The organism is Bacteroides sp. 224 (assembly GCF_010500995.1).
Taxonomy (GTDB): domain Bacteria; phylum Bacteroidota; class Bacteroidia; order Bacteroidales; family Bacteroidaceae; genus Bacteroides.
Window position 1 is genome coordinate 1 of record NZ_QVMK01000031.1, and the last position, 49,169, is coordinate 49,169.

Sequence of the window (49,169 nt, forward strand, 5' to 3'; positions counted from 1 at the left end):
ATCTCACGAATCCGAAAATGAAAAGCGTGAGCATCGTTGGACTTCTTTTCTTTCATTGGTTGAGTCGTTAAAGAGTCAACCATATCTACAAAAAGACAACTCTGCTCAAAACGCGCTATACTCTTTTCCAAAAGAATAACCGGATTATAGGATAACTTAGCCTTGCGTAAACCTTCAATCCCTAAATCCTCTTCTCGATTTATATAGGTATATTGTTCGGGGATGCGTTGAGCAAATTCCTGGTTAATCATGGGGTAAGCTCCTTCTATTAGTGTGTCTGCCTTTTCCACATGCACTCCAAAGGTGTCTTTATTAGTAGGCATACCGAATGTAAAGGCAGCAATCTTTCCATCTACGTGGAGTACTCCACCTGTTAAGCCCAACGCTTCGAAGTTGTTCAATGCATAGTGAATGGCTCTACGTTCGTAAATACTCCCATCTTGTCTATTACAATTATTTATCTTGCACCATTCAGCTTCCAAACGAATGCATTCCGGTATAAGATCGGGGGTAATCGGAAGATATTCGTAATTGCTGTATGTCTTCCTAAATTTATTAATGTGGTTTCTTTTGGCCTGAAACTTCTTTCCTGCTAAAGTTGCCAAGTCGGTACGCAGGTAAAGATAATCGGCATAATTACGGTCGGAAGTAAATGCAAACTCTCCGGGCATAATTGCTTCCAAGTCTTCTTTCATAGCCGGACATACACCTAACATTTGTAGATTGTCTCCGGATTCTCTGGCATCTGCAATCAGTGTACTGATTACCGATTTCAAATCTCCCTGTCCTACAGGCATCATATAAGAAAGCTTTTCTTGCGACCAGAACTTCAAGAGCAGAAACCCGTCTACCTCTGCAAATTTAGTATGATATAAAAACCTCCAACTACAAAGATTGGCGAAAGATAAATCACAATTTCTTCGGGTACTGTTTAATGTGTATTGGGTGATAACCTCTTTATCTTCTAAAGTGATGTCTTTGAATGTGACCATATATGGATAACTGTTATTTCATTTTTAAAAGTAACAAATAAAAACGGATTTTGTTGGTGTTGCATTGTTTTTTACTTGTATCTTTTATTTTAGAAATAAATTCCTATTTTTGCTGAAACAAATGTTTAGGCTTCTGTGCCTGATATTACCAATACAATTAAACATGAAAAAAGTATTCTTACCTCTGCTTTTTATCCTTTTGCCCTTCATTGGAAAAGCGCAAACCGTAATTGAGAACCCTTATTACGAAGTGTCTACCACCGGGGTTAATCACATAACAAAAATAGAATTAAGCAAAAAAGAAACCAAAGTAACTTTGCTCACTAAATTTATACCTAATTGGTGGATCAGTATATCAGACTCTGTATGCCTTGAAATTCCCGAAACAGGAGAAAAGTTATATGCCCGCCATTTGGAAGGAACAGAATTTAATAAAAAAACTTATATGCCTGCGTCGGGTGATTCCACATTTATCTTAACCTTTCCTCCGATACCAAAGAATGTAAAAAGAATAAATTATCATGATAGTCCCCAAGAGATTATCTATGGTCTTTCTCTTGATAGAAAACAACCTAAAAGATTACAACGGAATAGACTTCCGAAAGAAATTGAGGTATGGTTTGAAAAAGAAATAGCAGAAGCCCAAATAAAAGAACCACTTTCATTGCACGATATGCAATCAGAAGCGTTTTTTAATGAAACACCCGCGCGATTAGTGGGGTATCTCAAAGGATACGACACCCGGTTGGGATTTAAAACAGGAATAATATATCTCAATAATGAGATCATCCATAAACGTTTTCCCGTAGTTATTTCCATTGAACCTAATGGCCGTTTTGAAGCCAATCTCAACATGGCTCACCCGGGATATAAGAGCATGCAAATCAATGGACAATGGATTTCCTTTTATATAGAACCGGGGCAGACGCTTGCAATGGTGTTAGATTGGGAAGAATTCCTCTTGGCCGACAGACACCGTGATAAAAAGTATGTATTTAATAAAATAGAATTTCGGGGTAGTCTTGCACAAACTAATACCGATTTAATGTTGGCCGATTATGCCATACCAATGCCCAATCCGTATTTTGTTTATAATGAAGGAATGAAGATGGCTCCTGATGCTTTTGAAAAGGAGCTAAGAAATCAATATAAAACCTATCATGAAGACTGGGGCAAATACCTTGCTGGTAGGAAAATAGATGCCAAGGCACAAGCTGTAAAAGAAATTAATATGGATTATGAGTTTGCTTCGCGCATGTTTGAATATTCCATGCGAAAAGATGAACACAATAGTAATTTCCCCTTGACATTTTATAATTTCTTGCAGGAATTACCATTAAACAGTCAGCTATCTTTAATATCAGAAAACCATTATAACACTGTTTTAAATCGTTTTGAATATATGCCGATTTTCAGACAAGGTATTCATTGCGCGCAATATAAAACTGCGCCTGCGAAAACGCTGAAAGAATTCTTTGTGGAAAAAGGAAAGGAACTATCGAATAGGGAAAATGTCTTTCTGGATTTAATGTACAATATTCTATTGACATCTCATATAGATGGAAATACAATGGCAGTTATTGAAAGTAATCTTAAAGAATGGAATGCTTTTTTTGAAGATAATAAGAAGCTGCATGAAGAATATTATAAAACACACATTGCTCCATTGGAACTATATCTTATATCAGAGAAGTATTTAAGAGAGGAAGAACATCGTCTTGCTATACTTAAAGATTCATTGAGGCTTCCTTATTCTTTTACTTATGAAATAACTAAAATGCGGAGCTTAAAAGTGGAACTGGAATCTATGCAGGAAAATAAAAAGGAAGCAGAGCGTTTTATAAAGGCATTTAATCGGAGGTTGACGACACCTTATTTCCGGTCTATATCAAGTAGATTGTTTGCTGAAACTTTTCCTGAAGTAGAAAAGATTGCCTACGAACTTCCCCAAGATGATAAAGGAGCTGAAATATTCCGCCGCATAATCAACAAACATAGAGGAAAGATTCTTTTTGTTGACTTTTGGGCTACAACTTGCGGACCATGTATAGCAGGAATCAAACAAAACCAAGCTACGCGAGAGAAATATAAAGATGATCCTGATTTTGATTTCATTTTCATCACTGATGATCGACCCAATGAAACTGTTAATTTCAACAATTTTGTTAAGGAGCATGCGTTATTTCATAGCTACAGTGTAACCAAAGACGAAATGAACTATTTGATGCAACTTTTTAAATTTAGTGGAATACCCCATTACATTAAAGTAGATAAAAAAGGCAAGATTCTTGACGATAACTATAATATGTATAACTTAGATGCTGAGATAGAAAAAATAAAGAAACAGAAATAGCCTTACAGAAATCCTAAAAGTTTTAGAATAACAGGAGCCAACAGCGCCGTTAAAATACCATTCAGGATCAGTCCTAAACTTGCATAAACGCCATGCCTGTTACTAACGTCCATCGCTGTAGATGCTCCCATCACGTGTGCAGCCGTTCCGATGGATAACCCTTGCGAGGTGGGGTGGTTCACTTTCATGATCTTCATCATCTTAAATCCGGCAACAGCACCAAATAGTCCGACGCAGACCACCACCGCAGCAGTTAAAGATGGGATTCCTCCAATGGTTTTGGAAACTTCGATAGCTATGGGGGTGGTAACGGATTTGGGTACTAATGACAGTATCGTTTCTTTGGTAGCCCCCAATACATGAGCGATAAGTGCCACGGAAACAATGCCGGTGATGCATCCTGCCAGTTGCGAAAGCAGGATTGGCAGAAACTGCTGCTTTATTTGCTTTAGTTGAAGATACAAAGGAACGCCTAAAGCCACCACTGCGGGCTTCAACCAAAACTCGATCATAGTTCCGCCTTCGCTGTAAGTTTCGTAGCTGATTCCTGTTAGTTTTAAGAAACCTATTAGAAAGGCAATGGACAGAAGTATGGGGTTTAGCAATAGGTATCCGGTTTTCTTCTGCACTATCTTAGCCAGAAAGTAAACCCCAAATGTAATAAACAGCAAGAAGAATTTATTTTCGAAGAAGCTCATCTCTTTCTCAGTTTTTTTCGGGTTAATTGATGTATCCAACCTGTAACTAAAAGCACTAACACGGTGCTTATAAAAGTTGCCGCTATAATTGGCAGGAATTCTGCTGCAATTAAATCAAAATAAACCATTAGTGCCACTCCCGGAGGAATAAAGAAGAAACCGAGGTTGGCAACCAGAAAGTCTGATAACCCTTGTACCCATTGGAGCTTAATCCAACCTAATTGAAGAAACAAGGTGAGCAATAACATCCCTATGATGCTGGAAGGCAATTTGATTCCGGTAAGATAAACGATGAATTCACCCAATGCTAAGCAGCCAAATAAGATGGCGCATTGACGTATCATAATGCAGTATTAATTGTTTATTGATGCAAAGGTATGGAAAAGAAGGAGAATAGTGGGTGGTAGTGAGAAGATAGTAGTTGAGAAATAATAAATGATAGTTAATGATTAAAGAGGATGATTGACGTTTTGTTATTTACTAAAGGTTATAGTGCCGAAAATAAGGTCTATTGGCTTACATATAGTGTGGCTGTCGGTTATTATCTTCTAACTGTTGCTCTAAACGTTAAATAATACAATAATTGGCATTGAGAGAATAAATATATGCAAGATTGCAATGTGGATATTGCAATTTTATGTACTTTTGCGGTGTGATTAACATATCCGCATGTAATTTACACATATAATATTATAACATTCTATTCGATTCATGGATTTAATTAGCGAAATCGTAGCGCGTGCGAAAGCAAATCCTCAGCGCATTGTTCTTCCTGAAGGTACAGAAGAACGCACACTCAGAGCAGCCGACCGCATTTTGGCGGAAGGTATTGCCAAACTAATCATTATTGGTAATCCGGAGAAAATTAAAAGCCTTGCTGCTCAGTGGGAACTGACCAATATCGACAAGGCTACTATTGTTGATCCAGAGAATCACTCAAAGAAAGAAACGTATGCCGAACTTCTTTGCGAGTTGCGAAAGAAGAAAGGTATGACTATGGAAGAAGCGCATAAGTTGGTATTGAATCCTTTGTACTTAGGCTGTCTGATTGTGAAAAACGGAGATGCCGAAGGTCAGCTTGCCGGTGCCGAAAGCACTACCGGTGATGTATTGCGCCCTGCTTTACAGATTATTAAAACAAAGCCGGGTATCTCTACCGTTTCCGGAGCAATGTTATTGCTTACCAAGCATACGGAATTTGGCAAAGATGGCGTATTGGTAATGAGCGATGTTGCTGTAACACCTGTACCTAACGCTGAACAACTTGCGCAAATTGCTGTATGTACTTCCGAAACTGCTACTGCGGTAGTAGGTATCGAGAAACCTAAAGTAGCTATGCTTAGCTTCTCAACCAAAGGCTCTGCCAAGCATGAAGTGGTAGATAAGGTGATAGAAGCTACTCGTTTGGCTAAAGAAATGAATCCGGCTCTTCTCATTGATGGCGAAATGCAAGCCGATGCTGCTTTAATTCCTGTAGTAGGAGAAAGAAAAGCACCGGGTTCTGATGTAGCCGGCCATGCCGACGTACTTGTAGTTCCAAGTCTGGAAGTTGGTAACATTGGTTATAAACTGGCAGAACGTTTAGGAGATGTAATAGCTGTAGGTCCAATCCTTCAAGGAATGGCTCAACCGGTGAACGACTTGTCTCGCGGATGTTCTATCGACGATATATATAAAATGATAGCCATTACTGCCAATCAGGCAATGGGATGTAAGAAAGCATAACTAAATCTTTATTTAAGAAGAAAATGAAAATATTAGTATTGAACTGCGGAAGTTCATCAATCAAGTATAAACTGTTCGATATGGACAGTAAGGAAGTAATGGCTCAAGGTGGTGTAGAAAGAATCGGTTTACCCGGAGCATTCCTGAAGTTTACACAAAGTAATGGCGAAAAGCAAGTACTTATGCGTGATATGCCGGAGCATACCGTAGGTATCGAGTTTATTCTTGAAACGCTGACAAGCGAGAAGTACGGATGCATTTCTACTCTGGATGAAATTACCGCTGTAGGTCATCGTGTAGTTCACGGAGCAGAGAAGTTCAGCACATCAGTATTGATTACCGACGAGGTAATTAACCAAATGGTAGAATGCTCGGATCTGGCACCTTTGCACAATCCGGCTAACCTGAAAGGTATCTATACCATTTCCAAGTTATTGCCTCAAGTTCCTCAGGTAGGTGTATTCGATACGGCTTTCCACCAAACAATGCCTAAGCATGCTTATATGTATGCTGTTCCTTATAGCCTGTATACAAGATACGGAATCCGTCGTTATGGTTTCCACGGAACCAGTCACCGCTATGTATCACAACGTGTATGCGAATTCTTGGGAGTAAACCCTGAGGGACAACGCATCATTACTTGTCATATTGGTAATGGAGGTTCTATCACAGCCATTAAAGATGGTAAATCGGTTGATACTTCTATGGGACTTACTCCGGTAGAGGGATTGATGATGGGTACCCGTTCCGGAGATGTAGATGCCGGTATGCTTACCTTCCTGATGGAAAAAGAAGGATTGGATGCTAAAGGACTTTCGGACTTGCTGAATAAGAAAAGCGGTGTGTTGGGTATCTTTGGCGAATCATCGGATATGCGTGAGCTCGAAGATGCCGTAGCCAAAGGCGAAGATAAACGTGCACTTCTGGCCGACGATATGTATTGCTACCGTATTAAGAAATATGTTGGTGCTTATGCTGCTGCTTTAGGTGGTGTAGATATCATTGTGTTTACCGGTGGTGTAGGCGAAAACCAAGATACTTTACGTCGTAATGTATGTAGAGGAATGGAATTTCTTGGCGTAGAGTTGGACGAAGAATTTAATTCAACCGTTCGTAGTAAGGAAGTAGTAGTGAGCAAGCCTTCTTCTAAAGTGAAGGTCGTAGTTATTCCTACCGACGAAGAGTTTATGATTGCTTCAGATACAATGGCTATACTGAGCAACAAATAATATTTCTCAGATATTTTTAAGGGTCGAAAGGGGATTGTCCGGTAAAAGGGATGATCTCCTTTCTTTGGCTATTTCCCTCCTCTTATACTAAACTCGCAGCCACAATACTGCTGATTATAGAATTGATTCTCTTGCAGTAATATCTTCCGGCGTTCGGTTAGTCCTCCTTTCTTCCAGTCTTTCTCCCAGAATTGTACGCCGGTTACTAATGAAGCTGCCCAATTACCGGCTTCTACTATTTGTGTAAAGCTCTTCCATCGAGAACCGGCAAGCGTAGTGGTAAAGAGAGAGAATCCTTTTTCAGTGGCTAAAATAGCAGTTGCCTTTAAGCGAATCTTAAAACACTCAAGGCATCGTGTTCCTCTTTCCGGTTGATCTTCCAGTCCGGCTACTTTTGCCAACCAGTCGGCATGATTATAATCTCCGTCTATAAAATCAATGCCTTGTGCTTGTGCGTAGGCAATGCATTCTTCTTTCCTTTTCAGGTATTCTTCGGAAGGAAAAATGTTGGGGTTGAAATAAAACAGGGTGGGAGATATGTTGTTGTTCAGCATCCATTCCATAATAGGTGCCGAACAGGGAGCGCAACAACAGTGGAGCAAAACTTTTTCCATATTCAGATTGTATATTTCTCCTTTCTCTCTGACTTAGAGGGTGATGAGGGTTTTGTAAATAGTTTCTTTTTTGTCTTTATCTACTCCTGCCTCTGAGGCATAGAAGTTCCATTGATGAACTTTCTCGCTGATTTCGTCAATGATCTCAACCGCTTTCTTGTTGCGGATAGATTGTCCGATGAGTATCAGATCATTTCGTGTAATATGTTCTCTTTTCCCATTGATGCTTAATGCGTGCCGGCTAACCCAATCGCTTCCGGGGCGATAGGCGTGACAGATGTCGTATGCCGGAGCCAGCCTCCAACGATCTCCTTGTTTAAGAATGAACGAGAAGTTTTTGGTGTGATCATCGCAGTTGCGTGCAATGACATTAAATACCATTCGGCGAAACATTTGCTCTGCCTCGGCGTATGTAAGCTTTAGCTCTCGCATTGTTTGAAATAATTGCTCGTAACTATAACTGTTTATTTGGTTATAGTCGAAATGCTTCATGGCACAAAGCGTTTGGGTGTGATGCTTGGTATAGCTGTTATCTCTGTCAAAGCGTTTGGTCATGAAGTGTGCTCGTCCGTTTTCCTCCAATAGATGGCAGGGCATCATTTCTATGCCACAGTCAATTGCCATCAGGTAGTAGGCATACTCAACTCGCCCGTAGCCATGAGTAGCTCCAAGTTGCACTTCGCTTACACCGTCAAGCTTTAATAGCCAGTGTTCAAATCCTTCGGGAACGCGTGTCTGTCCGGAGCGGATTTCTCCCGTTCTTTCATTGTAAGCTATTACAGCTTTGGGACGGGCACCACCTGCCGATGTTCCTATTTTGAGTATCTCCTGCATCGCTTTCTCCTCGTCGGACTTTAAATTGGTAACGAAAGATTCTTTCCTTGAAAGCATTTTTCCGGCAATCTCTACCAAACTATCTACCTCTACTGAAAAGGTATTGACGTTTTGTTTTAAAGTTGCAGGGTCAAATTCTAATGCTCCCATCCCTCTTTTTCCAATGAAGCAAAGCATTTCTACAGGGTTCATACTGTTCTCCGGACGTCCTTGTTGTGCCAGCCACAGGTTGATAAGTTCATTACCATAGCGGTCGGGTAGCATATCGGCAAGTAATCCGGGCAATCCTTTAAAAGTGTCGTTGGTCGAATCTCGTTCCTTTCTTAGTTCGGGAAATGAGAATATCTTCTGTTCTTGTGTTAAAGGCATTTTTAGGGGAGAGAGTTCCCAGCCCAGTCTTTTAAAATCCGGATCGTATTCAAAAGCGGCTATCTTGTTTCTTTCATCCCAGGCAACGGCACCTGCTGTTTTGCCCCATATCTTTATAATTGCTGTATTCATTGTCACCAATCAATGTCTTCGTTAGCTTCTGTTTCTATTTTCTTTTGGGGGGTTGCCCGGTTCTTTTTCTTTTTTTCGGCTTTAGCAAGTAGTAGGGGGCTTTGTTGTTGGTTGACTGTAAACTTATCGAATACGTGCAACAGATCCAGTACCCGTAATGTCTGGATAAGTGTTGCGATGGTTACCACTTCACCTCTTTCTAACAAGCTTAGCGTTGAGCGGCTTATGCCGGCATCTTTAGCAAGCTCGGTTTGGGTTCTATTTTGCTCTAATCGATAGTGCTTAACAAATGCTCCTATTTGCCGGGCAATGTAATCATCGCTCATGGAGTTCCAGTTGTTGTCCGATAAATCATTCATAAATGGGCGTTTTCGTTTGTAGTGAATGAGATATGCTGCAAATATAGGGCTTATTTGTTTTAATGTCAAAGAATAATAGCTTGTTTTTTGTATTCGGGTTTCTAAGCTTAACCTTCCACCGGGTTGTTTCTTCTTATTTTATCTGTATCTTTGAATTATGGAACGATATATTAACCCTTATACCGAGTTTGACAAATGGATGTTTGTGCTTCGCAACCTATCCGGACTCATGGAACGCCCTGCTGCTTTGCAAGAGCGCGTGTTCAACCGCCTGTTTGAAGCTGCTGAAATCATAACCCAAGCAACCGGTTTGTCTATCAAGGAGATAGAAGAGTTGTAACCCCTATACCTAAATACCTTCCCAAACGCTTGGATTTCTTTTCAACATGTTGTATATTTGTATATGTAATCCTGATTTAGCTTTCGGGTAAACTACTTAGATAAGAGGAGCGCTGATGTTTTCCTCTTTTTTCGTACATATCCCTTTCATATTGCTTGTAGGTGAGGTGGGAGAAACCATCTCGACAATAAAATGCCGGTTTCTTTCGTTCCGAATGGTGCCTTCTTTTCTCTGATTAGGTGCTACCTTTTGATGAAAAAGGTACGACCTAATGATTGGTTAGGTACGACCTGATGAAAACTACGATTATTCTCTTAAAAATACGTAAAGCTGCTCTTGACAAGTTTTGGGAGAATGTTTATGATTATTCATTTCTTTAGCACAATTACCAATATATAAGTATGCTTACTCTCTCTTTTCATAATTTATAGGTATAGAAGCGACTTGGATTATAACCTAAGGAGATATTTCTATTTTTATTCCTAAATTTGTACCTCTTTATAATTGCTACAAATTATATCACCGGAATGAGAAAAGCACTGAATATTTTGTTTTGGATAATCCTTTCGTTCATACCCTCTATATCTTATGCGGTACATGCCGGAATGGGGCTGAAAGTCATTGATTTAGATGATGATATGCCTTCCACTTCCGTGCAAAGAGTATTTCAGGATAGCGATGGATTAATGTGGTTTGGCAGTACAGATGGTCTCTGCCGATACGACGGATACAGAACTCTGGTATTTCGCTCCGACTATAGAAACCCCAACTTGCTTACCAACAATACGATCTCTTACCTGGCAGAAGATAAGAATAATCGCTTATGGATAGGAACAGAACGAGGCATCACCCTCATGGATAGGCAGACATACACCTTTACCCATTTAACCCATGAAGCCGTTTCCGGCAAAATGATATTCTGCATCACCACAACCAGTGATAGCCTGATTTGGGTAGGTGCAGGTGATGGGCTGTATTGTTTCAATCCGGATTTGTCCCTTCGTAAGGAATACCACGCAAACCCTCAGGAGGGGAGGGTAATCAATATCTACGAAGATTCTTATAAAGACATTTGGCTCTGCCGGGCAGGAAGTGGCATTTTAAAATATAACAAGAAGGATGATACATTGATAGCCTTTCCCCCTATAGGAAAACGGAATAACCCTTTCCGGGTTTATCAGGATAATAGAAAACAATATTGGGTATGTACGTGGGACGATGGGCTTTATCTGTTCGATCCTCATAAGAATAAAGATACAATGTACACTCCCCTACCTGTTGAAAGGAAAGGAACCAAACAACCCGAAACCATCTTTTTCAGCATCGTACAGGATGATGTAAATAATGAAATATGGACAGTCTCTTTTTCCGGTATCATTGTTTTTAGATACAACAAGGATAACTGTATTGAGGTGGTAGAAAACCCGAAGATACTGGAGCGCACAAATGGCATCTTTAGCGAAATTGTTAAAGATCGTAATGGCAATTTGTGGATAGGAGCTTTCCACGAAGGGGCTATCCTTATCAATTTTGATCAGCCGGTTATTCATAATTATGATCTTCCTGAGATAAAAGAAAAACTGGGGTTAAGCCCCAATATAACGGCTTTATACGAAGATAAAGATGGTTTGCTCTGGTTTACCCAAAACCGGTATGGCTTTGGAATTTATAATCCGGCAACCGGACAAACAAAGCTCTTGAATGGCTCTCCGGCTTTTGAAGAAAGAGGCATTGAAAGTATTAGCTGTGTTATTGATTATGTACAAGGCTCGGCAGATACCTCCGAAGCAGATATGTGGATGGGAGTAGGGCACTGCGATTTAATCTATATGCTCCGCAAAGACGGAACCGATTTGAAGTTTGTTGATGAAATAGATTTGCAGGCATTGTTTCCCGGCATCGGTCATCCGGTACTTTTTTATGCCGATAAAAGGAATAATATATGGATTGGAACAATGAAAGGCTTATTGGTAAAGCCATACGATTCTTCCGAAATTCGGATGGTTAACCCTTATTCCGGATGGGTGACGGGCATAACAGAAGACTCCCGGGGAAGCATCTGGGTGTCGAGCTCTTCGGAAGGGGTATTTCGCATTACCATTTCGCACAATATGGATTGGGAACATCCGGAAATGGTTCAATACAATAAAAAATCAGGCGAATTGCCGGGCAACAATATGCAAACGGTAGCCGCAGATAAAGAAGGTCGTGTATGGATAGGAACAGCCGAAGGAAGTATTATAGTTTATAACAACCTCAACCAGATTTTTGTAGACTATACAACTCGTTGTGGCATGAAAGGGCATAGCATCCAAAACCTGATGGTAGATGATATGGGACATGTTTGGATAACAACTTTTACCCGGATCACCGAGTACAATCCTACAAATAATGCTTTCTGGACTTATAGCCCATCAGATGGATTATTGGTTAATTCATTCATAAAGGATGCCGTTTGCAAAAGTCGTTTATCGAATAAAATATACTTTGGAGGCAATTTAGGGATCTCGGCTTTTATTCCTTCTACCCGATTGATGGCACCTTTGGGAAAAATCAATGCTTTGGTTACGGATGTACGGGTAAACAATCAGTCGATTTTGCAAGCCGAAAGCAAAGAGGCAACCTTTGATTTTCTCAACCAAAGCCTGCTGTTGAAACCGGGTGGTGATAATCTGGAGATTGATTTCTCCGCACTTAACTACACCTATCCGGGCAAGATACAATATGCCTACAAACTCTCCGGAGTAGATAACGACTGGGTATATGCACCAAATAACCGTCAGTTTGCCACTTACAATCAACTAAGAAAAGGGAAGTATACCTTCCAATTGAGAGTAACGGATGAAAACAGAGTTTGGGATGATGAAGTGTTTCTGTTGAATATCTATAAAGAGCCGGCTTATTATGAAACGTGGTTTGCCTATCTGGTTTACTGCTACATTTTTCTTCTTGTTATAGGTTTGACTTTCCGGTTTATTATTAACCGCATTCAGTTACGCAATGCTTTGAAGATAGCACAAATAGAGAAAGAAAAGACCGAAGAACTTACACAAATGAAGTTAAGGTACTTTACAAATGTATCGCACGATTTGTTGACTCCATTAACCATTATATCCTGCACAATTGATGATGTAGAGGCAACCACAGGCAAAAAGCTACCTCAGTTTAGCACCATGCGTTCCAATGTAAAGCGCCTTCGCAGGTTATTGCAGCAGATTCTGGACTTTAGAAAAATAGAGAGCAACAGTATTCGTTTACAGGTAAGCTATGGCAACATTGCTTTGTTCATTAAAGACATTTGTTATACGCATTTCTCTCCACTGATTAAAAGTAAAGAGATAACATTTCTCTTTTCGGCAGAGCCCGAATTGAACAATGCTTTCTTTGATGGGGATAAGATTGACAAGATCTTGTTCAATATACTCTCCAATGCTTTTAAGTACACTCCCAATCATGGCACTATTCGCGTAAGCCTGCGGAATATAGAGAAAGAAGAACATACTTTCCTGTCCATAGAAATTGCAGATTCAGGTGTAGGGATTGAAGAAAAAGACTTGGCAAACATCTTTACCAGGTTCTACTTTAATAAGCAAATGGCACAGAATCAAACGAATGGAATTGGGCTTTCGGTTACTAAAGATATGATAGAACTGCACCACGGAACTATCGAGGTAAGCAGTAAAGTAAATGAAAGTACCACATTCACAGTACTGATTCCTATTGATGAAGCCAGTTACTCAGCCGATGAGTTGGTTCAACCTGTGATAGAAGAAGCTATTCAGCCGGATTATGCCGATAACTGGAAAAAAGCAGCCACGCTTCTGTTGGTAGAAGATAATAAAGAGCTGTTGGCCACCTACAATAATATTCTGTCTAAGTATTACCACATCTTTACTGCCCACAATGGCTTAGAGGCGCTTCGTATTGTGGAGAAAGAAGATATAGATATTATTGTAAGCGATGTAATGATGCCCCAAATGGATGGGTTAGAGTTTTGCCGACAACTAAAAGCAAACATTGAAACCAGCCATATACCGGTATTGCTTCTTACGGCAAAGAGCTCGGCAGAAGATCGCATAGCATGTTATAATGCAGGAGCCGACGGGTATATATCGAAACCTTTTGAACTGAAAGTATTGGAAGCCCGAATCAATAACTTCCTTCAGAATAAAAAGGAAAAACAAAAAGAGTTCAAGAAGGATGCGGATATCAACATCTCCACATTGCAATATACTTTTCAGGACGAGCAATTCCTGAAAAGTGTTGTATTATTGATTGAAGAGCATTTATCGGAACCCGACTTTGATAATATCGCATTTGCGCAGCAGCTGAATATGTCGCGCTCTTCCCTTTACCGAAAGGTAAAGACCATGACAGGCTTATCTCCTATAGAACTAATTAAGAACATCCGGCTAAAACATGCCTGTGTTTTGTTGAAAGATAAATCCATTACTATATCCGAGGTTGCTTATTCCGTTGGATTCACAGAACCTAAATATTTCTCGACTTGCTTTAAGCAGGAGTTTGGTATTGCGCCTAAAGAATATCAGAAGAAGGAATAAATACCCCTGGTAAATTATTTATATTAAGTTGAACACAGAGGTACTTAACTGCTTAAAGTACAGTTTCTCCTTCTATATATTCCTCCAGAAATAAGTTTTCTCCGTCAAAGACGGCGTAAGAAAAGTTAGTGATCCAATCTCCGAGGATGGTGATACGCGAAGTGCGGCTCAACATCAGGTCGAGCATGATATGGCGATGCCCGAAAATAAAGTAATTAATATTGGGATGATCTTTTAAATATTCCTTGCTATAAAGTACAAGGTGTTCTTTATCTTCTCCCATATACACGGGCTCCCCTCCCCTTTCATGTTTCTCGCGGCTGTGCTTGGCCCAGCTTAATCCCCACTCCATGCTCCAGCGTGGATGAATATTAGAGAATAACCGTTGTAGGAAAGAACTGTGAAACATCTTACGAAGCATTTTGAAAGTTTTATCCGGATCTCCCAAACCATCGCCGTGGGCCAGATAGAATTCTTTACCATGCAACTCTACTGTTTGAGGCTCATAATGCATCACCATGCCACACTCTTGAGTAAAGTAATCTTTGCACCATAAGTCGTGATTCCCAATAAAGAAATGTACCTCTACACCCATATCCGTTAGTTCGGATATTTTCCCAAGGAAACGAGTATAACCCTTGGGCACAACGGTTTTATATTCGTACCAAAAGTCGAACATATCTCCCAGCAGGTAGATGGCAGAGGCTTTGTGTTTGATGCTATCGAGAAAATTAGCAAGGCGTCGTTCATGCATACGCCCCGACTTAATAGCTCTGGAACCCAAATGAGCATCAGACAGAAAATAGATATTCTTCATTATAAAAAGCCTAATTCCAGTTTAGCTTCATCACTAAGCATATCTTTATTCCATTCCGGTTCGAATACCAGGTTGATGTTTGTAGAAGTAACCCCCTCTACAGAGTCCACTTTCATGCGTACATCTTCCATAATGAAGTCGGCTGCCGGGCAGTTGGGAGCCGTCAGCGTCATATCAATATCTACCTTTCCATCGTCGGTTACATCTATTTTATAGATCAATCCGAGGTCATAAACATTCACCGGTATTTCGGGGTCGAATACTGTTTTCAGTACATCGACTATTTTTTCTTCTATTTCAAACTTGGTCATAATAAGTACTTGTTTTTGCAAATATACACAATCTATATCAGATCTTCTTTGTCGGCAAAGCTATAAAACGCTCCGTCGCATATAATAACATGGTCGGACAGGCGGATGTTCATCGTCTTGGCTCCCTGCTGAATAGCCGAAGTGAGCTTCCTGTCTGCCTGGCTTGGAGTTGGATTGCCCGAAGGGTGATTGTGGCAAATAATCAGACTGGTGGCATTTTGCAGAAGAGCTTCGCGCAAAATCAGGCGTACATCTGCATAAGTACCATCTATTCCGCCCGTGCTGATACGTATTTTGTCAATTACTTTACCGGCCTGGTTCAGTAGGAGTATCCAGAACTCTTCGCGAGCAAGATCGCACATAATAGGATGAAAGATCTTATAGACATCCGTTGAACATGTAATTTGTTTCCTTTCTTTAATTTCTTGCGAATTCCTACGTTTACCTAACTCCAGTGCAGCCATTACTGTGGTAGCCTTGGCGGGGCCGAGTCCTTTGAATACCGAAAAGTTACGGTAAGTCCACTTGCCGAGTTCATGGAGGTTGTTATCGCAAGAGGCTAACACACGCCGCATCAGTTCAACAGCGCTTTCTTCTGTATTCCCGGAACCGATAAGGATACCCAGTAGTTCGGCATCGCTTAGTGCATCGATTCCTTTGGCCATCATTTTTTCGCGCGGACGGTCTTCTTCTGCCCATTCGTTAATGGATAGCTTTTTTATTGACATGTTAGATTGTGTATTACTTATAAAAGTTCTTGTTGAAAGCAGAAAACTCGTCTTTCCTCAGAACACAGCGTAGCCACCAGGCACGAAGAAACCCGGTACCGTAACCAATTAATTGAATAAAAGAGGCAACTACGGCATAAACACCTATTTTCGGGCTTTTATTTTGAATGGAAGCATCTATAGCAACCAATACTATATACAGCAAAATAGGCAGAAGCGAATATAAACAGAATATCCCTCCTACTAAAAAGAAAGCTATTCCCAATGTAAATGCAGCAGGCAAAAGGTGGACTAACTTTAAAGATTCCGGGTATTTTTTATAGAGATTAATACGTGCGATACCCGAATTGTGCACCTGTTTAAAGAATTTCCGAAAATCGGTGCGTCTTTTATGATACACCCATGCATCCGGAAACAGCCGACAAGAATATCCTGCTTTAAATATGCGGATACTGAAATCAATGTCCTCTCCGAAACGCATCTTCGAGAACCCTCCAAGTGTATTATAGGCATCTCGGCGTACCCCCATATTGAAGCTCCGGGGATAGAATTTATCCATCTTTTTCTTTCCTCCGCGTATGCCTCCGGTAGTAAAAAAGGAAGTCATGGAGTAATTGATTGCTTTCTGAATATCCGAGAAAGATTCGTGTGCCCGATCGGGACCCCCGAAAGCATCGGCAGGAGAAGCATTCAGTTCTTCTTCTACAGCATTAAAGTAAGTAGGGGGGAGTATGCAATCGGAGTCAAGAATAATCAGGTAGTCTCCTTTGCTTCTTTCTGCTCCGTAATTTCGGGTTTGCCCCGGACCAGAATTTGGTTTGTAGAAATATTTAATATCCAGCCTGTCGGTGTAGGAATCTACCACCTCTTTGCATAGAATACCGGACCCGTCTTCCACTACAATAACCTCAAAATCTTTAAACGTTTGTAAAGTAAGGCTTTGCAGTAACTCATCCACTTCATCGGGACGATTGTATACGGGGATAATGATTGAAAATTTCATTCCATGAAATTTTCAGTTGAAAGCTTATTCAGTTGAGAGTTGAGAGTTGAAAGTTGAGAGTTACGATGCCGCATGGTAACTCTCAACTTTCAACTCTCAACTCTCAACTCTCAACTCTCAACTGAATTAAGAATTAAGCTTTTACTCTTCCTTGATATGAACCGTCTCTTGTATCCACTTCGATGATTTCTCCTTCGTTAATAAACAGAGGAACACGTACAGTGGCACCAGTTTCTACAGTAGCAGGTTTGGTAGCATTGGTTGCAGTATCTCCTTTTAATCCGGGTTCAGTGTAAGTAATTAGCAATGTTACCTTTACTGGTAATTCTGCATACAATACAGTTTCTGACTCGGCATGTGATATAACTTCAACAACTTCGCCTTCTTTCAGGTAATCCACACCAGTGATTAAATCTTTTTGGATAGGAATTTGCTCGAAAGTTTCTTGGTTCATGAAGTTATAACCCATATCATCTTGGTAAAGATATTGGTAAGGACGACGTTCGATACGTACTTCAGTGATTTTTACCCCTGCATTGAATGTTTTATCAATAGTACGTCCGTTGGTTACACTTTTTAATTTGGTACGAACAAAAGCAGCACCTTTTCCTGGTTTTACATGTAAAAATTCTACGATAAAGTAATAGTGACCATCCAGGTCGATGCACATTCCGTTCTTAATGTCCGATGTAGTAGCCATACGATTTTTTATTTTTTTTGAATTATAATGATTTCTATTTTTCGGGTGTGTGTTTCAGTGTTAAGTTTATGAAGAAACTGAAAACTCACTGGTTCAATTACTTATAATTGCTGCAAAATTAATCGAAATAGCTAAAAACACAATATGTTTTGGCTAAAAAAAGACCGAATGCTTGGTTGATTTAAAAAAAGTCTCTATTTTTGCAACCCGATTCTGTATATGAATAATAACGTAAACAACATACTGTAATGAAAAGAACATTTCAACCCTCTAACAGAAAGAGAAAAAACAAACACGGTTTCCGTGAGAGAATGGCTAGCGCCAACGGTCGTAGAGTATTGGCTGCTCGTCGTGCTAAAGGAAGAAAGAAATTAACTGTTTCTGACGAATATAACGGAACTAAGTAATTCTTTTGAAAAATGGCACTAATGCCATAAACAAAATACAAGGAAGTGGAGATTTGAATGAATCTTCACTTCTTTTGTTTTTCTACACCCGGATGGAGAAGGGTCCTACACCCGGATGGAGAGAACTTCCACATCCGGATGGAGAACCTGCCTACACCCGGGTGGAGAAAAGATTTTGGTGACACTTGTGACACTTTTGTGAGACTTTTCCGAAAAGTGTCACAGCTTCTTTTTCACTGTAAATCAATTAGTTAATATGCCTGTGTGACACTTGTGACACTTTTTTGCCAATAAATTCGTTCTGAACAGTCTGTAAACTGCAATTTTCAAGGCTATGGCTTCCCATTAATGACAAAAGATGCATTTTTTTATTCAACTCGCCTATAAATCGCATTTTTATTCCCTATCTTTGAAGCCTAAAACATTTATTAAGTATTAGGTTGTTATGACATTAACAGATAGTTCCCGTTTAAATAAGGCTAAATTTTTTGGGATTAATATTTTGGTAATGCTGGTTGTTATTGTATTGAGCATCTATTTTGTGTTTAGTTGGATGGATTCTTATACTCGCCACGGACAAGCCATAGAGGTGCCCGATGCTAAAGGATTGAGCGTTCGAGATGCCAGTATTTTATTTCGCGAAGCCGGACTGCAATGTTTGGTATCGGATTCTATTTATGCAAAAGAAAAGCCTGCCGGAAGCGTATTGGAGCACAGTCCTTCGAGTGGACAACGTGTGAAAAAGGATCGTATTATTTATCTGACTGTAAACACACGCAATGTACCCCTGCAATTAGTACCCGATGTAGCCGATAATAGCTCCCACCGACAAGCTGAAGCACGCATTCTTGCAGCAGGATTCAAGCTAAGCGCTCCCGAGTTAATTACAGGAGAAAGAGATTGGGTATACGCAATTAAATACAACGGTAAAAAACTCTCGATAGGAGAAAAAGCACCCATAGGAGCCACATTAACATTAGTGGTAGGAAGCGGTGTAAAGCAACCCAACGACTCTTTGGAAACCGAAGAAGAACCTGTAGTAGACGATTCGTGGTTTTAAGATAGCATAACCCGGAAAAGAATAGCTTATGATAGAAGAATATCCCGAAGATCTGGAAAATGATCTTGACGATATTGAATCCGTAGATGACGAAACCCGATTATACGAACACTTTAGAGTAGTAGTAGATAAAGGGCAAACCCTGGTGAGGGTAGATAAGTATCTATTTGAACGCATTGTCAATGCTTCGCGAAACCGCATCCAAAAAGCCGCAGAGGCGGGTCATGTAATAGCCAACGGAAAACCGGTGAAAAGCAATTATAAGGTGAAACCTCTGGATGTAATAACAGTGGTGATGGACCGCCCCCGTTATGACAACGAGATTATCCCCGAAGATATCCCCCTGAATATAGTATATGAGGACGACTGCTTGATGGTAATCAACAAACCGGCCGGTTTGGTAGTTCACCCCGGGCATGGAAACTATCACGGCACATTGGTGAATGCCATAGCGTGGCACCTCAAAGACTTGCCGGATTACGACGCCAACGACCCACATGTAGGATTGGTGCATCGTATAGATAAAAACACTTCCGGCTTACTGGTGATAGCTAAAACGCCCGATGCCAAAACAAGTTTGGGAATCCAGTTCTTTAATAAAACAACCAAGCGTAAATACCGTGCATTGGTTTGGGGAATTATGGAGAACGATGAGGGTACAATCATCGGTAACCTCGCCCGTAACCCCAAAGACCGAATGCAAATGGCAGTTTTCTCCGATCCGGAAATCGGGAAGCATGCCGTCACCCATTATCGGGTATTGGAACGTATCGGATACGTTACGCTGGTAGAATGCGTGCTGGAAACCGGACGTACACACCAAATCAGGGCTCACATGAAGCACATTGGGCATGTACTGTTCAATGATGAACGATATGGTGGACACGAAATTCTGAAAGGAACCCATTTTAGTAAGTATAAACAATTTGTAAACAATTGCTTTGATATTTGTCCGCGTCAGGCTCTACATGCCATGACACTGGGCTTTATACATCCGGTAACAGGCGAAGAAATGAACTTCACTACAGAATTGCCTGAGGATATGAGCTTGCTGATCGACAAATGGAGAGGCTATATCAGCAATAGAGATTTGGAATGAAACGGAACATAGCTATTATAGCAGGAGGAGATTCATCGGAGTTAGTTGTATCTCTTCGTAGTGCCGAAGGAATTTACTCCTTCATCGATAAAGAAAAGTATAATCTGTATATTGTAGAAATACAAGGGCTTCGTTGGGAAGTGCGCCTGCCGGGAGGCGAAATGGTTCCTGTTGACCGAAACGACTTTAGTTTCTTGGCAGAAGGCCAAAAGATTACTTTCGATTTTGCCTATATCACCATTCATGGTACACCCGGCGAGAACGGACTATTGCAAGGCTATTTCGATTTAATTCGATTGCCTTACTCTTGTTGTGGTGTGTTGCCGGCTGCACTCACATTCAACAAATTTGCTTGCAATCAATACCTGAAAGGTTTTGGCGTACGTATTGCCGAGTCGATGCTGGTGCGTAAAGACTTTGAGATATTAGACGAAGAAGTGATTAACAATGTTGGTTTGCCCTGTTTCATCAAGCCCAATCTGGGAGGTTCCAGCTTTGGAGTTACTAAGGTGAAAACAAAAGAGCAAATTCAACCTGCCATAGAGAAAGCTTTTGGCGAGGCCAACGAGGTAATGGTTGAAGCATTAATGGAGGGAACGGAAATAACCTGCGGTTGCTACAAAACAAAGAAAAGCGAAGTAGTTTTCCCCATTACCGAGGTAGTAACCAAAAATGAATTCTTTGATTATGATGCCAAATATAATGGTCAGGTAGATGAAATAACCCCCGCCCGTATATCAGAAGAACTGACAGAAAGAGTACAATTACTAACCTCTGCCATCTATGATATTTTGGGATGTTCGGGCATTGTTCGCATAGACTACATCATTACCGAAGGCAACAAAATCAATCTACTGGAAGTTAATACCACACCGGGTATGACTGCCACAAGCTTCATCCCTCAGCAAGTATGTGCTGCCGGCATGGATATTAAAGAGGTAATGACAGATATTATAGAAGATAAATTTTGAGTTACAAGTTACAGGTTACGAGTTACAAGAGAAGGCATCGCACCCTAATCTGTAACTCGTAACCCGTAACTTGTAACTTGTAACTCGTAACTATTATGAATACAACAGAGTTTGATGACATTCGTCCTTATCATGATGAAGAACTTGCGGAAATCTTCGAAGAGCTGATTGCCGATCCGGGTTTTGAACAAGCAGTTACAGGAGCTCTTCCGGAGATACCTTGGGAGCAGAAGGTGGCCGGAATGCGAAGCAGTAAAACTAAGCTCGAATTCCAAAAACGGTTTATGTATCCGCTGATGTGGAAGTTGGCGAATAACTTCTCCGACGGGCTTACTATGGACCATTCTGCACTGAAAGATAAGTCGATGGCTTATACCTATATCTCTAATCACAGAGATATTATTCTGGATTCCGGCTTTTTATCTATTCTGTTGATAGACAAAGGTCTTGATACCGTAGAAATTGCCATAGGCGATAATCTATTTGTTTATCCGTGGATAAAGAAACTGGTACGCGTTAATAAGTCGTTCATTGTACAGCGGGCACTTAGTATGCGTCAGATGTTGGAGGCTTCCGGGTTAATGTCTCGTTATATTCATTACACCATAAAGGAGAAAGTTCAGTCTATCTGGATTGCCCAGCGAGAAGGTCGCGCCAAAGATTCTAACGACCGTACCCAAGAAAGCGTACTTAAAATGCTGGCTATGGGTGGAGAAGGAAACCTGATCGACCGCCTAACAGAAATAAACCTGGCCCCTCTTGCCATCTCTTATGAATACGACCCTTGCGACTTCCTGAAAGCACAAGAGTTTCAACTGAAAAGAGATGTCGAAGGTTATAAGAAAACAACTGCCGATGACCTTAAGAATATGCAAACCGGGCTATTCGGTTATAAAGGCCGAGTACACTTTCAGGTAGCCGGACTGCTAAACGATAAACTCCAAAAGTTAGACGCTTCTTTGCCGAAAACAGAACTCTTTAAGCAGCTAACCGCCATGATAGATAAAGACATTCACAGCAATTACCGAATGTATCCGGGCAATTATGTAGCAGCCGATTTATTAGATGGCACCGATACTTATGCCGCTAACTACAGTAAAGAAGAGAAAGAACGATTCGAACTCTACATACAAGGTCAGCTCGATAAGATTGAATTGCCCAATAAAGATATTCCGTTTCTATATGAGAAATTGCTTGTAATGTATGCCAATCCGTTAAAGAATTACCTGGCAGCTAAAACAAAATAAGCAATCACGAACATCTATTTACCATAACACAAAGCTTTACAAAAGATGCAACAAAAAAATATTAAAATCTATTTGCTATTACTGTTATTGCCCTGCTTGCTGGTGCTTTTTATGGCTTTTTGCGCAGAACCGTACTGTATTCAGGGAAGCGATGGCTTTTCTATAATTATGTTGGCGGCAGCTCTTCCTGCTACCGGCTGTTTATTGCTGCTTTTACTGTGTAATGGACTAAAGACCTTCAGGCTCGATGCTGTAGGCATTGTCAGCGGATTGGTGTTGGCATTGATATCGCAGATATGGACGTTTCTCGTATTTAAGAAAGAATATGAATATGAAGTATCATTCTTTAGCCGGGAGGTTCTTACCCATGCGGTAGGGGCATTGGTAGCTGCGTTGACGTTTCTTGCACTGCACGATACCATTAAAAAACAAAAGAAATTGGAAGAAGCAGGAGGAGATGACTCTTCTGTCAATCCTGTTTGGAGAAATCTACTGTATGGAAGCTTGTTGGCTGCTTTGCTGGTATTCGTAACAGTGATTATGACGTATATATTCGGTTATTCAGTTAATGCTTCGGGTGTTTCTATCAATTCAGCGCGTTTGCTGTTCCTGTATTTAATTCTTTGGGTAGCTGCATCAGCCTTATTTCTATTGTTTACCTGGCTTTGGAAACATACAAAAATAATAGCTATTTTGTTGGCGTTTGTAGCTTTGCCTGCTCTTCTTCTGCCGGCTGCCTATTATTTTGATGATGAGGTTTACCGAAACTACTATGCAGAATATGATAGCTATGACAGTAGATATGAATCACCGAAAGAACCTTATACCGATGTAGTAACCGAATACGTTGACGAAGTTTATGAAGACGATGAAGAATATGGCTACGGAGAGTACGAGGAAGAAGAGATAGAAGACGGCGAGTATGTTCCCGAGTTTATAGGCGATGGAATCATAGGCACCGAATCTTCGGAAGATCAGGAATATGGCGATCTGGATAGTATTGCCTCTGCTATTCATTACCTTCGCAAAGAGTTTGTTTTGGAGGATACCGACGGACCTATGGAAGTGCCTTTTGGATTGTTTCCTCACCACTATTCACGTATAGATCGTTACACAGAGGGATACGGAAGCAGGGCCTATAATGGCATCTTTAAATTGTTTCTGAAAAACAAACGAAGTATTGGCTTGGTAAATCTGGTTGGCAGCTACTTTTCATTACTTTATAACCACCTACCTTATGAAGCTTACAGAGATAATGGTTACAAGAAAATAGTAGATCAGCTAATTGCAGCTTATTCCGGTCTGGATAATCTTCAGGCTGTAATAGATATAATGGAAGATACTGAATTGAGAGAAGAGTTCAACGACGCTTCCTCTTGGGATGAAGCTTACAGAGTATACTTCAATGTTTTGTATCCTCATATCTCTGCTGAAAGCTTAGCATTATTCTATACTGAAACATCGGACGACGACGAAGAGCCTGCACTCAACATATCTCGCGTGGTATGGCTTTATTCTTTCTGGGGCAGAAGATACCGGGAAGGCGTTGCCGAAAGCTTGTATGATAGTTTGGTGAAATTGTCGGAGTTGTACGAAGCGGAAAGCTGATTGTAGATGAAATAAATAAAAACATTAGAGAAATGAAGGAGGTTGTTTTGAGAGTTTCGGTAAATGAGGAACGTTAAACCTTGCTCTCGGTTCTTTTATCATAAAGGTAGGCTTTACCCCCTTTCATTCTCTAATGTTTTCATCCGGCACGAACACCGGTATTGTGTTTCTTATGTGTGTGATACAAAGATGAGGGATATTTCTCGCCCGGTCAAAGAAATGCTGTTACAGTTGCCGTTACAGTTTACCGGAGAAGCGTTACAGGGGTGTTACAGACAGGGTACCACTTTGATAATCAGCTACTTATCACTAAATATCAAATCATAAATAATAGGGTCTATTTTTTTGCGGATACGTGTTCTTTTTACTCGGAGAGCTCCGTTTTCAATGCAAAGGATTACTTTTACTTCCGGCGAGCTGCATCCCGACAGATATAAAATACAGCAATATAGTTCATCGGGAGTAAGTTTAGGAAATGTGAGGGCAAGTTCCTTTCCTACATCAGAGAATGTTTTGAGGAATATTTCTTTAAGAGTTTCTCTTTCTTCTATAGTAAGATGTATATTCTCCGGTTCTTTGCTGTTGTGCACTTTTTCAACAAGGGGGTAAGATGGCTCTTTCTGTAAGGCTGCTAAACTCGACTTAATTTTCTTGCCCTGAGAATTTAACGACTGACTTAACACTTGAACCTCTTTAGATACAGCCTCCATATTGGGCAATGGTTCTACTACAGCTTCACGCTTATGCTTTCTATTCCGATAAAGCATATTGATAAATAAAATCAGGAAACCAAGGGTTACAATGATAAACCCTGCCAACTTCAGCTTATCTCTGGTTATTTTCTCAGCTTCTACTTTTATAGCATGCTCATTTAATAAGATGGCAGCTTCCCGCCTTCTGATGCGGCTATCTATCGAATCTTTCAGAGAGAGATATTCCCGGTTATACTTGAATGCTTTTTGTATATCTCCCGCTTTCTCCTCGATGGCACTTAGCTCTAACCGACTGGCAGCGCGCGTGTAGATATCGTGATTGTTGAGCAAAGGCAAAAGATAATTGCGGGCAGAATCCATATCGCCCAACTGATGAAACACCCTACCTGTCACAAAAAACATGGAGGTAACTATTTGCTGATCCGGCGCTGCTTCTCGGGCCTCTTCGATATACCAATAAGCCGAATCGAGTTTTCCTTGTTGTCCGTAGAGATGCGCCATATCCGATAAGATGAAAGACTCCAATCTTTTTTCAGATATAGCTTGTGCCGATTTAAGTGCTTCTTTATAATAATGTAAAGCACTATCCGGCTGATTGGCATATCGCAAAATAAGTCCAAGCTCTCGCGAGAAGGAGGCTTTATCATATACATTATTTGTTTGTACGCTGATTTCGTATGCCTGATTAATCATTTCAATAGCCTTCTCATAGAATCCCTGTTCCTGATATAAGAAAGAAAGATTGCTGTAGATGAGCGAGGTTAACCTGTCTTTAGTTTTTCCGCTGATCTCCAATGCTTGCTGAAAAGCTTCTATGGCCGTGGTACTCATCTCCATATCCCGATACACTCTTCCTAAGTAGAAATAGGCTTGCCTCTTCTTCTTTTTGTTTCGGGTGTCTTGATAGTAGTCTACGGCTATTCGGATAAGGGAGTCGCTGGTATGTATAATACGGTTGGCATCTTTGGCTTTTGTTACTAAAAGTGCATAGTCGGCATAATCTTTTGGATTAGCCAGCTCTTCTATAGGTATGTTTCTGAGCATCTGCAAGGTGCTGTCCGGTTGCACCTTAATCAGAGAATCTATTTGCAGAAAGAGAGGGCTTTCTTTCGGTTCTTTGTTGCAAGAACTGAAGAAGAAAGCCACACAAATGATATAGGAAGAATATATGTGTATAAACTTAGTTTTCATCGTGCCATCCGGGTGGATCTTATTTGCTTAAACTATTTCTCCAATCCCTCCAACAACCGTTTAATTACCACCGTAGCCGAAATCTCCCTGTTAGCAGCCTCCGGAATAACAATAGATTGTGGACTCTCGATTACTTCATCCGTCACAATCATATTTCTACGCACAGGCAAGCAGTGCATAAAGTACGCATTATTAGTAACAGCCATTTGACGGTCGCTCACAGTCCAATCGCGGTCTTTGCTTAATATCCGGCCATAATTGTCGCCGCTGTAGACAGCCCAGTTTTTGGCGTAGATAAAATCAGCTCCTTCAAAAGCTTTCATCTGATCGTATTCTACTTTGGCGTTTCCTACGAAAGAAGGATCAAGTTCATAACCTTCGGGGTGAGTGATAACGAATTCATAATCGGTAGCATTCATCCATTCTGCAAAAGAGTTAGGAACAGCTTGAGGTAGCGCACGAGGATGCGGTGCCCAAGTCATCACCACTTTGGGACGATCTTTCTTCTTATATTCTTCAATGGTGATTAGGTCGGCAAAGCTTTGCAACGGATGGCGGGTAGCCGCCTCCATAGAGAATACAGGACGACCGGAATATTTAATGAATTGGTTGATAACAGTTTCCTGATAATCATAATCACGGTCTTCGAAATTAGCAAAGGAACGCACACCGATAATATCGCAATAAGCCCCCATCACAGGAATGGCTTCTAATATATGTTCGGGTTTATCGCCATCCATAATAACACCTCTTTCTGTTTCCAGCTTCCAGGCTCCCTGATTGATGTCGAGAACAATTACGTTCATACCTAAGTTGGTAGCCGCTTTCTGTGTACTTAGGCGAGTACGTAGACTTGAATTGAAGAAGATCATCATCAATGTTTTGTTTCTTCCTAACTCTACATATTTAAAACGGTCTTTCTTTATCTCAAAGGCTTCTGCCAGAGCTTCTTGCAGATTGCCTAAATCTTGTACACAGGTAAAATTTCTCATAATTATACTTATTGTTTATTATTCAAATATAGACATATAAATCGGAATACTTCTATTCTTTATTTAAAAGGCTTTCCAACTCTTCTGCATTCAACCGGAGGTAGAACTCTCCTTTGTATGCTACGGAAATAGCTCCGGTTTCTTCCGACACGATAATTGCATGAGCATCCGACTCCTGAGAGATTCCCATAGCCGCCCGATGTCGCAACCCTAATTCTTTGGGGATATTCAAATCATGCGAGACGGGTAAGATACAGCCTGCTGCTTTTATCTTTCGTTTTCGAATCACCATAGCCCCATCATGAAGTGGACTGTTCTTGAAAAAGATATTCTCAATGAGTCGCTGGCTTATATTAGCATCGAGTATCTCTCCCGTGCGTACTACTTCATCCAAAGGTACATTATGCTCAATTACAATGAGGGCTCCTACTTTTTGTTTAGCCATGCTGATACACGCCATCACAAGGGGCAGAAATTCGGGGTTCTCCTTCTTCTCTTGTTTATTGCGTGTAAAGAAGCGAATAAGAACGCTAACCTGCCGATGTGTTCCTAATGTAAACAGGAATCTCCTGATTTCATCCTGAAACAATACTACCAACACGATAGCACCTACATTATATAATGTATCGAGAATAGACCCCAGCAAGCGCATCTCAAGCATTTGAGAGATTACCAATCTGAATAGTACAAAAATAAGAATCCCAACAAAGACATTAATGGAACTGGATCCTTTTATCAGTTTATAGATATAGTATAGCAGGAAAGCTACCAGCAGTATATCAATAAAATCTTTTATTCCGAAGTCTATAAACACGATATTATATTATTTACTATTTGACGATTTACTAATTACGATTTAATGGAGAGCAATCTTTCAACATTTGTACAATCTTTACAGCTTCCGCAGCCTGCTTCACATCATGTACTCTTAATATGTCGGCTCCCTTGAGCAACGAAATGGTATTTAATACAGTTGTACCATTTAATGCCTCGGCCGGGGTAATATCCAATAAACGGGTAATCATTGATTTACGGGATATTCCGACTAATAACGGCAGTTCAAATATACTAAATTCTTCCAGAACGGCCATCAATTCATAGTTATGCTCTACTGTTTTACCAAAGCCAAAACCGGGATCGAGGATAATGTCTTTAACTCCCAGATCGCGAAGTTGTTGCACTTTCTCTGCCAGGTAAATAAATACTTCTTTGACAACATTCTCATATTGGGGTTCTTTCTGCATATCCTGAGGTGTTCCTTGTATATGCATCAGGATGTATGGTACATTCAGGCGGGCTACGGTTTCAAACATTTTATCGTCCATCATACCGCCCGAAATATCGTTGATGATAGCAACACCATATTCTTTAACACACATTTCTGCCACATCTGCCCGGAATGTATCTACAGAAACAATAGCATCGGGATGATTCTTCGCAAGAATCTCCAATGCCGGCCGTAAGCGATTCATCTCTTCCGCAGAAGATATATGCTCGGCATTGGGGCGAGACGAATACGCTCCTATATCAATAATAGTCCCCCCTTCTGCTATAATTTGTTGGGCACGATCGGTTATATCTGCCTCCGTTTGCATGCGGCTTCCGGAGTAGAAAGAATCGGGAGTTACATTCAGTATTCCCATTACTTGGGGGTAAGAGAGGTCTAATAAGCGACCGTTTACATTGATGTATTTTGAGAAAGATACTTTCATACGAATCACAAAACTTTATTTAGAATGATTACTTACAAAAGTATAAATAAATATCATACCCCCGGGCATTAATAGGCTTTTCTTTAGGTTTCTTATGCTTCTACATCTCCTACAGCTATTTGATATTCGCGCCACAGATCATCTATATTATATTCTTCTCCTAATACATACTTAATAGCGCCATCGAACGACCATGGCACCACCTCCAACGTACTTTTATTGAACTTACGTAGAAATTCCGGATCTTTATGATCGCGCAACCATACCAGGAAATAACCTGTAGTACGATATCCATCCATATAGTTTCCTTTCTTAGGACGTGCATTTGGTCCGAAACCTCCATTCGCTACCCGCACGGCATCGGCCATACCTTCAATAAAAGCCCAGAATACCCGGTTGGTGCCATAAGAACCAATACCTTGCGGTTCGAGCTGATAGGCATGTGTTAACTCATGTAGCAGTACTCCCCGGGTTTCGAAGAGGAGTTTTGCAGTATCATTCTGTGCAAATGATTGTTCGATGTGGCGTGTACTATAAAAGATGTCAATATTCCCTTTACTACCACCTTTGGCAGAAATACCTTTCACATCTTTCAGTGTATAATGAATTTGATGTACCGGAACGATACTATCCTTCGGCGAGTTATAAAGTGTAGCCAGCACCGTTCGGGCTTGTTCTTTTATATACGATTCCGCATCCGGAATTATTTGATGATAGATTCCCGAGCCTTGAGTTTCGGGTGCTTGGTCTTCAAAAAGGATGGTGCCTACGTTATACTTCTCCCAAGCCGAGGCTCTGTTTTTATTCACAGCACATCCCATGATAACTATCGACAAGCAGGCAATATATAGTAAAGAATTCTTTTTCATATTTTAGTTCTTTGGTAGATTAGCTAATTCCGTTTGTTAAGGAGTAAGGTTTATTCTCTTTGTCAAGACCTCTGCGTTTGTTGGGAGATGCACCCATCTTAAATTCCAATACACCTCCTTTTAAAAGATCTTCGTGAGTTATATACAATGCTTTATATTCCGTTCCATTTAATTTCACTGATTGCACATAGCGTTTCTTGTCGCTAACGCCCGGCGCCTTGATTTCCAAGACATTGCCATTGGGCAACTTCAGTTTTAAATAAGGTAAATACGGAGCGCCCAATACATACTGATTGGTTCCGGGACAAACCGGATAGAATCCCATCACGGAGAAGAGATACCAAGCCGACATCTGACCACAATCATCATTTCCGCCCAATCCGTTAATGTCATTCCGGTACATTTTGTTCAGGATTTCGCGCAGCCAATATTGGGTTTTCCAAGACTGAGAAGTCCATGCATACAAGTAGGGCACATGATGGCTTGGTTCATTGCCATGTACATAACCTCCTAACAAACATTCGTCTGTTATATCCTCGTTATGCTCATAATATTTTTCGGGTAAATGCATGGAGAATAGCTCATCCAGTCGTTGTACAAATACGTCCTCCCCTCCCATTAGGTCTATCATACCCAATACATCATGTGGCACATGAAAAGAAAAGTTCCATGAATTGCCTTCAATAAAGCCTTCGCCATACGTTTGTAATACATCAAACTCTTTCTTAAATGAACCGTCGCTATATCGGGGACGAGCAAAGCCAATTGTAGAATCATATATATTCCGGTAGTTCAATGCTCGTTTCCGGAAAGTTTCTGCAACCGACTTATTTCCTGCATTCAGGGCGGTTTGATAGATGGTCCAATCATCATACGCATATTCCAAAGTAGAAGAGGCAGCGGTACCACTCTTATCTAAAGGAATATAACCTAACTTCATATAGTCGGCTACTCCTTCATAGTAAGGTACGGTGGCTGTATTTACCATAGCGTCTAACGCTTCCGGCGTATTCCTGCAAACTCCTTTTGCGATGGCATCGGCCAATACAGATGTGGCATGATAACCACTCATACACCAATTTTCATTACCGGCATGACTCCAAATAGGCAGCATGCCGTGTACACTTTGTTGCTGGTGTTTAATCATTGACTGCACCATATCTGCATTACGCTCCGGCTTAACCAGATTAAGGAATGGATGTTCTGCCCGATAGGTATCCCAAAGAGAGAAAATAGTATAATTCGTAAATCCTTTTGCCTGATGAATATTATGATCTAATCCGCGATAGGCTCCGTCTACATCCATATATACCGATGGGTTAATCATAGTATGATACAACGAGGTATAAAACATAGCTTTCTGATCCGGAGTTCCTTCTATTTCGTAAATATCCAATTCCTTATTCCAGGCTCCGGCAGCGGCTTCTGCTAACTGATCAAAGCTTTTGCCGGCAGCCTCTGCTTGCAAATTCTTAATTGCCCCTGCTGTACTGACGGCAGATAAGGCTACCTTCACTACCAACTCCGATTGCTTTTCGGTATGGAAGTTAAAGTAAGATACAATTTTACGTCCGGTGATTTCCGGGAAGTTCTCATTCAATTTAAAGCGCCGCCAAAAGCCTCTGTATTGCACCTTCTCCATATCCTTATAGCCATAGCTCTCTATAGGTTGCGATAAAGAGATTGCGAAATAGGTATAGTTGGTTTGTGCCCATCCGTTGGTAATTCGGTATCCGGTTAGTAAGGTATCATTTTCTACCCGAAGGTTTGCCCATAGTACTTTGCCGTCATAATTGTAAATGCCATGTACTAAATCTAAAATAAGATGTCCGTTCTTGCCTTCGGGGAAGGTATATTTATGTATTCCTACCCGTTGTGTAGCCGTCATTTGTGCTTTAATACCATAATCATCGAGCATAACTTCATAATATCCGGGAGTAGCTTTCTCGGTAGCATGATTAAAGCGCGACCGATATCCTTCGTCCGGGTAATCGGCTCGTCCCGGGTTTAGTTTCAATTCGCCCGTAGCAGGCATAATAAGAATATCGCCCAGATCCGAATGACCAGTTCCGCTAAAATGTGTATGACTAAATCCTACAATAGTACGGTCTCGATATTGATACCCAGCACAATATTCGTATGCCTTTTTCTGATACTTCCCTTCTATGTTGTGTGGGATGGTATCGGTGTCGGGACTTAATTGGACGATCCCAAAGGGGGTACAGGCTCCGGGGAAGGTATGCCCCATGCCATTTGTTCCGATAATCGGATTCACGTAATCAATAGGCCGTTGTGCTATTACCGACACGGACAATAAGCACAATAGCCACCAGATTGGCAGTTTCTTGTTCATTTCTTTGTACTTTGTTGTAAATGTATTTGTTGGGAATATATCGAAAGTACAGTGTTAATCTGTGGTTGATATTGATACTTTCGATATATTCTCTGTCAGGCTATTACCAAACCTTTGATAATTCCTCCTTAATTGTATCAACCCCGGGGAATCCGGTTTTCTTATAGGTGATATTTCCTTTCTTATCTACAATGATGTAACCGGGGATTCCTGTTATTTCATATTTCTTGCACAATGCGCCCCATTGTTCATTGGTCAGATAGTAATGTACACCGCCGATGTCCGGAAGCATATTCATCCACTTTCCTTTTGGAGAGCTTTCTCCGGAGATATAAATAACTTCTACTCCTTTTTCTTTCATTTCGGGTTTAAACGGTTTGATGGCTTTCATTGCTCCCAGGCAAGGTCCGCACCATGTTGCCCAGAAATCAATGAATAGGGCTTTTCCTTTATATTGTTCAATGATTACCTCCAACAATTTATCGTTTGCAGCTTTGGGCGTATCTGCTATTACATAACCTCCCTTGGCCATGGCTTCATCAAACTTCTTTTGAACCTCGGCACGAGTAGCATAGAAAGCTTCTTTAAATAATGGAAGCGAAAGAGAGTTTAATAATTGTTCTTCTTCGGGAGTCAATTTATTCAGATTCTCTACTTGTGCAAGAACAGGTAAGGCTTTCTTGATATCTTGCATAATTCCGGTTTCGGAACCTGTCAACTCATTTAGCTTTTCATCCGAAGAAATGTTTTGTACAATAGAACTGTATATAGAATATATTTGAGGTTGATACAGGTTCTTAACATCACCCGGCACATACTCTTTAAGCATGAAAATGATTTCATCGTCGAACTCCGGACCTTTGTAATCCATCGGATCTCTGTAGTTCAATTTGTTTTTTTCGCGATATGCCCACTCATAGGTGTGTTTTATTCTTGTTACATTAGACATGCAAATAGCCTTCAGATATTGCGAAAGATGTGTTTTAAACGCCGGGCTCAAATTCTTATCCTCTTGAATAAGAGCTACCCCCTGTGCAACTTCTTGTTTCTTTTTGTTCACCCAATCTTGAGGCGCCATATCGAGTATTTCAACTCCATCGTTCTTTTTGAAACCTTCGGGCATGTATTTATCGGTGTTTACCATCGAACGTTCCAAATTCAGAGATGCATATTTTCCTTTATATCCAATTGTTTGTATAGGCTCTTTCTTGTCTTTCCAAAAGTCATTTATCGATTTGGCTGTAAAATCAATATACACATCGGCTGTTTCGCCCGGCGATAGTATAACGCCTGCTATCATGCGGCTACCATCTATCAAGAAAGCATTTGTTGTAGCATTCTGCACAAATTCAAATCGATACGTTTTCCCTTCTATGCTTTGAGGTTCGATTTGATGTTGAGTCATTAAAAACACATCATTTAAAATTAGTTGAGGATCTCCTAATTTGTAGCCCTCTTTGAGCCCGGTGAAATGTACATTCAATATTGTTTTCCCGGTTTTAAGTTCGGCCGCAGGAAGCTCGGCTGTTTTATCTATTTGGATATTCAGTACTTCTTTGGGCATATCGGGGGTGTATTTAATACCTTTCCCGGTTAAGTCTATATCCCATATTTTAAAGCAATCATCACAATCGCTTTCTATAAAATCTACCGATTTGGTTCCTTTGGGTAATGCCGGAAAGTAAAGCACAAAAGAGTCTTTTCCACTTGCCGACATCCAGTGTCTTTCGCCTAAAGCTATGCTATCGGCGGCGGTAACAACAAACTTCTCGTTACCGGCTTTCAGGTAAGTATCGGCTGCAATCGTAATCCAATTGCGGGGGCGGAAGTTAGCCGTAAAATGGAATATGGTAGTGGTATCCGTAAGTTCAATCTTATCAATTGTTAGGATTGGTGTATTTTTAAGTCCGTGTTCCGGATTTTCAATCACCTTAGGATAGTTGTCGCAACTTTGTAATAAAGATAAAGCAATTAATAGGAATATTGCCAAAGAGTTTTTTAGTAGTGCCTTCATAATGAATGGTTTCTAATAGGATGAATTTATGCAAATGTAGTTTATTCTTTGAATAAAGAAAAGAAACGAACCGAAACAAATTTAGTAAACACCATCAATAAGTAGAAGCTACGCGTATTTATCATTACAAAACAGCTAAATATCCCAACCTTAAACAACACCGAATAAAAGGAGCAAAACCACAGATAAAACACACGAAAATAATCCGTGATTTTAATCCGTTCAATCTGTGTAATCCGCGTCTAAATAGCAAAAACAATAAACTATCCCCAGAAAGTTTTTTCCTCAAAAAAGTCCCACAAGTCCCACCGCACAGCTAACCATCTGTAATTGAATCGTTTACAAGGTGATACTTCCCAAAAGAAGTTCCACAAAGTCCCACTAAAGTCCCACCTTTTTCTGTATTATTACATGAGATCTTCTTCAAATATCTATTTTAGTCCTTCTTTGCATCTGCCTATTTACCTGTCATTAACTTATAGAACACCCATTTGTACACCCGGGTGTACAAGCTTCCTACATCCGGATCTACCCGCCCCGTACACCCGGGTGTACCGAACAACTACACCCGGGTGTATGAATACTTGAAAACATTCATTAAAAACCAACAATGCGTTTATCTAAGAATATATCTACACGTCATAGGGTCAAAAGCAACATCGAAAACCATCTTGAATAATCCAAGAATTTTATATACGTTTGTTCTCAAATATAAAAACCGATGATGGATATATCTGCACTCTATACGCTTTTTCTCTCTTGTAGTGAGGTTACAACCGATAGTCGTAACTGTCCTCCCCATTCTATGTTCGTTGCCCTGAAAGGCGACTCCTTTAATGGAAACCTATTTGCAACCCAAGCATTAAACAGCGGATGCTCTTATGTTATTATTGATGAACCACAGCATGCCATAAAAGGAGATGAAAGATATATTGTAGTAGAAGATTCATTGACTACTTTGCAGCAGTTGGCCAACTATCATCGTCGGCAACTTAAAACAAAAGTACTCGGCATTACCGGCACAAACGGCAAAACCACTACCAAGGAGTTGATTGCTGCTGTTTTATCTAAAGATTTTAATATTCTCTATACATTAGGCAATTTAAACAACCATATTGGTGTTCCGTTAACACTACTTCGGTTAAAGCAAGAGCATGAAATTGCAGTCATCGAAATGGGAGCCAACCATCTTGGCGAGATAGATTTCCTCTGTCGCATAGCAGAGCCGGACTTTGGAATCATCACCAATGTGGGTAAAGCACACCTGGAAGGATTTGGTTCTTTCGAAGGAGTTATAAAAACAAAAGGAGAATTATATGAGTTTCTGCGTAAACGCATGAACCCGGTAGTCTTTATTCATCACGAGAACTCGTATTTAATGGAGATCGCCAAAGAGTTAAGACTTATTGAGTATGGAACCGAAGAGAATTTGTACATCAATGGCACCATCACAGGCAATTCTCCCTATTTAACCTTTAACTGGAAGCATGGCAAGGAAGGAAGTCTACATACTATAAATACCCAATTGATAGGGGAATATAATTTTTCGAATGCTTTGGCGGCTGTCACCATTGGTTTCTTCTTTGGTGTAGAGCCAACCCGAATAGATAAAGCATTAAGTGAATATACACCAACCAATAATCGCTCGCAACTTCAAAAAACAGCTGATAACACATTAATCATTGATGCATATAACGCCAACCCTACCAGCATGATGGCGGCACTTAGCAATTTTAAGAACATAAATGCCGATCGTAAGATGCTGATTCTGGGTGATATGAGGGAATTAGGAGAGGATAGCGCAGCAGAGCATCAAAGAATAGTGGATTATCTACAAGAAAATGGCTTCGAGAATGTTGTGTTTGTGGGCGATTTGCTTGCTGCCGCTAAACATAATTATCCTTCTTATAGAAATGTAGATGAATTAATTAAAGCCCTTCAAGAGAATCGCCCGAAAGGGATGATGATTCTGATAAAGGGCTCTAATGGGATTAGATTGAGGGAGGTGGTGGGTTATTTGTAGAGAGGGATTTAATGAGTAAACATGTCCCTTTAATAATTAAAAGGCTTGTTTTGTTGTATAGTTGAGCAACGTTTTGTATCTTTGTATCATGGTGACAGAACGAAAAATCCGAACGTATGGAGGATATTTTGAAGCGTTCATGGAAACGCTTACTGAAAAAGAACAAGATAAAATCCTGTATGGATTACTCTTGTTGAAGACTCAGGAAAGATTGTCCAGAAAGTTTGTAGACTATATTAAGGAAGGAATATATGAATTGCGCACAGAGTACAACTCAAATATCTTTCGGGTGTTTTTTATTTTTGATGAAGGAAATATTGTTGTTCTTTTTAATGGTTTCCAAAAGAAAACTCAGAAAACGCCAAATAACGAAATAGAAAAAGCAATTAAAATAAAGGAGGCATATTATGCAGACAAATAACCATAAAATCACAGATTACGATGTGGTGCTTGATGCTAAATTCGGAGCAAAAGGTACCGAACAAAGAGCAGAAGCAGAGGAAAAAGCATATACGTTTTATACAGGCCAAATTATTGAGGATGCCCGAAAAAAAGCAAATATTAGTCAGGCCGAATTAGCCCGACGTATTGGTTCTGACAGATCTTATATATCTCGTATTGAAAGTGGGCAGACCGAACCAAAGGTTTCAACCTTTTATCGTATAATGAACGCATTGGGATGTAAGATAGAATTCTCAATGACACTTTAAGAGAAACTGACGCATTCTTAATATCTCCCCAAAACGCTAAAGCCCTTCAAGAGAATCGCCCGAAAGGGATGATGATTCTGATAAAGGGCTCTAATGAGATTAGATTGAGGGAGGTGGTGGGTTATTTGACACCTTCATCCAGATTCCGAGTCTAAAGATATAAAAACGCCTAAAAGGTTGTAATAACATAACCTTTTAGGCGTTTTTTTGTATATTTGTTCTGTTTATTGATAATTATAAATCCGTATGAAGTATCTTAATATAAAGAAGGCGCTGGCTGCATGGAAAAATTTGCAGCCACTGTTAGAGAAAGATAGAGAAAGGCTTAGTCGCCGCTTTACTGTAGATTTCAACTACAACAGCAATCATATTGAGGGGAATACATTAACTTATGGCCAGACAGAAATCTTGCTACTTTTTGGCAAGGTAATTGGAGAAGCGGATGTTCGTGATGTACAAGAAATGACAGCAAGTAACGTAGGCCTACGGATGATGACAGAAGAAGCTACGGTGAAAGGAATACCATTGACGCAGAAATTTATCCGAACATTGCATAAGACCATACTACGAGAGGATTACACAGTATACCATAATTTACCTGGTGGTATACAGACAAGTTACGTGATTCACGCCGGACAGTATAAAACACGACCTAACAGTGTAATCACACGATATGGAGACAGATTTGAGTATGCCTCACCTGAGGAAACCCCAGGGTTGATGGGGGATTTAGTGGATTGGTATAATGTGGCAGAACAAGAGGGAAAACTTTCACCAGTAGAGTTGGCTGCACTCTTTCACTATCGTTATATACGCATTCATCCTTTCGAGGACGGTAACGGTCGTATTGCTCGACTGATGGTGAACTACATCCTAACTCGCCACGATTATCCGATGATTGTAGTCCGTAGTCGCAAAAAGAGTGAATATTTGGAAGCTTTACATCAGACCGATATTGAAGTTGGTCCTGTGCCGAGTGATGGTGCTCATGCAGATATCAAGAATATCCGTCCTTTTATGAAATACTTCAATGATCTGGTGGCTACAGAAGTGTATAATGATGTGCTGTTTGTGAGCGAGAGGAATGAGAATGTGTGGTGGTATGATGGGGAACGGATTGCATTTCGAACACCAAATTACACGAAAATTTTGAACGCTATGCGAACACAGCCAATTTTGACGCTTGCGGACATGAAAGAGGAAACAGGCATCAGCGTGACGGCTATTCAGAAATTATTGGATCAGCTGATTTCCAAGAAGTATGTTGAGCGTGGAGAGAAAGATGGTAGCTGGAGAGTGTTTTTGACACAATAAGGACGAATAGTTATGATGGTAAGAATATAGTGTACTTAATATCTCCTAAAAACGCTAAAGCCCTTCAAGAGAATCGCCCGAAAGGGATGATGATTCTGATAAAGGGCTCTAATGGGATTAGTTGAGGGAGGTGGTGGGTTATTTGTAGAAATGTATGATACTTTTAACACTCTCTTCAACCTCTTCAGTAGAGGCAATTTTTTGATAAGATAGATCAGGTAATTCTTTGCAATAAACATCCTTCAAAGAATTCCACAAGGCGCAAAAATCTGTAACTAACGGGGATTCGGACCACGTTTTGCTTTGCCATCCTTCAGGTTTATCGAAACTCTTTTGGTCATGTTCGAACAAGGACTGAAAATCATCTTTGAAAGAAGTGCTTTCAAGATAGGTTTTACATTCTTTATCCTGAAGGAGATAATGTAGATCATAGAAATGGCGAATTTTAGCTGTGAGCTCCTGAATGGGATTATTAGCTAAGGAACAACGTATTATGGATACTAACTTTTCCGTCAAAGTCCTTCGTTTGTCCAAAACGGATACAGCAAATGGTTGCATTTCATATTCTTCAATTAATGCCTGACTATTTGTTTGTACGAAAAAATCAGTAAGAAAACTTTAAAGTGTACGTTTTTCAAATGGATATGGATTAGCGAAAGAGTTAATTTCAATAAGTAATTGTCCAGCTTTAATGGCACCTACTTGAATGGAATCAACTTCACGGGGATAGCTATAAAATGCCTTATAATAATGAGAACCTTTACTTGTAGAACCTGGAATATTTATTTCTAATAAGCCAAGTGTCATGTTCTTGGCGGTTTTACGAATTAGATTTTTGAGTTGATTCCCACTCAGCGACCATGCTTCTGTTATTGCTATATCAATGTCTTCTGAAAATCTGGAACCTATGCCGTATGCTTTGGTTAGACTTGTGCCACCTTTGAATATAGCACGCCCTTCTTTATCGTTTTTTACCATTAAGGATAGTGAACGGCAAATCCAATAATCTTTTTCAATAAAAATACTTTTAATACCTAAACCTCCTTCTTCTTTGGGACGTGATGCAGCTAAAATAGCATCGGCAAACAATTCTCTATTTTCATGAAGCCTCATACAATATTCCAATTTTGTTTTGTTAATAATACATCATCAGAAATAGGAAGTTTATATGTGGTAACTCCACTTAATGATGCTTTCAAATTATATGTATTTATATTATTCTGTTCCATTATTGCCCCCAATAAGGCGCGCACGTATGGGGTATAAGAAATTGCTAATTCACAAAATATCTGTTGTTCTTGTTTCGGTATGTTTTTTATCAACTCTCCAAGTCGAAGAATACATTCATCAGGTGTTACCGCCGGTATTTCTCTTATTAGTCGGATAGCGTCAAGAATTCGCAATAAACGAATATTTTGTTCTGTAATTTCATTTGGCTGTAACAGGAATGAAATGTTGTATTCACCTCGTTTTAACGGACGGCGGTATTTGTTAGAGCCGATCATTATGGATGAAGTTATTTGAGTGGTTAATCCCATAGTGGCAAAAGCTGCTGTCCCTGTGATATAGCCTATCAGTTTACCATCTTTCTCTAAAAAATCTTTTGCTATTTCAGAAGAAGCGGGCTTTAATGTACCAAATATTGTTTTACGAGGTTTGTAGTATCTCCCTTTTGATAACTTTTCAAGCTCACCTTTAGCAACAAAACGACTTAGGAGTTTTACAAGGGCAGCTTCGTATTGTGGTTCTACTTTGAAATCCTTTAATGTGAATACAACTCCATCCGGAGTTGAATTAAGCTTTTCCTTTATTTGATCTGCTATCAACATATTCTTCAATTATATATCTGCAAAGGTATTAAAAGTCATGTTTATTACGCAAAAAACAAGACTTTTTTAAGTTTGAAAGGTTTCCCCAAAACGCTAAAGCCCTTCAAGAGAATCGCCCGAAAGGGATGATGATTCTGATAAAGGGCTCTAATGAGATTAGATTGAGGGAGGTGGTGGGTTATTTGTAAAGGGACTCTTTACAAATAATCATTTCACTTTTATTCTTTGATGAAATCTTATAGTCTTTTATCTCAGGTAATAAGATACTTCTTGTAGACTTTCTTACAGGTAATTTCCCTGTTTCTATTAGAGAAACCGCTATCTGAGTCATTGGGTCTTCCGGGCTACCTAAAGGTTTGAAGAATAAATCAATGGCAGAATCCACCTTTTCTTTTTCATAGGTAGGAGCGATACCTCCCTGAGCAGATTCCCCATTTATATTAGAGAACTTATACACCATTATAGTTGCTTCCCAATTTTCAACACCTTCTATGTCTGAATCTTTTCCTAACTTAAACTCTTTAAAATAATCTTCTGGAGTGATAGTCAATCCGCCACAGAACTTTCCAAGAGTCCTTTCTCCTATATGAACTACTTCCATATAAGGTCTAAGCGCTAAAATTGTAGCCTCGGAAGCCGATGCAGTGATCTCTGTAGTGAGTATATAAATACGCTCAAGATTTAAGTTTTCATTGATTACGCTACTGTCAAAGATTTCATCTTCTTTTTGCAACTTCATCATTTCAGCATTCCATGCTCGTTTCAAATATATCGTTTTATTATCAAGAACCGTTTTAGGAGCAATCATTCCTGCCAATGCATTGGCTACATCAGCATATCCTCCCAAATTAAAACGTAAATCCAATATCATTTCAGTAATCCCCTTTTGTTTGAAATAAGCAAAAGTGTTTTTCAGTTTAGTTCGGGAAGCTTTAGTAAAACTCGAATAGCACAGATAGCCAATCTGAGGTTTATCTGGCTCATCCTCATTGATAATTTCGGCATGAAGTACTGAATCGAAGCATTTAGTTGTGACTTGTAAATTTAGAGGATTCTTTCCTGTAGACCTCACATCTATTGTGTTTGATTCTACATACATCTCCCCAACTTCTATAGACATAGACTTCAATGCAAGAAAATCAGTCAGAGATTTCTTTTCTGTAGTCAGGAAATTACCATTTACTTTATATATGATGTCTCCCCTTTTTAGCCCGGCATTAGCTGCCGGTGAATTTGGGTTCACGTATTCAATAGCGATATACATTTTGCTTTCGCCAATGAAAGAAAAAGGATAAATCCACCATCCAAAATCTGTAGTTGTTTCATCAATTTCAGCTCTTGTAGAAGGAGAAGATGTATTTTCGAGTCGAGACCAACCATCATCTTTATATCTCATCTTTAAGAAATGCTCTATAGGTTCATCTTCACTATTATCTTTAATGGAAGATGAAATTTCCTTATTCCACACATAGAAGTGCTTCATCGCTCCTACTGAGAATTTATTTACTTTGGCATTAATTCCAATTGGCGCAGTCTCCGAATCTTTCTTCTCGCAAGCCACAAACAAAGAAAGGAATAATACACTTATCCACAATGAGATCGCTTTAGTTGCATGTTGTTTCATAGTTTTTTATTTTAATCTGTAATTTTCTTTTTCAGCATCTTTGGCTTCAGTATATAATATCCCACTAAAGCTGCACAAAGTGCTCCTGTTGCATTAGCAACAAAATCCATCCAATCGCCCCCGCGATAAGCAGTGCAATATTCTTGTAATAATTCTATTGCACCACTAAATAATATCGGTAGCAGGCAAGCTCCTATCCATGCATGCCTCATAGGATGATTGTTTTTATGCGACCGCAGGAATTCCCACCAAAGCATTCCGGACAAGCCAAAATACATACAGAAATGTGCTATTTTATCCAGATTAGGAATATCATCTGCCACATCTATCTTAGGTGGTCTAAAGAACGACAAATAAATAACCAATAATATAATGGAAATAGATAGGGGATACTTTCTAAAATAATAGAGCATTTTAAATTACTTAATTACGTGTAAAGCAAAAGTACGAAACATTTTCTATATTTGTATGTTTTAGTAGAAATTATATCTTTTAGTTCATTTTAAAAAAGGCATGGCAAAGATAAAAAGAGCAACATTTGGAAGCAAAGTAGGAGTCATACTGGCATCAGCAGGATCGGCGGTTGGATTAGGAAATATTTGGAGATTTCCATACGAAACCGGGAATAATGGTGGAGCTGCTTTTATTCTTATTTATCTGGGTTGCGTTCTTATTCTAGGTCTCCCTATCATGATATCCGAGTTTATTGTGGGACGCCGATCGCGTGCCAACACAGCAGGAGCCTATAGCGTATTAGCACCGGGTACACCTTGGAAATGGCTGGGTCGGATAGGTGTACTAACCGCATTTCTCATCTTAAGTTATTATTCGGTAGTAGCCGGATGGACATTGGAATATATTGTAGAAGCTACTACTAATAGCTTTGTTGGTAAATCTTCCTCCGACTTTATAACATCTTTCATTACTTTTTCCAGCAATCCGTGGAAACCCATACTGTGGCTTGTACTGTTTCTGCTGGGTACTCATTTTGTTATTGTAAAAGGAGTAGAAAAGGGAATTGAAAAGTCTGCCAAGATTATGATGCCTACTCTTTTTATTTTGCTGATAGTGTTGGCCATTTGTTCTATTTTGTTGCCAAATGCCGGCACAGGAATCGAGTTCCTTTTAAAACCCGATTTTAGTAAAGTAACCAGTAGTGTATTTCTTAGTGCTATGGCACAGGCTTTCTTTTCTTTAAGCCTCGGCATGGGATGCCTTACTACCTACTCCTCTTATTTTGGGAAAGACACTAATCTTACTAAAACAGCTTTTAGTGTAGGTATTATTGATACGATTGTGGCAATATTAGCCGGTCTTATTATCTTTCCTGCTGCTTTCTCGGTAGGTATTCAACCGGATGCCGGCCCCAGCCTGATCTTTATTACTTTGCCTAATGTGTTTCAGCAAGCTTTTTCCGGTCTGCCTGCCTTAGCATATATTTGTTCTGTTTTATTTTATGTGCTTTTGGCTGTGGCTGCACTCACCTCTACTATTTCACTGCACGAGGTAGTTACTGCTTACCTGCACGAAGAATTCAAAATAACCCGTGGCCGGGCAGCTACCTTTGTGACTGCCGGATGTATCTTCCTTGGAATCTTTTGTTCTTTATCTTTGGGTGTAACCAAAGAATATACTTTGTTTGGCTTAAATACATTTGACTTATTCGACTATACTACAGCCAAAATTATGTTACCATTAAGTGGCTTATTCATCTCCCTATTTGTAGGTTGGTACCTGAATAAGAAAGTTGTAAAAGCAGAAATCACCAACGATGGTACATTAAAGACATTTCTTTATCATATCATCATTTTTCTTTTAAGATTTATTGCACCTATTGCTATCGCCTTCATTTTCATTAATGAGTTAGGGCTTCTGAAATAATATGTGGAAAGAATTCTTTTACTATACTCGCAGAGAGAGGCAAGGAGTAATTGTTTTAGTTCTACTTATTTTTGCAGCTATTTGTGTAGGAATCTTCCTGCCTTCCCGGATGCGAAACAGTGAATTGGAAGCAGATGAAACTTTTGATCAGGAATACAGCGAATTTGTAGCTTCTTTAAGTAAACAGAAAAAAGATAAAAACAATTCAAACACAATCCTTTCTAATAAGATAGAGACTAAACTCACAGCTTTCGACCCCAATACAGCCGATTCGCTGACCTTACTCCAATTAGGTCTTTCATCTCAAACAACAAAGAACATATTAAACTATCGACGTAAAGGTGGGAAGTTCCGGCGACCGGAGGATTTCAGAAAGATTTACGGTTTAACAGAAGAACTGTATACCACATTATTACCTTACATGTATTTTGCTAAACAGGAATCTATCGTGCATGATGCAATTCCAACTCCAAAGAATAATTCTATTTTGATTAAGAATGATACCCTAAGACTGGTTGCATACAAATATCCTCCGGGAACAGTGGTCGACCTTAACAAAGCCGATACTACCGAACTTAAAAAAATACCCGGTATCGGCAGCGGCATAGCAAAAACAATTACAAACTACCGAAAACGATTAGGAGGATTTTATACTATTCATCAACTTGCCGACATCAATCTTGATATTCAGAAGTTAGAAGATTGGTTTAGGGTATCCGAGAATGAGACGAACCGCATCAACCTGAACAAAGTAAGTGTCGAACATTTAAAGGAACATCCTTACTTTAATTTTTATCAGGCCAAAGTCATTATAGAACACCGAAAGAAGAAAGGTAAACTTAAAAAACTCGAACAATTATCCTTATATGAGGAGTTCACAAAACAAGACCTCGAAAGAATAAAATACTATATTTGTTTCGAATAGTTAAATGTTTTTTATACTTTCGTGGAAACATAATATCACATCGTATGAAACAATCATCTTTACTCCTTATTTTGGCTGTTTTAGTTATCAACTTTGCTTCTTGTAAAGACAAAAAAACAGATCAACTAACCAGTTCCATTCCTGCTACGGCCATCAATGTTATTCATTACAACACAAAAGCGTTGATACAGAAGGCTCATTACAACCCATTAGACAACAAAATGCTTAAAAAATTCCTCGACGAGCAGAAAAACAGAGGAGGAAAAGATGGTGAAATGATGGGACATATTGAGACTCTGATAAAAAAGCCAAACTCCTTTGGAATTGACTTAATTGATGACTCTTTCTTATATATAGATAAGTCGGGTACAGGAATCCTTTGGAAAGTAAACGATGCAAAAAAGCTACGTCGCACATTAACCGAAACATTCGAAATACCCGAAGAAATGTTGGAGGAAAAAGATGGTATTACCATCATGGAGCCCTCTTGGGGAATTGTAGTTGCTTGGACAAAAGAAAAACTTTTGTTTTTTAATCAAACAAGAAGTTTTTCCGGAGGTTCAGGAAACTTAAAAGAGCAAGTTATTAAACAACTCAAACAAGGAGCTGAGGAAAGCATTCAAGCCAATAAAAGCTTTCAGGCCTTTCTTGACAACAAAAAAGACATCTCCATATTCTATTCTTACGAGAATGCGATGAACCTTTGGGATGTTATGGCTCTTCAAATGCCTGTCATTCAAGATTTTTATTCCTCTATAAAAGAACTGGCAGACGGCATTAATTACGGCTTTTTCGTCTCTTTTGAAAAAGGGGAAGTAGCAACCGATTGCAAGATTTACTACAAATCAGACGAAGATAAAGAAAAGTATATGAAGCTGATGGATCAGTATTCTCAAGACCTGAAAGTTAATCAGCTAAGATATTTTAAAGAAACTCCATTATTTGTTCTGTCAACCGGATTAAAAGGAAGCGGTTTGTTTCAGTATTATAAAGAAAGTGGTCTATTTAACTTAATTGATGAAGAAACCAAAGAAAAGCTTTCGCAAGCAGGCGTAGATCTTGAAGCAATTATTTCTAATATAGAAGGAGACGTAACCTTTGCCATTCACAAAATGATTCCTCAAGGTAAGAACGCTTATGGAAGATTCGATAAGATGATGCCGGAAGCAACCCTCCTTGTCGATTTAAAAGATGGCAAGCAACTGTGGAATACTTTTACAGAAATCGTAGAAAAAGCAGGCGATGATTTAAACATTCAGAACACCGGATCTGACGCTTATCTTATGACTGTTGAAGATATGGTTTTCTACCTTGGCTTATCCGACAACACTTTATATATTACTAACCGGGAAGCAATGCTCAATGATATGTCTAACACTCAAATGAATGAGTTTGCATCATTGGCCAAAGGCAAAAAAGTATTCATGTATGGAAGTCTCGACCCCATCAAGCCTATGTTATTAAAGGAAGCCAAAGATCCGATAGCCAAACAATTAGCAGAAAAATGGCTAAACTTACTTGGCGACTACTCTTTTGCAGCTAAGAATGTTTCGGATGGTGAAGGAAAACTCATTATCACGGATAAAAGCGATAACAGCTTGGCCGTTTTCTGTAAACTGATAGATGAGAGCATCACACTGTCTATGGAAGGAATGTAATGAACCATATTCGCCTTAACAAAATACTTCCCAATGTATTTTCCGGTTCATCGGATACTCGCTCCGATATCTGGGAAAAGGATGTTTATTTTGAGAAAGGAAAATCATATTTGCTCAAAGCGGACTCCGGACGTGGAAAGAGTTCGCTTTGCAGCTATATATATGGCTATCGTTCCGACTACTCGGGCCAGATATTCTTTGATAATGTTAATACTCAAGATTCAAAGGCAAATTGGGATGATATTCGTTCCCGCCACATCAGCCTTTTGTTTCAGGAACTTCGTCTCTTCCCGGAACTGACTGCTTTGGAGAATATACAACTCAAGAATAATTTAACGCACTATAAAACACAAGATCAGATTGAACATTGGCTGGATATTTTAGATATTGCCGACCGAAAAGATTTTCCGGTGGGTAAAATGTCGTGGGGTCAACAGCAACGGGTTGCTATTATCCGCTCTCTCTGCCAGCCGTTCGATTTCTTATTCCTTGACGAACCAATCAGTCACCTTGACGATAAGAATGCTCAAATCGTGGCTCAACTAATAGAAGAGGAGGTGGCAAATCAAGGTGCGGGACTTTTGGCAACTTCTATCGGAAAAGATCTGCCTCTGAATTATACTCAAATATGGATGCTATGAATTTGGTTTGGAAGTTATTAAAACAGAACATAAACAAATCTCAACTTATTGGTTCTTTCATAGCAAACCTGTTGGGATTAAGCATTGTCTTGTTGGGGATACAGTTCTATACGGATATCAGTCCGCTTCTCTCCGGTCAACAAGATAGCCTGATAAAGAAAGACTTCCTGATCATAACCAAGAAAGTAAACCTACTGACAACTTTGGGTGGCAACTCAACTTCCTTTTCTCAAAAAGAGATAGACAAAATTAAAAATGCCTCCTTTACCAAAGATGTCGGCGCATTTACATCTTCCCGCTACAGCGTTTACGGTGGTATTAACACCAAGCAGGGAGGCTTTAGAACTGAAATGTTTTTTGAAGCCATCCCCAACAATTTCATCGATGTAAAAACAGAAGGTTGGCAATTTACTTCGGGAGATAAACTTATCCCTATCATCATCCCCAAAAACTATCTCGACTTATATAACTTTGGTTTTGCCGAGGCTCGTTCTATGCCCAAGCTCACTCCCAACATGATTGGGTTAGTAAATCTCGACATTACTTTATCAGGACAATCTCAAGTTCAGGGATTTAAAGGAAGAATCATTGGTTTCTCTAATAGAATCAATACAATCTTAGTGCCGGAATCATTTATGGTATGGGCTAATGAAAAATTTAGTTCGGAGAAGAATGCATTGCCAAGCCGTATTATGATTGAGGTCAACAATCCGATGGATCCTAACATCGCCACTTTTCTTCAAGAGAACAACTATGAGGTAGAGGGCGAGAGTGATGCATTAAGCAGCATGTCTTACTTCCTGAAAATAGTTATTGGGATTGTGATTACGATAGGTATTATCATTTGCCTGTTATCTTTCTTCGTTTTACTGTTAAGCATTTCTTTACTCCTCGAAAAGAACAAAGAGAAGCTGCAAAATTTGCATTTAATAGGATATAGCAAGAGCCGCATTATGCGCCCATACTACCGATTGTCGATGGGTATTCATCTTGTTTCACTCATATTGGCTATAGGCATCGTGTTTATAGTACGAACTATATATATGGGGTATATAAGGGAGATTCGACCGGATACAGAGGGTAATCTTTTTGTTATGATATTAACGGGGGTTGGGATTTTTGCTGTGTTATCAATATTAAGCAGGAAATTCAAAAAAGCACTTTAGGCATCATTTTTATTTGTAATTATCTCGGCGTGATAATCAACCCCCCTCTTACATCCCAAATAAAGGGTCAAGTAAAAAAACAGGTTGTTAATAATCGTATCCTGTTCTATCTTTGCATGATGCACAGTTTAAAATTATTAAGATTGGTTTTTCCTGAAGTACTGATGGAGTACTTTGATGTTGTTGGTTATCAAGAAGAGTCTGATAGTCTTAATTTTTGGTTGGATGAAAAAGAGTCTCTGGAGCTTGATGATTACAAGAAGGGTACTGTTCGTTCCTATGGCTTCACCCCCGAGAAAGTTATTCAGGATTTCCCATTGCGTGGTAAACCTGTTTTTCTTCATGTCAGACGTCGTAAATGGCGAGACACTTCCACTGGTGAGATATTCTCCTATACGTATGACGATTTGACGACTGAAGGTACTAAACTAACGCCTGACTTCGTTGCTTTTTTAAAAGATGCGGATTGAGACCACAGTAGCAAGCATATCCTCCATTGCAGATAATTATGGTGTTAATGGTAAGTTGCTTTCCACACAATACAAGGAGCATATCAGTGACTATAACCAGTGGGATCAGCTTTCCCATGCTCAGAATTATGTTTTATTCAAACACAATATTGGATCAAATTTAGCTATTGATGAGACCTCATTAAGCTGTGGTGAGCTTTATACCATTATCACCAATAAAGCCGGACGTGCAAGGCGAGGAACATTAGTGGCAATGATTAAAGGAACCAAATCAGAAGATGTCATAGCCGTGCTTGAAAAAATAAGCCTTATCAAACGAAAAACAGTCAGAGAGGTGACTCTTGACCTCTCACCAACGATGATGAAGATCGTTCGCACAGTCTTTCCCTGCGCTACCATGACTAACGACCGCTTTCATGTACAACGTCTTTTCTATGAAGCCATTGATGAACTCCGCATCACTTACAGATGGATGGCGCGTGACCTTGAAAATGATGAAATAGACCGTTGTAAGAAAGAAGGAGTAGAATATGTACCTTTTCGATACAGTAACGGAGATACGCGTAAACAGTTATTAGCCAGAGCAAAGCATGTACTGACTAAAAACTATACTAAATGGACTGAATCTCAGGCTGAAAGAGCTCGTATACTATTTGAGATTTATCCTGAACTTAGGGAAGTATACGACCTTTCCATGGAACTAACGGGGATTTACAACTATCATTATGAAAAAGATGTGGCTCGGGCTAAACTTGCCTTGTGGTACAACAAAATTGAAAAACTGGGATACGGATGTTTTAGGTCTGTGATGAACACCATGCAGAATCATTATGAAACACCCATGACAAAAACTCGTCGCCAAAGGTAATGTAAATTGTGGGTTATAGCTACCTTTGTTAGGTTCACCAACAATAATAGCTATGGAT

43 protein-coding genes and 2 pseudogenes are annotated in these 49,169 nt (G+C 39.7%); 23 read left to right on the top strand and 22 right to left on the bottom strand.

Annotated elements, in window-relative coordinates:
- Positions 1 to 992, bottom strand: a 992-nt coding sequence (locus D0T60_RS13370; protein ID WP_163218612.1) for a DUF2156 domain-containing protein, incomplete at its 3' end; no start/stop codon positions are given.
- Between the two features lie 163 nt (positions 993 to 1,155).
- Here D0T60_RS13370 and D0T60_RS13375 point away from each other — a divergent pair.
- Positions 1,156 to 3,345: a TlpA disulfide reductase family protein gene (locus D0T60_RS13375; RefSeq protein ID WP_163218613.1), complete on the top strand. Its 2,190-nt coding sequence runs from the start codon at positions 1,156 to 1,158 to the stop codon at positions 3,343 to 3,345.
- A 2-nt stretch (positions 3,346 to 3,347) separates the two neighbouring features.
- Here D0T60_RS13375 and D0T60_RS13380 read toward each other — a convergent pair whose 3' ends face one another.
- Both D0T60_RS13380 and D0T60_RS13385 read right to left on the bottom strand, forming a co-directional pair.
- Positions 3,348 to 4,043 (bottom strand): LrgB family protein, encoded by a 696-nt coding sequence (locus D0T60_RS13380; protein WP_163218614.1) that lies wholly within the window; start codon positions 4,041 to 4,043, stop codon positions 3,348 to 3,350.
- A complete protein-coding gene (locus D0T60_RS13385; RefSeq protein WP_163218615.1) occupies positions 4,040 to 4,387 on the bottom strand; it encodes a CidA/LrgA family protein in 348 nt (115 codons plus the stop codon). The genes D0T60_RS13380 and D0T60_RS13385 overlap by 4 nt, the downstream gene beginning before the upstream one ends.
- A 367-nt stretch (positions 4,388 to 4,754) precedes the next feature.
- On the opposite strand from D0T60_RS13385, the gene pta reads away from it, so the two are divergent.
- A complete protein-coding gene (pta, locus tag D0T60_RS13390) occupies positions 4,755 to 5,768 on the top strand; it encodes a phosphate acetyltransferase (RefSeq protein ID WP_163218616.1) in 1,014 nt (337 codons plus the stop codon).
- A 23-nt stretch (positions 5,769 to 5,791) separates the two neighbouring features.
- Positions 5,792 to 6,997 (top strand): acetate kinase, encoded by a 1,206-nt coding sequence (locus D0T60_RS13395; RefSeq protein WP_163218617.1) that lies wholly within the window; start codon positions 5,792 to 5,794, stop codon positions 6,995 to 6,997.
- Between the two features lie 68 nt (positions 6,998 to 7,065).
- Here the strand turns inward: D0T60_RS13395 and D0T60_RS13400 are convergent, their stop codons facing one another.
- From D0T60_RS13400 to D0T60_RS13410, 3 genes are read right to left on the bottom strand one after another with little or no spacing between them, the layout of a single operon-like run.
- Positions 7,066 to 7,611, bottom strand: a complete 546-nt coding sequence (locus D0T60_RS13400) for an epoxyqueuosine reductase QueH (RefSeq protein ID WP_163218618.1) — start codon at positions 7,609 to 7,611, stop codon at positions 7,066 to 7,068.
- Positions 7,612 to 7,644: 33 nt separating this feature from the next.
- Positions 7,645 to 8,946, bottom strand: a complete 1,302-nt coding sequence (locus tag D0T60_RS13405) for a type II toxin-antitoxin system HipA family toxin (protein ID WP_163218619.1) — start codon at positions 8,944 to 8,946, stop codon at positions 7,645 to 7,647.
- A gap of 2 nt (positions 8,947 to 8,948) precedes the next feature.
- Positions 8,949 to 9,305, bottom strand: coding sequence for a helix-turn-helix domain-containing protein (locus tag D0T60_RS13410; protein WP_163218620.1), 357 nt, complete (start codon positions 9,303 to 9,305; stop codon positions 8,949 to 8,951).
- A 181-nt stretch (positions 9,306 to 9,486) separates the two neighbouring features.
- On the opposite strand from D0T60_RS13410, the pseudogene D0T60_RS13415 reads away from it, so the two are divergent.
- Positions 9,487 to 9,597, top strand: a pseudogene (locus tag D0T60_RS13415) (hypothetical protein); the annotation flags it as partial.
- Between the two features lie 575 nt (positions 9,598 to 10,172).
- A complete protein-coding gene (locus tag D0T60_RS13420; protein ID WP_163218621.1) occupies positions 10,173 to 14,207 on the top strand; it encodes a hybrid sensor histidine kinase/response regulator transcription factor in 4,035 nt (1,344 codons plus the stop codon).
- Between the two features lie 52 nt (positions 14,208 to 14,259).
- Here the strand turns inward: D0T60_RS13420 and D0T60_RS13425 are convergent, their stop codons facing one another.
- The 5 genes from D0T60_RS13425 to efp all read right to left on the bottom strand — a co-directional run bounded on the left by D0T60_RS13425 (position 14,260) and on the right by efp (position 17,766).
- Entirely contained in the window at positions 14,260 to 15,024 is a 765-nt protein-coding gene (locus tag D0T60_RS13425; protein WP_163218622.1) for a UDP-2,3-diacylglucosamine diphosphatase, read from the bottom strand.
- The gene (locus D0T60_RS13430) at positions 15,024 to 15,335 is read right to left on the bottom strand and encodes an iron-sulfur cluster assembly protein (protein ID WP_163218623.1); all 312 of its coding nucleotides are present in this window, start codon (positions 15,333 to 15,335) and stop codon (positions 15,024 to 15,026) included. The genes D0T60_RS13425 and D0T60_RS13430 overlap by 1 nt, the downstream gene beginning before the upstream one ends.
- Positions 15,336 to 15,367: 32 nt before the next feature.
- Entirely contained in the window at positions 15,368 to 16,063 is a 696-nt protein-coding gene (radC, locus tag D0T60_RS13435; protein WP_163218624.1) for a DNA repair protein RadC, read from the bottom strand.
- A gap of 13 nt (positions 16,064 to 16,076) precedes the next feature.
- Positions 16,077 to 17,066, bottom strand: a complete 990-nt coding sequence (locus D0T60_RS13440; protein ID WP_163218625.1) for a glycosyltransferase family 2 protein — start codon at positions 17,064 to 17,066, stop codon at positions 16,077 to 16,079.
- Positions 17,067 to 17,199: 133 nt separating this feature from the next.
- Positions 17,200 to 17,766 (bottom strand): elongation factor P, encoded by a 567-nt coding sequence (gene efp / locus D0T60_RS13445; protein ID WP_163218626.1) that lies wholly within the window; start codon positions 17,764 to 17,766, stop codon positions 17,200 to 17,202.
- Positions 17,767 to 18,014: 248 nt separating this feature from the next.
- On the opposite strand from efp, the gene rpmH reads away from it, so the two are divergent.
- The 7 genes from rpmH (at position 18,015) to D0T60_RS13480 (ending at position 24,158) form a co-directional block, all read left to right on the top strand.
- The gene (gene rpmH / locus D0T60_RS13450) at positions 18,015 to 18,173 is read left to right on the top strand and encodes a 50S ribosomal protein L34 (protein WP_163218627.1); all 159 of its coding nucleotides are present in this window, start codon (positions 18,015 to 18,017) and stop codon (positions 18,171 to 18,173) included.
- 5 nt (positions 18,174 to 18,178) lie between these two features.
- Positions 18,179 to 18,355 (top strand): hypothetical protein, encoded by a 177-nt coding sequence (locus D0T60_RS13455; protein ID WP_163218628.1) that lies wholly within the window; start codon positions 18,179 to 18,181, stop codon positions 18,353 to 18,355.
- A gap of 263 nt (positions 18,356 to 18,618) precedes the next feature.
- Entirely contained in the window at positions 18,619 to 19,233 is a 615-nt protein-coding gene (locus D0T60_RS13460; RefSeq protein WP_163218629.1) for a PASTA domain-containing protein, read from the top strand.
- Between the two features lie 28 nt (positions 19,234 to 19,261).
- Complete coding sequence (locus tag D0T60_RS13465) at positions 19,262 to 20,332, top strand: RluA family pseudouridine synthase (protein ID WP_163218630.1); 1,071 nt, start codon at positions 19,262 to 19,264, stop codon at positions 20,330 to 20,332.
- Positions 20,329 to 21,303 (top strand): D-alanine--D-alanine ligase, encoded by a 975-nt coding sequence (locus D0T60_RS13470; protein WP_163218631.1) that lies wholly within the window; start codon positions 20,329 to 20,331, stop codon positions 21,301 to 21,303. Before D0T60_RS13465 ends, D0T60_RS13470 begins: the two co-directional genes overlap by 4 nt.
- A 95-nt stretch (positions 21,304 to 21,398) precedes the next feature.
- Positions 21,399 to 22,550: an acyltransferase gene (locus D0T60_RS13475; RefSeq protein WP_163218632.1), complete on the top strand. Its 1,152-nt coding sequence runs from the start codon at positions 21,399 to 21,401 to the stop codon at positions 22,548 to 22,550.
- A 45-nt stretch (positions 22,551 to 22,595) separates the two neighbouring features.
- Positions 22,596 to 24,158: a hypothetical protein gene (locus tag D0T60_RS13480; RefSeq protein ID WP_163218611.1), complete on the top strand. Its 1,563-nt coding sequence runs from the start codon at positions 22,596 to 22,598 to the stop codon at positions 24,156 to 24,158.
- 299 nt (positions 24,159 to 24,457) lie between these two features.
- Here the strand turns inward: D0T60_RS13480 and D0T60_RS13485 are convergent, their stop codons facing one another.
- The 7 genes from D0T60_RS13485 to D0T60_RS13515 form a co-directional block, all read right to left on the bottom strand.
- Complete coding sequence (locus D0T60_RS13485; RefSeq protein WP_163218633.1) at positions 24,458 to 26,062, bottom strand: lipopolysaccharide assembly protein LapB; 1,605 nt, start codon at positions 26,060 to 26,062, stop codon at positions 24,458 to 24,460.
- A gap of 32 nt (positions 26,063 to 26,094) precedes the next feature.
- Positions 26,095 to 27,054, bottom strand: coding sequence for an acetylornithine carbamoyltransferase (locus D0T60_RS13490; protein WP_163218634.1), 960 nt, complete (start codon positions 27,052 to 27,054; stop codon positions 26,095 to 26,097).
- A 52-nt stretch (positions 27,055 to 27,106) separates the two neighbouring features.
- Positions 27,107 to 27,868: a diadenylate cyclase CdaA gene (gene cdaA, locus D0T60_RS13495; RefSeq protein ID WP_163218635.1), complete on the bottom strand. Its 762-nt coding sequence runs from the start codon at positions 27,866 to 27,868 to the stop codon at positions 27,107 to 27,109.
- A gap of 31 nt (positions 27,869 to 27,899) precedes the next feature.
- Positions 27,900 to 28,766, bottom strand: a complete 867-nt coding sequence (folP, locus tag D0T60_RS13500; protein ID WP_163218636.1) for a dihydropteroate synthase — start codon at positions 28,764 to 28,766, stop codon at positions 27,900 to 27,902.
- A 92-nt stretch (positions 28,767 to 28,858) separates the two neighbouring features.
- On the bottom strand, positions 28,859 to 29,635 hold the full coding sequence (locus tag D0T60_RS13505) for a basic secretory protein-like protein (protein ID WP_163218637.1): 777 nt from the start codon (positions 29,633 to 29,635) through the stop codon (positions 28,859 to 28,861).
- A gap of 19 nt (positions 29,636 to 29,654) precedes the next feature.
- Positions 29,655 to 31,988: a GH92 family glycosyl hydrolase gene (locus D0T60_RS13510; protein WP_163218638.1), complete on the bottom strand. Its 2,334-nt coding sequence runs from the start codon at positions 31,986 to 31,988 to the stop codon at positions 29,655 to 29,657.
- 103 nt (positions 31,989 to 32,091) lie between these two features.
- Complete coding sequence (locus tag D0T60_RS13515; protein ID WP_163218639.1) at positions 32,092 to 34,002, bottom strand: TlpA disulfide reductase family protein; 1,911 nt, start codon at positions 34,000 to 34,002, stop codon at positions 32,092 to 32,094.
- Between the two features lie 724 nt (positions 34,003 to 34,726).
- Between D0T60_RS13515 and murF the strand changes: the two genes are divergently transcribed.
- From murF to D0T60_RS13535, 4 genes are all read left to right on the top strand, one after another.
- A complete protein-coding gene (gene murF, locus D0T60_RS13520; protein ID WP_163218650.1) occupies positions 34,727 to 36,025 on the top strand; it encodes a UDP-N-acetylmuramoyl-tripeptide--D-alanyl-D-alanine ligase in 1,299 nt (432 codons plus the stop codon).
- 88 nt (positions 36,026 to 36,113) lie between these two features.
- Positions 36,114 to 36,446, top strand: a complete 333-nt coding sequence (locus D0T60_RS13525) for a type II toxin-antitoxin system RelE/ParE family toxin (protein ID WP_163218640.1) — start codon at positions 36,114 to 36,116, stop codon at positions 36,444 to 36,446.
- Positions 36,433 to 36,735: a helix-turn-helix domain-containing protein gene (locus tag D0T60_RS13530; RefSeq protein ID WP_163218641.1), complete on the top strand. Its 303-nt coding sequence runs from the start codon at positions 36,433 to 36,435 to the stop codon at positions 36,733 to 36,735. Before D0T60_RS13525 ends, D0T60_RS13530 begins: the two co-directional genes overlap by 14 nt.
- A 246-nt stretch (positions 36,736 to 36,981) precedes the next feature.
- A complete protein-coding gene (locus D0T60_RS13535) occupies positions 36,982 to 38,049 on the top strand; it encodes a Fic family protein (RefSeq protein WP_163218642.1) in 1,068 nt (355 codons plus the stop codon).
- Between the two features lie 138 nt (positions 38,050 to 38,187).
- Here D0T60_RS13535 and D0T60_RS13540 read toward each other — a convergent pair.
- The 4 genes and pseudogenes from D0T60_RS13540 to D0T60_RS13555 form a co-directional block, all read right to left on the bottom strand.
- A pseudogene (locus D0T60_RS13540) lies at positions 38,188 to 39,162 on the bottom strand (nucleotidyl transferase AbiEii/AbiGii toxin family protein).
- Entirely contained in the window at positions 39,159 to 39,878 is a 720-nt protein-coding gene (locus tag D0T60_RS13545) for a DUF6088 family protein (RefSeq protein WP_163218643.1), read from the bottom strand. Before D0T60_RS13545 ends, D0T60_RS13540 begins: the two are co-directional and overlap by 4 nt.
- Positions 39,879 to 40,056: 178 nt before the next feature.
- Positions 40,057 to 41,502, bottom strand: a complete 1,446-nt coding sequence (locus D0T60_RS13550) for a S41 family peptidase (RefSeq protein WP_163218644.1) — start codon at positions 41,500 to 41,502, stop codon at positions 40,057 to 40,059.
- Positions 41,503 to 41,513: 11 nt separating this feature from the next.
- Positions 41,514 to 41,915: a VanZ family protein gene (locus D0T60_RS13555; protein WP_163218645.1), complete on the bottom strand. Its 402-nt coding sequence runs from the start codon at positions 41,913 to 41,915 to the stop codon at positions 41,514 to 41,516.
- 100 nt (positions 41,916 to 42,015) lie between these two features.
- Here D0T60_RS13555 and D0T60_RS13560 point away from each other — a divergent pair, with 100 nt between their 5' ends.
- The 7 genes from D0T60_RS13560 (at position 42,016) to D0T60_RS13590 (ending at position 49,111) form a co-directional block, all read left to right on the top strand.
- Positions 42,016 to 43,383: a sodium-dependent transporter gene (locus D0T60_RS13560; RefSeq protein WP_163218646.1), complete on the top strand. Its 1,368-nt coding sequence runs from the start codon at positions 42,016 to 42,018 to the stop codon at positions 43,381 to 43,383.
- Position 43,384: 1 nt separating this feature from the next.
- Positions 43,385 to 44,308, top strand: a complete 924-nt coding sequence (locus tag D0T60_RS13565; protein WP_163218647.1) for a helix-hairpin-helix domain-containing protein — start codon at positions 43,385 to 43,387, stop codon at positions 44,306 to 44,308.
- A gap of 44 nt (positions 44,309 to 44,352) precedes the next feature.
- Positions 44,353 to 45,966: a DUF4836 family protein gene (locus D0T60_RS13570; RefSeq protein WP_163218648.1), complete on the top strand. Its 1,614-nt coding sequence runs from the start codon at positions 44,353 to 44,355 to the stop codon at positions 45,964 to 45,966.
- Positions 45,966 to 46,607: an ATP-binding cassette domain-containing protein gene (locus tag D0T60_RS13575; RefSeq protein WP_163218649.1), complete on the top strand. Its 642-nt coding sequence runs from the start codon at positions 45,966 to 45,968 to the stop codon at positions 46,605 to 46,607. The genes D0T60_RS13570 and D0T60_RS13575 overlap by 1 nt, the downstream gene beginning before the upstream one ends.
- Positions 46,595 to 47,773: an ABC transporter permease gene (locus tag D0T60_RS13580; RefSeq protein ID WP_239059565.1), complete on the top strand. Its 1,179-nt coding sequence runs from the start codon at positions 46,595 to 46,597 to the stop codon at positions 47,771 to 47,773. The genes D0T60_RS13575 and D0T60_RS13580 overlap by 13 nt, the downstream gene beginning before the upstream one ends.
- Before the next feature lie 119 nt (positions 47,774 to 47,892).
- Positions 47,893 to 48,243 carry a transposase family protein gene (locus D0T60_RS13585; RefSeq protein ID WP_163218652.1) on the top strand — a complete coding sequence of 117 codons (351 nt, stop codon included), beginning with the start codon at positions 47,893 to 47,895 and terminating at the stop codon, positions 48,241 to 48,243.
- Complete coding sequence (locus tag D0T60_RS13590) at positions 48,239 to 49,111, top strand: transposase (protein WP_370524555.1); 873 nt, start codon at positions 48,239 to 48,241, stop codon at positions 49,109 to 49,111. Before D0T60_RS13585 ends, D0T60_RS13590 begins: the two co-directional genes overlap by 5 nt.
- The last annotated feature ends 58 nt before the right edge of the window (positions 49,112 to 49,169 follow it).

Bases quoted from the DNA above. Each gene is read 5' to 3' on its own strand.
- D0T60_RS13375 (WP_163218613.1), top strand. From the start codon at position 1,156: ATGAAAAAAGTATTCTTACCTCTGCTTTTTATCCTTTTGCCCTTCATT.
- D0T60_RS13380 (WP_163218614.1), bottom strand. From the start codon at position 4,043: ATGAGCTTCTTCGAAAATAAATTCTTCTTGCTGTTTATTACATTTGGG.
- D0T60_RS13385 (WP_163218615.1), bottom strand. From the start codon at position 4,387: ATGATACGTCAATGCGCCATCTTATTTGGCTGCTTAGCATTGGGTGAA.
- pta (WP_163218616.1), top strand. From the start codon at position 4,755: ATGGATTTAATTAGCGAAATCGTAGCGCGTGCGAAAGCAAATCCTCAG.
- D0T60_RS13395 (WP_163218617.1), top strand. From the start codon at position 5,792: ATGAAAATATTAGTATTGAACTGCGGAAGTTCATCAATCAAGTATAAA.
- D0T60_RS13400 (WP_163218618.1), bottom strand. From the start codon at position 7,611: ATGGAAAAAGTTTTGCTCCACTGTTGTTGCGCTCCCTGTTCGGCACCT.
- D0T60_RS13405 (WP_163218619.1), bottom strand. From the start codon at position 8,946: ATGAATACAGCAATTATAAAGATATGGGGCAAAACAGCAGGTGCCGTT.
- D0T60_RS13410 (WP_163218620.1), bottom strand. From the start codon at position 9,305: ATGAATGATTTATCGGACAACAACTGGAACTCCATGAGCGATGATTAC.
- D0T60_RS13420 (WP_163218621.1), top strand. From the start codon at position 10,173: ATGAGAAAAGCACTGAATATTTTGTTTTGGATAATCCTTTCGTTCATA.
- D0T60_RS13425 (WP_163218622.1), bottom strand. From the start codon at position 15,024: ATGAAGAATATCTATTTTCTGTCTGATGCTCATTTGGGTTCCAGAGCT.
- D0T60_RS13430 (WP_163218623.1), bottom strand. From the start codon at position 15,335: ATGACCAAGTTTGAAATAGAAGAAAAAATAGTCGATGTACTGAAAACA.
- radC (WP_163218624.1), bottom strand. From the start codon at position 16,063: ATGTCAATAAAAAAGCTATCCATTAACGAATGGGCAGAAGAAGACCGT.
- D0T60_RS13440 (WP_163218625.1), bottom strand. From the start codon at position 17,066: ATGAAATTTTCAATCATTATCCCCGTATACAATCGTCCCGATGAAGTG.
- efp (WP_163218626.1), bottom strand. From the start codon at position 17,766: ATGGCTACTACATCGGACATTAAGAACGGAATGTGCATCGACCTGGAT.
- rpmH (WP_163218627.1), top strand. From the start codon at position 18,015: ATGAAAAGAACATTTCAACCCTCTAACAGAAAGAGAAAAAACAAACAC.
- D0T60_RS13460 (WP_163218629.1), top strand. From the start codon at position 18,619: ATGACATTAACAGATAGTTCCCGTTTAAATAAGGCTAAATTTTTTGGG.
- D0T60_RS13465 (WP_163218630.1), top strand. From the start codon at position 19,262: ATGATAGAAGAATATCCCGAAGATCTGGAAAATGATCTTGACGATATT.
- D0T60_RS13470 (WP_163218631.1), top strand. From the start codon at position 20,329: ATGAAACGGAACATAGCTATTATAGCAGGAGGAGATTCATCGGAGTTA.
- D0T60_RS13475 (WP_163218632.1), top strand. From the start codon at position 21,399: ATGAATACAACAGAGTTTGATGACATTCGTCCTTATCATGATGAAGAA.
- D0T60_RS13480 (WP_163218611.1), top strand. From the start codon at position 22,596: ATGCAACAAAAAAATATTAAAATCTATTTGCTATTACTGTTATTGCCC.
- D0T60_RS13485 (WP_163218633.1), bottom strand. From the start codon at position 26,062: ATGAAAACTAAGTTTATACACATATATTCTTCCTATATCATTTGTGTG.
- D0T60_RS13490 (WP_163218634.1), bottom strand. From the start codon at position 27,054: ATGAGAAATTTTACCTGTGTACAAGATTTAGGCAATCTGCAAGAAGCT.
- folP (WP_163218636.1), bottom strand. From the start codon at position 28,766: ATGAAAGTATCTTTCTCAAAATACATCAATGTAAACGGTCGCTTATTA.
- D0T60_RS13505 (WP_163218637.1), bottom strand. From the start codon at position 29,635: ATGAAAAAGAATTCTTTACTATATATTGCCTGCTTGTCGATAGTTATC.
- D0T60_RS13510 (WP_163218638.1), bottom strand. From the start codon at position 31,988: ATGAACAAGAAACTGCCAATCTGGTGGCTATTGTGCTTATTGTCCGTG.
- D0T60_RS13515 (WP_163218639.1), bottom strand. From the start codon at position 34,002: ATGAAGGCACTACTAAAAAACTCTTTGGCAATATTCCTATTAATTGCT.
- murF (WP_163218650.1), top strand. From the start codon at position 34,727: ATGGATATATCTGCACTCTATACGCTTTTTCTCTCTTGTAGTGAGGTT.
- D0T60_RS13525 (WP_163218640.1), top strand. From the start codon at position 36,114: ATGGTGACAGAACGAAAAATCCGAACGTATGGAGGATATTTTGAAGCG.
- D0T60_RS13530 (WP_163218641.1), top strand. From the start codon at position 36,433: ATGCAGACAAATAACCATAAAATCACAGATTACGATGTGGTGCTTGAT.
- D0T60_RS13535 (WP_163218642.1), top strand. From the start codon at position 36,982: ATGAAGTATCTTAATATAAAGAAGGCGCTGGCTGCATGGAAAAATTTG.
- D0T60_RS13545 (WP_163218643.1), bottom strand. From the start codon at position 39,878: ATGTTGATAGCAGATCAAATAAAGGAAAAGCTTAATTCAACTCCGGAT.
- D0T60_RS13550 (WP_163218644.1), bottom strand. From the start codon at position 41,502: ATGAAACAACATGCAACTAAAGCGATCTCATTGTGGATAAGTGTATTA.
- D0T60_RS13555 (WP_163218645.1), bottom strand. From the start codon at position 41,915: ATGCTCTATTATTTTAGAAAGTATCCCCTATCTATTTCCATTATATTA.
- D0T60_RS13560 (WP_163218646.1), top strand. From the start codon at position 42,016: ATGGCAAAGATAAAAAGAGCAACATTTGGAAGCAAAGTAGGAGTCATA.
- D0T60_RS13565 (WP_163218647.1), top strand. From the start codon at position 43,385: ATGTGGAAAGAATTCTTTTACTATACTCGCAGAGAGAGGCAAGGAGTA.
- D0T60_RS13570 (WP_163218648.1), top strand. From the start codon at position 44,353: ATGAAACAATCATCTTTACTCCTTATTTTGGCTGTTTTAGTTATCAAC.
- D0T60_RS13575 (WP_163218649.1), top strand. From the start codon at position 45,966: ATGAACCATATTCGCCTTAACAAAATACTTCCCAATGTATTTTCCGGT.
- D0T60_RS13580 (WP_239059565.1), top strand. From the start codon at position 46,595: ATGGATGCTATGAATTTGGTTTGGAAGTTATTAAAACAGAACATAAAC.
- D0T60_RS13585 (WP_163218652.1), top strand. From the start codon at position 47,893: ATGCACAGTTTAAAATTATTAAGATTGGTTTTTCCTGAAGTACTGATG.